This is a genomic window from Nonomuraea cavernae, from assembly GCF_014646355.1.
Lineage (GTDB): Bacteria > Actinomycetota > Actinomycetes > Streptosporangiales > Streptosporangiaceae > Nonomuraea > Nonomuraea cavernae.
Window position 1 is genome coordinate 201,100 of sequence record NZ_BMNH01000004.1, and the last position, 54,600, is coordinate 255,699.

Here is a 54,600-nt window from a genome sequence, read left to right on the forward strand (position 1 = left end):
CACGGCGATGATGGACAGGTCCAGGCCGGAGGCGCCGAACCAGTCGTGGAACAGCCGGGAGGCGGTGCCGTCCTGGTACATCGCGGTGATCGCCCGGTTGACCGCCTCGCAGCCCTCGACGTCGCCCTTGCGCATGCCGACGCCCGACCGCTGCTCGTTGAACTGCGCGTTGACCAGCCGCAGCCCGGTCCCATCCTGGGTGGCCAGGCCGGCCAGGATGACGTCGTTGGTGGTGATGGCGTCGACCCGGTCCGCCTTGAGCGCGGCCAGGCAGGCGGCGTAGTCGGGCACCGGCACCACCTGGGCCGCCACCTTGCGCTCCTCGACCACCCGCTGGGCGGCGTTGGCTCCCTGGACCTCGCAGATGCGCCGCCCCTTGAGGTCGCGCACGTTGCGGATGCCGGTCTCGTCCTTGCGCACCAGGATGTCCTGATAGGAGATGTGGTACGGCCCGGCGAACAGCACCTTCTGCTTGCGGTCCATGCTGATCGTGTAGGTGGCCACGACCAGGTCGGCCCTGCCGGAGGTGAGCACCCGCTCGCGGTCGGCCGCCAGCACCGGCACGAACTCCGCCTTCTTGCCGAGCTTGCGGGCGATGTAGCGGGCCACGTCCACGTCGAAGCCCTCGAACGTCCCGTCGGCCTTGCGCAGGCCGACCGAGGGCAGGTCCGGGCGCACCCCGATGACGACGGTGTCCTTGTCCAGGGCCGACTCCTGCCCGCCGGTGCCACAGGACCCGGCGAGCAGCGCGGCCACAGCCAGCACCACCAACGGCAGCCGCTTCATCGGTACTCCTTCAGCCGGGGCCAGACTCCCGCGAGGACCAGCAGGCCGATGCCGCCGATCGCGAACGGGAGCAGCCGCCACAGGTTGTCCAGCGCGCTCTGGCCGGCGCCGACGGCCCGCTCGAACACCTTCTGGTGCCGCTCGGCGATGGCCAGCAGCGTCTTGTCGTAGGCGTCGAACGCCTCGCGCACCGGACCCAGCCGGGCGGCGACCGCCTCGCTGTTCCGGCCGCTCATCGCGAGCGCGCGGAATCTCGTGTCGGCGGCCTGGAAGGCGGTGAACGCCTCCAGCGCCCGCCGGCCGTCCGGTCCGCCGAGCTGGGCGCCCATCAGGCCGAGGTAGCCCCCGCTCCCGCCCCGGACCGCGGCGTGGTAGGCGTCGAGGTTGCCGGCCGGCAGGTAGAACACGGTCTGCGCCTTGTCCAGATAGGTGTGCTCGTAGGTGTCGGCCCGCACCTTGTCCAGCAGGAAGCGGCTCTGGTCGCCCTGCATGCTGTTGCTGATGGCCCGCGCCCTGGCCACCGTGAGGATCGAGTCGAACCCCTCGGACTTGGCCGCTCGGAGGTCGCCGGTGTTCTGCCCGAGCACGTTCATCCCGGAGACGAGCGCGACGGCGGTCACCACGGTGGCGGCCAGCAGCGCGGGCCCGAACACCCGGCGGAACCGCCGGGTCAGGAAGACCTGCAGCCAGATCAGGCAGCCGAGCGCCAGCAGCCCCGCCACGACCACCGCGGCCCGCACGGCGGGCACCGTCAGGTTCTTGTCGTCGTAGGTCTCGCGGACGATCGTGCCGTTCTCGAGCGTCAGGTTGTACGCCTGGGGCAGCAGGACCCGCCGCATCAGGTCGGTGGCCTGCCGGTAGATCTCGACGACCTCGTCCGGCGGCGGCCCGGCGGCGTGACCGGCGCGGGTGTCGAGCAGCAGCGCCTGCCCGGCCAGCCGCTCGTAGCGGCCGAGCCCGTCGAGCACCGACTGCACGGTCCGCCGCTCGGCCGGGTCGTCGCCGGACAGCTCGAACGCCTTCATGAGCGCCTGGTTGGCCTCGGAGCGCCGCTGCTCGTACCTGGCCAGGGCGGCCCGGCGCTGCTGGCCGTACTCTCTGCCCATCAGCAGGGCGTCGGCGACCTGGGCGTCCATGTCGCTGAGCCCGAGATACAGGCCCGCGGTGGCGACGACCTGAGGGCCCGCGTCGCGTCCGATGACCCGCAGCCCGTCACCGGCGCTCGCACTGCCGACGGCCAGCGCGGCGAAGAGCAGGGCGAGCGAGGCGACCGTCACGCCGGTGATGACCCGGATCCGGCCGGGCACGCTGCGGCGGCGGGCCGGCGCGGCCGGGGGCCGGGTCTGGACCACGGTCACGGCGTGCCCTCCCGGATGGTGATGACGGTCCACGCGCCGACGTGGATCCGGTCGCCGGCGGCCACGGGGACGGGCACGTTGACCGCGACCGGCTTGCCGTTGACCCGGGTGCCGTTGGAGGAGCCGGGGTCCACCAGCGTCCACGAGCCGTCGTGCTGGGCGAGCAGCACCGCGTGCAGGTGGGAGACGCCCGGGTCCTCCGGCGGGCCGGTCAGGTCGATCTCCGGCCGGGCGTCGCGAGCCCGGCTGCGCCGCCCGATGCGCACCTGCTCGCCGGCCAGGGCGAAGGAGCGCTCGGGACAGTACGGCGGGAACGCCACGGCGCTCGCGTCAGGCCCGCCCTGGGCGATGATCTCGTCGTAGTAGGCCCGGTCGGCCGAGGTGACCGCCTCCCAGCGAGCGCCGGTGGACGGCACCTGGACGGGCGTGCCGCCGCTGTAGTCGTGGCCGCACACCTCGCAGAACTGCCCGGCGCGCGGCGTCCGGCAGATCGGGCAGCTCTCGGCGCCCGCCTCCGCCGGAGCCGAGGCGGGCGAGGCGGGCGAGGCGGGCGAGGCTGGCGAGGCGGCGGGGGCCGGGGCGCCGGCCATCTGGCTGCCGCAGGTGTCGCAGTAGTCGTCGGCGCCGGACGCGTGGCCCTGGGGGCAGATCGCCATCAGCTGCCCTCCCCGTCCTTGCGCAGCCGGCTGGTACGGACGGAGCCGGTGTCGAGCTCGATCTCGTCGGCCTTGTCCACGCCGCGCCGCAGCCGGGCGGTGCCGCTGTGCGGGTCGACCTCGACGACCTTGTCCAGCAGCCGCGCGGTGTCCGAGCGGCCCGACTCCGTGGCCAGCTGCCTGGCCTTGGCCAGGCGGGCGGTCGCGACCTCGACCTGGCCGGCGGCGCGCGCGCTCAGGCCGTCCTGGATCAGCTCGTGCAGCTCGGCCTGGCCGGTGTAGTGGGCGACCTTCCGGTTGATCTGGGTCGAGGCGGCCAGGTCGTCGGTCCACTGCGCGAGGACGTTGCCGCTGGCGAGGACCTCCTGCGTGTCGGGCCGCAGCAGCTTCACCCAACCGGCCCGGATCTCGCTGCCGACCTGGCCGGGCGGCACCTCGACGCACAGGTGGTACTCGCGTTCCTCCGCGCCCCAGGAGCCGGTGGGGTAGTCGCCGGTCAGCGGGTTCACGTCGGTGCGCTTGCCGGTCAGGTCGAGCAGCGTGGGGGAGACCTGCTTGACGAACTTGAGCGTCGCGGTCTGCGGCACCCACACCCGCATCACCAGCTCGGCCAGCGTCTTGCTCATCGACGTCTGGGTGATCTTGCGGAAGAAGTCGGCCAGGTCGCCCTGGTTCCTGACGAAGTCGAAGGTGCCGAGCAGCGCCTCGGCGACCTTTCGCAGCTCGCCGGGCGCCCAGTCGGCGCCCACGCCGAGGCTGTCGCAGACGAACGCGCCCTCACAGCGGGCCAGCGCGGCGGCGAACACGTCGGCGCGCTCGTTGTTCTGCCCGTCGGTCATCAGGATGGCGTGCCTGATCGCGTTGGGATGGGCGGCCAGCAGGTCGGCGGCCAGCAGCAGCCACTGCCCGATGGACGTGCCGCCGTTGGCGCTCAGCCGGCCGATGGCGTTCTGCGCCTCGGTACGGGTGGCGCGCGAGGCGCGGACCAGCTGCCGGCCATGCGGGTAGATCACCCTGGCCGTGTCGGTCCCGGACACCACGGCGAAGAACACGCCGTCACGCAGACTCTGCACGGCCGTCGCCGCGGCCTGCCGCGCCTCGCGGATCTTTCCGCCGCTCATCGAGCCCGACGTGTCCACGATGATCACTTCGGCGGCCTCGGCGGGGGTGGCGGACGTCGTGGTGACCGCTCCGGTGGAGCCGATGGTGAGGATGGCGTGGACCTCGCGCCCGTCGGTGGACAGGAACTTGTTCTGGTCGATGTGCAGGCTGAAGGTGGGCTGGTCACCCATGCGGTCCTCCTAGGGGGATCAGGACGATGGTCACGTTGTCTTGGCCGCCGGAGTCGAGCGCGTGGCGCAGCATCGCGCGGGCCATCTCGAGCGGCGTGCCGGACCGGGGGAAGGCGTATCCGGCGAGGTAGCGCCAGAGGCCGTCGCTGCAGACCAGCAGCAGCCCCGGTCCCGCCGGGGCCAGGGTCCGCACGCGCGGCTCGACGTCGCCCGCGTCGGCGCCGAGCCAGGCGGTGATCTCGCCGGTCGGCGCGGCGTCGTCCTCGGTCAGCTGCTCGCCGGTCGGCTCCGCGCCGGTCGCGGCCGGTGGCGCGCCCACCGGGCGGGTGTCGTCGGTGGTCAGGGGCTCGACGACCCGGCGGGTGTCGTCGGTGGTCAGGGGTTCGCCCGCGGGCAGCCAGTAGGCGCGGGTGTCGCCGGCCCAGCTGATCGTGATCTCGCCGCCGGTGACCACCGCCGAGACGTACGTGCAGGCGGGGGCGTGCTCCACGGAGCTCGCCAGCTTGGTCACCGCGTGTCCGGCCAGCTCGAACGCCTCCACGGCCGAGGCGCCGCGGGCCAGGGCGGCGGCCGCCGTCTCCACCGCCACGGCCGAGGCCTCGTCGGCGCGCGGCGAGCTGCCCACGCCGTCGCAGACCACCGCGACGGTCGCCGTGCCGGTGGACAGCAGCGCCATCGCGTCCTCGTTGCGGGCCCGGCGCAGGCCCTTGTCGGTCACCCCGGCCGCGCCGCCGGCGAGCTCGATCTCGGCGTGGTCGCGGCCGGTGGGCTGGCGCAGGCCGCACCGCTCGCAGTAGCCGTCGGCGTCCACGGCGGGCGCGCCGCAGCCGGCGCAGGCCGGGGCGTCGAGCCGCTGGCCGCACGCCTCGCAGAAGGAGTCTCCGGCCAGCACCGGAGCCTCGCAGACCGGGCAGTTCACAGCCACGTCCTGGGGCGTACGGCGTTGGCCTGGTCGATCAGGGCGTGCCGCTCGTGGCGGGAGTCGGCGGCGACGGCCAGCTTGCGGAAGATGCCCTCCAGCCGTCTGCGCACGCCGGGTTCGGTGAAGGCGGCGCCGGCCACCTTCAGCCCGGCGGGCGGGGAGCCCGCGGTGTCCAGCCAGGCCAGCGCGGTCTGGAGCAGCTCGGCGGTCATCGACTCGCGGCGGCGCGGGGCCAGGTCGGGCAGGCGCTCCAGCCGGTCGGCCGCGGCGGTCAGCTGCTCGGGCCGGACCGTGTCCGGCCGGGGCTGCCTGGCGACGGACGCCACGAGGGCGAGCTGGGCGGCGATCCGGTGGCTCGAAGTCGCGGGCACCTCGTCGAGCACCGCCACCCGCCCGGCCCGGGCCAGCCCGAAGGCGGCGCTGACGTGGCCGTGGTCGGTCCGCCACACCGTCTCGTACCAGCGGACCGGGTTCTGGCCGGAGCACTCCAGGGCGAAGGCCAGTGCCAGCTTGGCCGCGAGCTCGCCGGGCAGCAGGGAGACGCACGCGTCGAACAGCGGGACCGCCCGCGCGGCCTGGCCCTGGGCCAGGGCCAGCACGCCGCGATACCAGGTGACGCGCCAGTCGCCGGGCAGCGTCCGCTCGGCCTCGTCCAGGGCCTGGACGGCCTGGTCGGAGCCCTGTTCGGCGAGCAGCCTGGCCCTGGTCAGCAGGGTCTCCGGCGTCCTGGCCATCGCCGCCACCTGGGCGACGAGCTCCTCCGGCTCGTGGCCGACCAGACCGGCCAGCGCACCGGCCGCCGGATCCGCCGGGTCCGCGAGCGGCACCGGCAGCGCCTCGGCCGCCTCGCGCGGGTCGAGCGGGTCGAAGATCGTCCGTTGGTCGGCGGACAGCGCCGCCCCCGCCGCGACCCGCTCGGGCCCGAACAGCGGGGAGTGCGCGGGGTAGGGCACGCCGTCGGCGATCGCGCTGACCTCGCGCAGCACGCCGACGAGCTGGGCCTCCATCTCCTCCGCGCTCTGGAACCTGGCGTTCGGGTCGGCCGCGGTCGCCCGCCGGAGCAGCCGCGCGAAGGACTCGTTGCCGCAGTCGTCCGGCAGCGGGGCGGGCACGCCGCCCTTGGCCGGGCTGAACGACGGGATGGCCAGCACCGCGAGCGTCCTGGCCACGGTGTAGAGGTCGGAGGGCACCGACGAGGGGTGGGTGTCCAGCTCGGGCGCGTGGTAGCCGACCGTGGCCCACGACGTGCCGGGCGGCGAGCCGAGCCGCTGCACCGCGCCCAGGTCGATGAGCTTGAGCCGCTTGCCCACCCGGATCACGTTGGCGGGCTTGAGGTCGCAGTAGACCAGGCCCTGCTCGTGCAGGTAGCCGAACGCGCGCAGGACCTCGCGCCCGTACATGAGGGCCTCGCGCAGCGGCAGCGGGCCCTTGCGGCGCAGCTCGTGCAGTGACTGGCCGCCGACGTACTCCATGACGATGTAGCCGAGCCCGGCCGAGCGCTGGAAGTTGAAGATCTTGACGATGTTCGGGTGGTCGACGGTGGTGAGGAACCTGCGCTCGGCCTCGGCGGCAGCCAGGGCCTCGGCGTCGGCGGTGTTGAGCAGGCCCTTGAGCACCACCCAGCGGCCGTCCAGGTTCTCGTCGGCGGCCAGGTAGATCCAGCCGAGGCCGCCGTGGGCCAGGCAGCCCAGCACCCGGTACTGGCCGGCGACCAACTCGTCCTTGCCCAGCTTGGGAGTGAAGGAGAACTGCGTGCGGCAGTGGGGGCAGAACCCGTCGGGTAACCCGGGCCGCCCCTGCCGGGACCGTCCGACCGGCTTTCCGCAGGCCGGGTTGGCGCAGAACCGCTTCTCCTCGGCCACCTGCGGATCGGCCATGATGGCGCTCGCCGGGTCGCGGTAGGGCACCGAGGGCAGGTCGGCGAGCTCGGCGAGCACCCCCGCCCGGGACCGTCCGCTGCTGACGGGGCTCGTCATGGGCCGGCTCACCGGCCGGGTGTGCGGAGAGTCGCCTGCCGGGGACGACGAGGAGGCCGCCACGGGCGGCGGCGCGGCGCTCTCCGCGTGACCGCACAGGTCGCAGTAGCCGTCCTCGATGGTGCCGGTGCAGCCGGGCTGCCGGCAACTGGTCATCGTCCGCCTCCGTTGATCGAACTCTGGTAGAGGGCGACGGCCTCGGCCGCCTTCGTCAGGTCGCAGGGGGCGGTCCACAGGAGTGACCGCGCCCGCTCGTACAGCCGGGCGGCCTCCTGGTCCTCGGCCCGGCCCTTGCGCACCGCCATCGCCTGGCAGGCGCCGAGCCGCCCGCGTAGTTCGTCTCGCCGGGCCACCAGCCCGTACAACGCCTTCGCCGTGGTGCGCGCCTGGTCGGCCGCCTCTCGCGCGGCCCGCTCCAGGGCGGTCAGCCGGGCGGCCCGCCGCAGCCAGCCCTCGGTCGAGACGTCCAGGGCGTCGAGCTCGCCGGTCAGCTCGGACATCGCGCTCCTGGGGGCGGCCTGCGGAGGCAGGGCGATCTTGACGACCACCGCGCCGTGGGCCAGCCGGGCATCGCTCTCCGCGGCCCGTACCCGGTCGAGCGCGGCCGCCAGGTCCTCACGCCGCCTGCCGTACTCCTCCCTGGCCCGCAGGGCCTGTTCCAGGTCGGCGCGGCAGCGGGCGAGCAGGGTGGTGATCCGGTTCAGCTCGTGCTCCGCCGGGGGCGAGCCGAGCGGGTCCTCCAGGGCGGCGGCGCGCATCCGGCTCAGCTCGTCCGCCGTCAGGTCCAGGTCGAGCGGCTCGCCGAGCCGATCTCTCAGGCCGGTCACCGTCCGCAGGTCGGTGGCCGCGGCGTCGAGGCCCGGGAGGGCGGCCGACCAGGCGGCGTCGATCTCCGCCAGCGCGTCCGTGGCCTCCTGGAAGGCCGCGTCCATCCGGAGCACAGTCTGGTCGAGGGTGAGCCGCTCGTCCGTCGCGGGTAACAGGGAGCGCTGCTCGACGGGCTTGGCGGCGGCCTTCAGCACCACGGACGGCCCGGCGAGCAGCGCCGTCAGCTCGGCCAGTTGCTCGGCGCCCATCCGGCTGCGCGTGGCCCTGATCCGCTCGGCGTCCCGGAGCACGCCCCGGTAGGCGTCGTGGAGCACCCAGAGTGCGGCCAGCGCGGCCTGCGCCGAGGCCCACCGCCGCTGGGTCGCCCCGCGCAGGGACGAGCCCTTGAGCAGTTGGTACGTGGTGTGCGACTCCAGGTCGAGCAGGTCTCCCGAGATGCGGTCACGCTCGTCGGCCCGGGCGCGCAACGCGTGTTCGGCGCCCTCCCTGCTCATGGGTGGTCCCAGACTCATCACGCTCCCCGTGAACCGGGCCCCCGATACCCGCTCAACCCGGACAACGGCCGCCGTATCGGGTTGGTTCCTGCGTAGTACTCGGCGAACCCTGACTTGTCCCTGATTCAACCCTGTGTCGCCTGCAAATGACTTAAATGATCTCTTATTGTCACGGACATGGGACGCATCATCATGGTCGCCGCGGTCATCGTCGCCGCGCTCTTCCTCCTCGGCCCTCTCGTGGGCTTCGTCTTCACCCTGCTCAAGTGGGTGCTCATCCTCGGCGCCGCCGCGCTCGGCGTCGTGCTCCTCACGAAGTGGTTCGCCAGAACGTAGCTTCCGCTCGCATACCGGCGCATAGTGGGTTGATGGAGGCGCGGCCCGCGGTCGACGACGCCGCGCTCGGGCGCGAGGCCCTGTCCGTGCTCGAGGCGAACTGGACGGGCGCCGCCACGGTGCCCGCGCCAGGGCTCTACCCGCACCAGTGGAGCTGGGACTCCGCCTTCATCGCCATGGGGCTGGCCCGGTACCGCCCCGACCGCTCCCGTGCCGAGCTGCTCAGCCTGCTGCGGGGGCAGTGGGCCACCGGGATGGTCCCGCACATCGTCTTCCACACCCCCGAGGCGTACTTCCCGGGGCCGTCCGTCTGGCGCTCGCATGACCACGACGCCGCGCCGCGGCTGCTGACCTCGGGACTCACCGCCCCGCCGCTGCACGGGCTGGCCCTGTGGTGGATCTACCGGCACACCGGCGACGCCGACTTCGTCCGGCGGGCCTACCCGGCGCTGGCCGCGCAGGACGGCTATCTCGCCGCCGCCCGCGACCTGGGCGGCGCCGGGCTGGCCGCGATCGTGCATCCCTGGGAGTCGGGCATGGACGACAGCCCTGTCTGGGACTCCGCGCTCGCCGCCCTGCCCGAGATCAGGTACGGCTACCGCAACGTCGATCTGGACGAGCGGCACCCCGACAGCGACCACGACCGCTACGTCTGGCTGGCCCTGCGCTACCGCAACGCCGGCTACCGGGCCGAGTACCTGCGGGACGAGCACCCGTTCGCCATCGAGGACCCGATGTTCAACGGGATCTGGCTCGCCTCCTGCCAGGCCATGGCCGAGCTGGCGCCGCTCGCCCAGGCCGACCCCGCGCCGCACGCCGAGCGGGCCGAGCGCATCAGGCGGGCCCTCCTCGACCGCCTCTGGGACGGCTGCTTCTACGCCCGCGACCTGCGGGCCGACCGGCTCATCCGGGTCCGCACCGTCGGCGGGTTCGGCCCCCTGCTCGACCCGGGGCTGCCGGGCGAACACGTCAGCGCGATCGTCGAGATCCTCGAGTCGGCGCGGTTCATGGGCGCGACCGGCTACCCGGTGCCCAGCTGCGAGATCCGCGCCACCCAGTTCGACCGCACCCGCTACTGGCGCGGCCCCTCCTGGGTGAACACCAACTGGCTGCTGCGCCGGGCGGCCGCCGTGCACGACCTCGCGCCGCTGCGTGAGCAGCTCACCAACGGCACCCTGCGGCTCGTCCGGCAGGCGGGCTTCCGCGAGTGCTTCGACCCGTTCGACGGCAGCGGCCGGGGGTGCCGTGACTTCTCCTGGAGCGCGGCGCTCACCCTGGACCTGCTCGCGGATACCGTTGGGGCATGAGCTTCCTGCGCCGCCTGCCGTCCGACGTCCGCAAGAGCCTGGCCATCGAGCCGGGGGAGCGGGTGCTGACCTTCGCCGGCGCCGACGGCGGCTATGTGGTGGCGACCGATCGGGCGCTGTTCCTGTCCGACGGGACCCGCGTGCCGTACGAGACGATCGACCGGGCGAGCTGGGACGACGAGGGGCTGCGCGTGGTGACCGCGGACGGTCGGTCGCACCGTGAGCGGGTCGGCGAGCCGCGGCTGCTGCCCGAGACCCTCCGCGAGCGGGTCAACTCCACGATCGTGGTGAACAAGCGGGTCCTGCTGCCCCGGGGCGGGGTGCGGCTGGTCGCCCGGCGCAGGCCCGGCGGCGAGGTGCTCGGCTGGACTCTCGTCTTCGACGACGGTCTCGACCCCGACGACCCCGGACTTCGCGCTCAGGCGGAGCAGGCCCTGGAAGGAGTGCGGCGCAGCATGGGCGTGTGATGGCACACGCCCATGCCGCGCCCGGCCGTCAGTAGGGGATGCCGGTCTTGCCGGCCTGCTGTTCGGCCTTGTGCGGCTCGGGTCGGTCCTTGGGCCAGCCCGTGCCGTCGTCCTGCTGCTCCTTGTCGCCCAGGAACGGGATCCGATGCTGCAGTGTGTCACCCACCCTGTGTCTGGCCACGTCGGCCGCCTTCGACACCTGCGCGCCGACCACTCCCGCGGCCCCCTGGACCCTCGGGTTGTCCGCGACACGCTGGGCCGCTTGTTTGATCTGTTCATAGCGCTCGCGGCCGGCCTTGCTGCCCAGCACGTAACCGACAGCCAGCCCGACAACGAATGTCATTCGATAGCGCATTTTGCACCTCCGCTGTCTCCGGCTCTACCCCGATCAGGATGCGACACGCACTCCCCGAGTGCGCTAATGTAGTCGTGCGCCGACCGGAGGGGCCCTAACCCCCTGCAGGCAGCGCAGATGTTCGATCCCGCGTAGCTCAACGGCAGAGCAGCCGGCTGTTAACCGGCAGGTTATAGGTTCGAGTCCTATCGCGGGAGCTGTGATCAACTAAGAGGTTGGTAGCTCAGGCCCTCTCACCGGCAACAGGTGGGAGGGCCTGAGTCGTTCCGGGAGCCAGCATCACGGCCCTGACGCCAGGCGCGCGGCCGGGCAGCCTCGCGGCTGGCCCGCTACCCGGTGGGTGGGACGACGGCGGACGGGCAGGCCGGATGTGTGGATGGGCCGGCGCATGCTCACCATCCTCGGTCGTGCTTGAACTTCTCTGGATCTGAAAAGTACTGAGCAACGTCACTCGTGGCCTTGACGACAACGGGGTCCTCAAAGGGCGCGGGCCATATCTGAAGGTAGTGGTCGTCGACGCCGTCCTCCCTCGCGCCTTCCCAGTCCATGTCCTTGACGTGATACCGCATGCGGTAGGTCCCAGGCCCAGCATGGAGAGGAGGAAGGGGACACATCACAACGTCGTCATGGGCGAACCCGCTCATCTCCACTTCGCCCGACCTGGACACGTAGCTGATTTCCACGATGTCCTCATAGGTGGCGAGATCTGCCCCGGGGTCCCGGTCGGCGATCGTCACAGTGAAGTCGGCAGGCCCCCGCTGATGGGTGATGCGGAGGGTGACCCAACCCTTCTCGACCTCGATGAACCCAACGGACTGGGCTGGTGTGTCGGCATACCCGTCGAGTTCCCTGTCCTGCAGACCGGCGATGCCGCAGTCGGCGACTTCGACTGTCAGACGTACGGTGCGAGTCTCGTCGCTGCTCATGAACGGGGAGCGTAAACGCCACCACTGACAAGATCGTTTGAAGTCCTCGCGAGTTAGCCCTGTGCCAAGGCCTGATCGGCTGAGGGATCGAAGGGGGCCAAGTCGGGAGCCACGCCAGGTGAACGGGCTGGATCCAGGACGGGGGCAGTCGTTCCGGGAGCCGGTGAGATCGCCGCCGCGGGCGTCAGGAGGTCAGGGCGCCTCGGCCGGTGGGGGTGTGGGCTCCCACCCGGGCCTCGCCGCCGCAGTGGCGGCAGACCAGCAGCGGATCAAGGGGCTGACCACAGGAGTGGTGCCACCGGACGGGAGGATCGTCGGGGTGCAGGTGACGATCGCCCCACTTCATCAGCGCGATCAGGACGTCGCACAGCTCCACGCCGGCAGGCGTGAGGTGATACTCGTGCCGGACGGGATGATCGTTGTAGCGTTCGCGCTGGATGATCCCACCGTCCTCCAGCTTGCGGAGCCGGGTGGTGAGGATGTCGCGGGGCGCGCCGGTGTTGCGGACGATCTGGTCGAAACGCCGGACGCCGTAGCTGAGCTCGCGAATGGCGAGCAGGCTCCACCGCTCGCCGACCAGGTCCAGGGCGTCGGCGATGGAGCACTCGCGCGGTCGTGCGTCCTTCGGCATGCTGCGCAGCTTAGCCGGGGTGGATATCGGGCCTGACCGGGTCGTGATCAGAGCCTCTCGATGACAGTGGCGTTGGCCATGCCGCCGGCCTCGCACATGGTCTGCAGGCCGTATCTGCCGTCGCGGTCCTCCAGGGCGTGGAGCAGGGTGGTCATGATGCGGGCGCCGCTGGCGCCCAGCGGGTGACCGATGGCGATCGCTCCGCCGCGCACGTTGACCCGGGACGGGTCGGCGCCGGTCTCCCGGGCCCAGGCCAGCACCACCGAGGCGAACGCCTCGTTCACCTCGAACAGGTCGATGTCCGAAAGCGTCAGGCCGGCGCGGGCCAGGACCTTCTCGGTGGCCGGGATGATCGCGGTCAGCATGAGGAGCGGGTCGTCGCCCACGACGGCGAAGGAGTGGAAACGGGCGCGCGGCCGCAGCCCGAGCCGTTCGGCGGTGTCGGCGCCCATGACCAGCACCGCGGCGGCGCCGTCGTTGATCGGGGAGGCGTTGCCCGCGGTGATCTTCCAGCCGATCTCCGGGAAACGGCCGGCGATCGCCGGGTCGTGGTAGGCGGGCTTGAGACCGGCGAGGATCTCCGGCGAACTGCCCGGGCGGATGGTCTCGTCGACGCCGGCCCAGGTGACCTCCCGGTCGAACTCGCCGTTCTTCCACGCCTCGGCGGCGCGCCGATGCGACTCGCACGCGTAGGCGTCCAGTTCGGCCCGGGACAGGCCCCATCGGGCGGCGATCAGTTCGGCGCTGACGCCCTGCCCGACCAGGCCGTCCGGGTAGCGCCGGGCCGTCATCGGGCCGAACGGGTCGCTGCCCGGCAGGATGGCCGAGCCCATCGGGACCCGCGACATCGACTCGACACCGCAGGCGATCGCGATGTCGTACGCCCCGCTCCGCACGCCCTGCGCGGCGATGTGCAACGCCTGCTGGGACGAGCCGCACTGCCGGTCGACGGTCATGCCCGGCACGCTCTCGGGGAACCCGGCGGCCAGGACGGCCGTACGGGTGATGTTGACGGCCTGCTCGCCGGCCTGCGTCACGACGCCGCCGATGACGTCGTCCACCAGCGCCGGGTCGATGTCCGCCCGTTCGACCAGCGTCTGGAGTGTGCGGGCGAGGAGGTCGACGGGATGATCGTCGTGCAGCACCCCTCCCGGCTTGCCCCTGCCCACCGGAGTGCGAACCGCTTCTACGATCACCGCGTCGCGCATGATCCCGCCTTCCTTTCGTCGTCGAACTCGCTGTGCCGGGCTGGAGAGAACAAGGCTCACTCCTTCACATGGGCCGTACCAGGCGCAGTTGCCTGGCGCTGCCGAGATGGTCGCCGTCCGGTCCCCAGGCGTCGATGCCCTCGTCGACCCAGCCGTCGGCGCTCGCCCGATGCGTACGGGCCCGCAGCAGGACCCACGGTGAGGCGGTCCGCAGGAGTCCGATGGCGGGCCCGACGGCGAACTCCACGGTGGGGAGGAGGGCGAGCTCCGACAGGACGGCCGCGTAGGAGGGCGCCAGGCCGTCCATCAGGAGTGCCAGCCGGTGGACGTCCGGCGGCTCGTCGTCCTCCAGCAGCCTGATCCACGCGGTCAGCTCGGGCTCGGCGCCGCCCGCGTACGGCCGGTTCGTTCCTCGGGGACCTCGATCCTGAACTCGCCGCCGAGCGGCCGAAGACAGCGGGCCGTGACGTTCTGGAGCAGCGCGCCGGGTGCCCGTTCCGCCATCGCGGTGGTCAGCAGGGCGAGGGTCAGCCCACCGTGGACGCCGCCGGAACCCCGCAGATGCGCGCCGGTCTCGATCAGATCTTCCAAGGGGGCCGCTCGCAGCAGCGCGCCGGGAGGAGTCACGAGCCGCTCCGGACCGGATGCGCGTGCCTGGGGCCGGTCCGGCCGGCGGGGAGGGGCAGGGCCGCGAGCGCAACGGCGCAGGTGTTCAGGACCCAGAGGGCGGCCGGAGTGCCTGGGGGACGCAAGAGCAGCCTCCGAGTTTGATTTTCCAACTAACTGGCACGTGGACGATATCGCAGTCAGTTGGAAAAAACAACTGACTGCGCGGGTCGTCACCGCCAGTCCGGCGCGCCCTGAAGTCGAGCGGTGATGTCACGCTTTGTATCTCTAAGGTCACGCGATTTTCCATTTGCCGGGACAAACCTGGGATCACGAGGAAGGATGGGGAAGTCGTGCCCGGGAAGGGCGCGGCAGCCGCGGGCATCCATGTGGGCGGTGTGGAAAGGGCGCCGCCGGCAGGAGGGCGTCGCCGACCCGGAATCGGCGGGGTGCTCCGTCTACCAGAAAAGTGCTGGTTACTGCGTGCGTACCTGGATCAGGTCCCTGCGTTCCCTCGATGCCATCGCCGTGCCCACCGTCGACCGGGCGATCGACCTCCGTGAGGCGGAGCGTTTCGTCAGGCTCTTCCACGAGGAGAATCCCGCCGCGGGCGACCCGCGGCCACGGGTGCGGGAGGTCGCGGGCGAGATCGCCCGCCACGGCACCTACACGCACACCTACGAGGAGTTGCAGTTCGGTGCGCGGGTGGCCTGGCGCAACAGCAACCGCTGCATCGGGCGGCTCTACTGGCGGTCGCTGAAGGTGCGTGACCGCAGGCAGGTCCGCAGCGCCGAAGGTGTGGCGATCGAGTGCGTGGCCCACCTGCGCGAGGCGACGGGTGAGGGGAGGATCCGGCCCACGATCACCGTGTTCCCTCCCGACGCGCCCGGGGCGCCGGGGCCGCGGGTGCTGAACGAGCAGCTCATCCGCTACGCCGGATACCGCGACGCCGACGGCGCGATCACCGGCGACCCGCGCTACGTGGACTTCACCAAGCGGGTGCGGGCGCACGGCTGGCGCGGCGCGGGTGGCCGGTTCGACGTGCTGCCGCTGGTCGTCCAGACCGCCGAGGGCGGGCGACTGCTCTGCAACCTGCCCGGCGACGCCGTGCTGGAGGTGCCCATCGTCCATCCGGAGTACCGGTGGTTCGAGGAGCTAGGGCTGCGCTGGCACGCCGTGCCCGCGATCTCCAACCTGTGCCTGGAGATCGGCGGCCTCTGTTACCCGTGCGCGCCGTTCAACGGCTGGTACATGGGCGCGGAGATCGGCGCCCGCAACCTGGCGGACGTCACCCGCTACGACCAGCTTCCGGCGGTGGCCGAGCGGCTCGGCCTCGACACCTCGACCGAGCGGTCGCTGTGGCGCGACCACGCGCTGGTGGAGTTGAACGTGGCGGTGCTGCACTCGTTCGAGCGGGCCGGGGTGACGATGACCGACCACCACACGGAGTCGGCCCGCTTCCTCACGCATCTGGCCAGGGAGGAGAAGGCGGGGCGCGTGTGCCCGGCCGACTGGTCGTGGATCGTCCCGCCCATCTCGGGCGGGGTCACGCCGGTCTTCCACCGCTACTACGACAACCGCGCGCTCACGCCCGCCTACGTCCACCACCGCTGAGGAGCCCGCCTTGCGTCCGAGGGATAGAACATGGTTCTGTTACTCCATGGCTGAACTCGTTCTCTCCTCGGTCGATCGCGGCGTGCTCACCCTGACCTTCAACCGCCCCGACCGGCTCAACGCCTGGACGGACGCGATGGGGCGGCGCTACTTCGATCTGCTGGAAGAGGCCGAGAAGGACCCCGAGGTGCGGGCCGTCGTGGTGACCGGCGCCGGCAAGGGCTTCTGCTCGGGGGCGGACTTCCAGATGCTCAACGACATCCAGACCGGCGCGTACGACGAGGAACCCGACCCCCGTCCCAACACGTACCCGACCACGATCCGCAAACCGATCGTCGCCGCGGTCAACGGCGCCTGCGCCGGGCTCGGCATGGTGCACGCCCTCGTCTGCGATTTGGTGTTCACCGCCGCCGAGGCCAAGTGGACGACCGCCTTCTCGCGCCGTGGCCTGGTCGCCGAGTACGGCCTGTCCTGGATCCTGCCGCGGATCATGGGGCAGCAGCGGGCGATGGACATCCTGCTGTCCGGCCGCACGTTCACCGGCGCCGAGGCGTTCGAGCTCGGGCTGGTCAACCGTGCGGTGCCGGGAGAGTCGCTGCTGACCGAGGCCCAGGACTACGCGCGGGAGCTCGCGGTGCACAGCTCGCCCGCGTCCATGGCGATCATCAAGCGCCAGGTCTGGAACGACTGGAACGTCACCCTCGACGCGTCGGCCAAGACCGCCGTGGAGGAGATGGTCACCTCCTTCGGCCGGCCCGACTTCGCCGAGGGCGTGGGCAGCTTCCTCGAACGCCGTCTGCCCGACTTCCCGCCCCTCTAGACGGACACTCCTCCGGCGCGGCGCCGCGGGGAGGAGCGGTCCGGTCGGCGGCGGGTCAGAAGGCGACGGGTGAGGCGCCGGCCGAGGGCACGGCGGTGAGGAACCGAGGGGCCTGCCAGCCGCGCTCGGTGTAGGCGTCCTCGACGGACCGCCGGACGGAGTCGAGGCGGTCCTCGGCGACGAGCGCGACGGCGGACCCGCCGAAGCCACCGCCCGTCATGCGGGCGCCGCGCGCCCCGCCGCGCAGTGACGCCTCGACCGCGAGGTCCAGTTCGGGCGACGACACCTCGTACTGGTCGCGCAGGGACAGGTGCGAGGCGTTGAGCAGGGCGCCGATCTCGGTCACGGCGCCGGCGCGCAGCAGGCCGACGAGTGCCTCGACCCGGTGGTTCTCCGTGACGACGTGCATGACGCGCCTGCGCTCGGCGCCCTGCAGCCGGTCGAGGGCCCCGGCCAGGTCGGTGACGTCGCGCAGCGCGGCCACGCCGAGCTTGCGGGCCGCCGACTCGCACTCGGCCCGGCGCTTGGCGTACTCGCCGCCCGCGTGTTCGTGGTGCACCCGGGTGTCGATGACGAGCAGGCGCAGGCCGTGGGCGGCCAGGTCGAGCGGGACCCTGCGGTGGCCGAGCGAGCGGCAGTCGAGGAACAGCGCGTGGCCCTGCTCGCACAGCGCCGAGGCGGCCTGGTCCATGATGCCGCACGGCATGCCGACGAAGTCGTTCTCGGCGCGCTGTCCGAGCAGGGCGAGCTCCATGGGCGTCAGGCCGAGGTCGTGCAGGTCGTTGAGGGCGGCGGCGACGGACACCTCCAGCGCGGCGCTGGAGCTGAGCCCGGCGCCCTGCGGGACGTCGCCGTCGATCGCGATGTCGGCGCCCGGCACCTGGTCGCCCAGCATCGCGAGCACGCCCACGACGTAGCGGGTCCAGCCCTGGGCGTCGCCGTGCTCGGCGATCGTGATCGGGCCGGGGGAGGACTGGAGCGACAGCAGGCGGATCGTCCGGTCGGCGCGCGGGCTGATGGCGGCCGTGACGCCCCAGGGCACCGCGAACGGCAGGACGAAGCCGTCGTTGTAGTCGGTGTGCTCGCCGATCAGGTTGACCCGGCCCGGCGCGTGCCAGACCGTCGCCGGATCCGCGCCGAAGGCCGTACGGAAAGCTTCAACAACGCGCATAACCGAACACTCCTCAACAATCGACCTTCCGTAGACTAGCGCGAGTGGAGGAACTGCTGGATCCCGCGACCACCTCCGTCCGGGTGCTGCTCAAGCACGACGACAACAAGACGCGCAAGCTCAGGTACAACCTGGGCCACGCGCGCGTGCTCACCTTCGGCGGCGCCTACTCCAACCACATCCGCGCGGTGGCCGCGGCCGGTCGGCGGCACGGCTTCGAGACGATCGGGGTGATCCGCGGCGAGGAGCGGCTGCCGCTCAACCCGTCGCTCGCCTACGCCGCCGCCTGCGGGATGACGCTCACCTATCTCGACCGGGCCGCCTACCGGCTGAAGGACACGCCTGAGGTGCTGGCGCGGCTGCGGGAGCGGTGGGGGGAGGTGTTCGTCCTGCCGGAGGGCGGCAGCAACGCGGCGGCCGTGCGCGGCTGCGCCGAGCTGCCGGGAGAGATCGCGGACGACTACGACGTGGTCTGCTGTCCCGTGGGCACCGGGGGCACGCTGGCCGGCATCGCGGCGGGGCTGCCGCCCGGCAAGCGGGCGATCGGGTTCGCGGTGCTGAAGGGGGCGGGCTTCCTCGTGGACGAGGTGGCCCGGCTGCAGCGTGAGGCGTATGGGCGGGTCTGGGACAACTGGTCGGTGGACCTCGATTACCACTTCGGCGGGTACGCCCGGTCAACACCCGCCTTGGACGGATTTATCGCGAAATATCAGGTGGAGGGGGTGTACGTCGCGAAGATGCTCTACGGCCTGGTCGATCGCGTACGGCAGGGCGCCTTTGCCGACGGCACCCGCGTCGTCGCCGTCGTCACCGGTCAGCCCTCGGTCCCCGTCTCGCTGTGCGGCGCCCCGACCGGCTTCGACTCGGGTGACCCGCGCTGGCGCAGGTAGATGGAGAGCGCCACCATCGACAGCACGGCCAGCAGCTCCGACTGCCAGTTCTGCAGGGACCGGTTCCAGAACTCCGGCGAGGTGATGTACGCGCCCCAGGAGATCGGGTCGCGCAGGTCGGTCAGCCGTTCGGCGTTGCCGGCCGCCAGTCCCGACACCGACTGCGCCAGCCACGACAGCACGAAGACGGTCCCCATGGTGAGCCCCAGCGAGTTGCCGAACAGGTGGAGCCTCAGCCCGGTCGACTTGGCCCACGCCGGGGAGCGGGGCTTCGCGTACGGGCCGACCAACTGCTCCTCGTCCGAACCGGGGCCCTCCTCGCCGGGCTGCTTCGACTCCGGCGACCCCTTCTGGACCAGCCAGACCGTGAGCATGATGAACAGCAGGAACTGGAGGTATTCGGACTGCCAGTTCTCCGACACGTCCACGGCGAACGGCGACGACGTCACGTACGCGAGCAGCGAGACCGGCTGCAGGCCGTTGACCAGCTGCTGGTCGTTGAACTCCAGCATGCCCGCGACCGCCTGCCCCGCCAGGGCGAGCACGAACAGCGTCATGAACGTCAGCGAGAGCGCGTTCTCCCGGATCCATCTCACAGATGAGCCACCCCCAACGCGAAGAACCACACCAGGCCCGCCACGATGATGACCAGGGTCAGCACGAACACGACGCGCATCAGTCCTCCAGGGCGCAGTCGTAGGGCAGGTCGCGCTCCGGCTCGCACCCGGCCGCGCGCACCCGCCAGCCGTCGGTGAACCGGTGCAGGAACACCGTGTCCCCGGCCAGCCTCACCACGGCGTCGTCGCCCCACACCTCGACCGAGGTGACCCGGCCACCGGGCCCCAGCCGCAGGTCCCCGAGGGCCGTGGCGCACGTCTCGCCGGGGTCGGGCAGCTTCCTCGCGGCCTGCCGGGTCAGCATCGCGCACGCGGCCTCGTCCTGGTGCGCGGCCACCGCGGTGTGGAACCGCGCCGCCGCGCGGGCGGGAGCGGCCGTGTCCACGGCACAGCCCGCGGCGAGCAGCAGGGCGAGTGCCGCGAGGGCGGTTCTCATGCGCCGCATCTACCCATCCAGAAACGCGGCACTCTGGAGCGGACGGCAAGAGTCGGCTGGCGTGCCGTTGGGGAACTGGCATCCTGTACGGATGCGGCAAGTGACTGTCCTCGGCAGTTGTGGTGCGTTTCCCGAGCCGGGCCGTGCCTGCAGCGGGTTCGCGGTCGACTGGGACGGTTACCGGCTGCTGCTCGACCTGGGCTACGCCACGTTGCCGCGGCTGCTCGCGCACTGGCCGGATGGCGCGGTGGACGCTGTCGTCGTCACCCACGAGCACCCCGACCACTGCATCGACCTGCACGGGTTGTTCCGGATGCGTTTCTACGGCGACCCCGGTGGCCCACGGCTGCCGTTGTACTGCCCGCCGGGCGTGCTCGACCGGCTCAGCGGGTTGGAGCCCGACGTCGACCTCCACGCGGTCTTCGACGCGCATCCGCTGCCGGGCGGTCACCAGGTGGGGCCGTTCGCCCTCACCGGATTGTCGCTGCCGCACTACGTGCTCAACGCCGGCATCCGCCTGGAGGCCGACGGGGTCGTCCTGGCCTATACCGGCGACACCGGCCCGACTCCCGCGCTCGCCGAACTCGGGCGCGACGCCGACCTGTTCATCGTCGAGGCCACCGACCGCGACGGCGAGGCCGACCGCCCCACCCGCAATCTGCTCACCTCCACGGAGGCCGGTCACTGGGCCCGCCGCTCCTGCGCACGCCGGTTGATGCTCACCCACTTCTGGCCGGGCAACGACCGGGCCGCCTCCGTGGCCGCCGCCCGGAAGGAGTTCGGCGGTGAGGTGCTGGCGGCCGAGGAAGGACTCATTGTCCCGCTCGGTTGATCAGCCCCGGTGAACGTTCGTGGTCATCCCACTAGTCGAGTTGGTCGAGGATCGGCGTGACGAGCGCGTTGAGCTCGCGTACCAGCACCACCAGGGCTCGCTCGGCCGACTCCTCGACCTTGTCGTGCGGCCCCTCCGGCTCCGGCGGCAGGTCGTCGAGCGGCACCGGCACCTCGACCAGCAGGGTGGCCCGCAGGAACGGGATCCTGGCCAGGTCCTGCTGCGTCGGCTCGACGTACTGGCCGAACGTCTCCTGCCAGCCCAGCCAGCCGCGGTCGCGCCACCAGGCGCGCGAGCGGGTGAGCTCCTCGGGAAGCGGCGAGACCAGCCTGACCCGCGCGTTCAGGGTGCCGTCCCAGGTGTTGCGGTGGCACGTCGCCTCAAGGACGCGCCGGTCCCAGCGCACGTAGCCGGGGTTGAGCGACGGCGGGGTGGCCAGCCGCCAGGCCGCGCAGGCGAACCTGACCGGCGCGATGTCGCCCCACTCGAACTCTTCGAGGTTCTTGCGTACGTGCACGGCATAGCGCCCGCCACGATCTCTGTCGAACTCCTGATCGATCCAGAACGCTCTACCCATGGGCACTACGCTACGGCCCTCCACCGGCTCCCGGCGCGCGCACACCAAAAGAGCGCGTTCGCCGCAAGCCACGGCTTGACCGGCATCCGGCCTTGTCTTGCATTAAATGACCAGATAGTCTGATTTAGTCAAATATTTGAGGTGGGGTGGAATGGTCAAGGCGGGACGGCCGCCGCAGGATCCGGCGCGCCAGCTGGAACGCGCGCACCGGATCCTCGACGCGGCGGCCGAGCTGATCGAGCGCTGGGGCTACGACAAGACGACGATCGACGACGTGGCCAGGCAGGCAGGGGTCGCCAAGGGCACCATCTACCTGCACTGGCGGACTCGTGACGCGCTCTTCGCCGCGCTGCTGCGCCGCGAGCGGCTGCGCATGCTCGAAGGGGTGCGCGAGCAGGCGCCCGCCACGCTGCGCGACCTGGTCCGGGAGCTCAGCGTGGAGCTGGTGCGCAGGCCGCTGATGAAGGCGATCCTGCTGGGCGACTCGGAGGTGCTCGGCAAGCTGAACCGGCAGAAGCGGCACAGTGAGACCACGCCGGAGCTGGCCGCGGCCTTCGAGGAGTATCTCGGCGAGCTGCGCGAGCAGGACGCCGCCCGCGCCGACCGCACGCCGCGCGAGCAGCTCACGGTGCTCGCCGCCGTCCTCTACGGGTTCCTGTTCACCCGCAACAACCTGCCGGAGAGCATGCGGATGCCGGACGACCGGCTCATGGAGCTGATCGCCGAAACCGCCGACCTCGCCGTCGGCACGGGCGTGACGCCGTCCGGCGCCGCCTCGCACGCCATCGCGCGGGCCACCGCCCGCTATCTCGACACCGTGGTGGAGATCGCGCGAAACAAGCTCGCGACCTCCCTGGGCTCGTAAGGAGCGTGTCACGTGGAGGCCTTAGTCCTTCCTCTGGACGACCCCGCCGCCGATCTCGCCACGGCGGGCGGCAAGGGCGCCTCCCTGGCCAGGCTGGCCGGGGCCGGACTGCCCGTCCCCGGCGGGTTCCTGATCACCACCGCCGCCTACCGCGCGTACGTGGCGGACTTTCACCACCGGATCGTCGAGGCGGCGGCCCGGGGCGACGCCGGCCGGATCGCGGAGCTGTTCGCCGCGCACGACGTGCCCGCCGCGCTCGCCGCCCGGATCCGCGAGGCTCACGCCGGGCTGGGCGACGACGTCCCCGTGGCCGTGCGCTCGTCGGCCACGGCCGAGGACCTGCCCGGCATGTCGTTCGCCGGGCAGCAGGACAGCTTTCTCAACATCAGGGGCGAGGCGCTGCCCGACGCGGTCCGGCGCTGCTGGGCCTCGCTGTGGAACGCCCGCGCCATCGCCTACCGCGAGCAGAACGGCGTGGCCCACGACGACGTCGCGCTGGCCGTGGTGGTGCAGGAGCTCGTCGACGCCGACGCGGCCGGCGTCATGTTCACCGCCGACCCGGTCACCGGCGCCCGCGACCGGACCGTGATCAACGCCTCGTGGGGGCTGGGCGAGGCCGTCGTCGGCGGCCACGTCACCCCTGACACGATCGTGGTGACCGCCGGCGCCGTCACCGAGGCTCGCGCCGGCGACAAGACCGTCATGACGGTACGCACGCCTGACGGCACCACCGAGCGGCCGGTGCCCGCAGATCTTCGAGAGGCGCCCGTCCTGGACGAGGCGGAGGCCGTCCGGCTCGCCGTGATCGGCTCGCGCGTCCAGGAGCTGTACGGCACGCCGATGGACGTGGAGTGGGCCAGGCGCGCCGGCGAGTTCCACATCCTCCAGGCCCGGCCCGTCACCGGCCTCACCGAACAGGTCGAGGAGTGGAACGACAGCCTCAAGGGCGACTACCTGTGGACCGGCGGCAATCTCGGCGAGGCCATCCCCGACGTGATGACGCCCGTCACCTGGTCGTTCGTCCGGCTGTTCATCCAGGAGGCGATGTCCGCCTCGGCGCTGCCCGGCTTCGACCTGGTCGGCAACATCGGCGGCCGCTTCTACATGAACCTCAGCGTGATCCACTCGGTCGCCGCGGCGCTGGGCATGCGCCGCAGGCTCGGCGCGGTCGAGCAGGTCTTCGGCAGGCTGCCGCCCGGACTGGACGTGCCGCTGCTGAAGGTCTCGCGCTGGGAGATCATCAAGCGGGTGCTGCCCATGGCCGTCCGGATCCGCGGGCGGGTCCGCGCCAACCTGAGGGAGATGCCCGCCTTCCTGGCCACCGCCGAGCGGCGCGGCCAGGCCGTCCGCGACCGCATCGCGGCCACCACGGATCCGGCCGAGCTGGCCGGCCTGTGGGGGAGCGACGTCGAGCCGTACCTCGTCACCGCCTCCCGGATGCTGGAGGCGGCCGGCCGGCAGGGCGGCACGACGCTCGTCTTCACCCGCGACCGGCTGCGCGCGATGATGGGCGACGTCGACGCCGAGGCGATGCTCACCGGCGTCAACACCGGCGGCGAGCTCGCCAGCCTCGGCCCCGTCATGGGCCTGAGCCGGCTGGCCAGAGGCGAGATCGACCGCGACACGTTCGCCCGCGTCTACGGGCACCGGGGGCCGCACGAGTTCGAGGTGTCGATCCCGCGCCCGGGGGAGGACCCCGCCTGGATCGATCGCGCGCTCGCCGGCCTGCGCGACCTGCGCGACGACACCGCCGCGCTGCTCGCCCGCCAGCAGGAGGCCCGCGACGCCGCCTGGGCGCGGTTCGCGCGCCGTTACCCGCGCCAGGAGGCCAGGATGCGCGCCCGGGTGGCGCGCTGGAACGCGGTCGTCCGCGACCGCGAGACGACCCGCTCGGAGGTCATCCGCGCGTTCTGGGCGCTCCGGGCGTTCACGGTGCGCGCCGGGGAGCTGACCGGCCACGGCGACGACCTGTTCCACCTCTATCTGGACGAGATCCTCGCCGTCCTGCGCGGCTCCGCCGAGCCGCTCGCCCGGATCCCGGTGCGGCGCGCGACCTACCTCAGGTACGCCTCGCTGCCGCCGTACCCGGCGCTGATCGTCGGCCACTTCGACCCGGTCCGCTGGGCCGCCGACCCCGGCAGGCGCGCGGACCTCTACGACGCGCGGGGCGGCGACGTGCCCGTCAGCGACACCGTGACCGGCTTCCCCGGCGCCCCCGGCGTCGTCGAGGGCGTGGCCCGGGTGCTGTCCGGCCCGGAGGACGGCGACCGGCTGCGGCCCGGCGAGATCCTGGTGACGACGCTGACGAACATCGGCTGGACGCCGATGTTCCCCCGGGCGGCGGCCGTGGTGACCGACCTGGGCGCGCCCCTGTCGCACGCCTCGATCGTGGCCAGGGAGCTGGGCATCCCCGCCGTGGTCGGCACCGGCAACGCCACCATGCGCCTGCGCGACGGCGACCGGGTCCGGGTGGACGGCGAACGGGGCACGGTGGAGTTGCTCGGCTGAAAAGTCTCCGCCAAGTCGGCCGTCACCGTCCGCGGCCGTGGCGCACCATGGCCGCCATGATCGAACCGTGCGACCTGCGCGAGCTCGAGGCCCGGTGCGCCGTCTTCAGACGTGCCAAGCACGCCCTCGACCGCGGCGCCACCGACGACGAACTCCGCGCGCTCCAGGAGCGGCCCCCGCCGTGGCCGGACCTCCTCGACGTGCAGGCACCCGCCGAGGGGCGAGCGCCGGGCGGGTAGTCGTACGTGGCTTCGCCGGCTACCAGAAGGGGAACCCGTTCAGCCGACAGGGCTCGGGCCAGGTCGGCGGCGGGAAGGCGCTGACACCGCGCACGCACCCGGAGAACGGCAGCCCCATCACCTTCCGTCCCAGGGCGCCGGCCGCCGGACCCGGCCGGGTGCCGCGCCGGGTGGAGCAGGTTCTCGCTCCCGGTGGGCTCGGCGGCATCCAGGAGCGCGCTCTGGCCGCGACCGCCGGCGGCATCCACGTCGTGCGGAGCGAGTCGTTCAAGGGCATCCGCGTTCCCTTCTCCCGTAGGTCTTTCGCGGACCTTCGGTAGGCCGACGCCCGCGCCGTTCGCCTGGGCGGGACCTGGGCGGGAACGGCGCGGGCGGGGCTGTCACGGGACGGGCTCTCAGGCGGGCATGGCCGCCATGGCCTTGCACGCCTCGGCGCAGGCCTTGCACTTCTCGGCGCAGCGCTTCATGGTCGCGTCGCTGCTCATGGTCATGCACGCCTCGGCGCACCTGGTGGCCACCTGGGCGCACATCCGAGCCATCTCCATCGCCATCGGCGACTGGCGCATCATCATGTCCGCACAGATGCGCGTGATGTCCGAACAGTCCATGAGCGCGCCCATCATCGCCATGTCGACGTGCTTGCCACCCTGCTGCAGGCAGTAGCTCATGGTCTGCTCGCAGGCCCGGTGGCTTTCCATGCAGGCGTCGATGCATCGCTGCATCTCGGGACTCATCTGCCCCTCATTTCGCATAATTTCCTCCTGTGTCGACGTCCGGCCGCGCCCGGATAGGGGAGCGACCGAAGGGTTTCCACGTCGTGGAATACCCCAAATCAGACAGAAGGGGTTGGAAGGGTCGGAAGCTTTGATCCACGATGACAGGACCTTGGACCAGTCGGACCAGTGCATGATCGTGACCGGTGTCGCCCTTGGGGCGGCTTCCTCGGCGGACCCTGCGGCACGTCAGGATCCACGCCACCTACGCGGTCAACCTGTGACCTGGGGATCCTCCTTGCCTTCACTTCGACATCCGAGAACATCATCAGCCCCGATCGGGGCTGATGGCCGGACCAACCCTGATGCCGCCGCTACCATGGATCGCGTAGAAAGGCTCTTATGCTCACGAGACTGGAAGCTGACGGATTCAAGAACCTTCTTGATTTTGAGGTGGATCTCGGCCCCTTCACATGCATCGCAGGTGTCAACGGCACTGGAAAGTCGAATATTTTCGATGTCATTCAATTTCTAGGTCTTCTGGCAGATAGGTCGCTGATCGAGGCTGCCCAGGAGGTCCGTGGCGTGCACGGTGAGCGCTTTGGCGATCCCCGCGACCTATTCTGGAACGGATACTCTCGAGCTGATCACACAATGCGGTTCGCGGCAGAAATGATCGTTCCCGGCGAGGTCGAGGACGATTTCGGCCGTCCGGCGAAACCTGCGATCACTTTTCTCCGTTACGAATTGGAGCTCGGGTACGTCCCTCCGGCGGGTATCGAAAAGATCGGACGCCTTAGCCTCCTTGCAGAGAGCCTTCGGCATATCAAGCTCGGCGACGCAGCTGATAGGCTGCGCTTCAAACATAACGCTGGCCATTTCCGTAAAGCCGTCCTGCATGGTCGTCGAGCGGGCACCGCGTTCATCTCGACGACAAAAGATGCCGACGGTCAGCCGATCATCAGCATCCATCAGGATGGCGGAAGCCGGGGGCAGCCAAAACCCGCCGCTGCTTCCCGGGCTCCCGCGACGGTCGTGAGCACTGTCACGAGTAGTGATGATCCTACGGTTCTGGCTGCACGGAGGGAGATGCAGTCCTGGCGTCGCCTGGCACTGGAGCCCTCTGCGCTGCGAACCGCAGATCGTTATGTCGATCCGCGCCAGATGGATCCAACTGGCCGCCACCTCGCGGCGACTCTTTTCCGTATAGCCTACGCGGCGGGCGATCCCGAGCGGATCTACGCGAGAGTCGCCGGTCGGCTGGCTGATCTATCGGGTATTGACGTGAGGGAGCTCGAAGTCGAACAAGATGATGTTCGCGAGCTCTTCACCGTGAAACTTGTCGAGTCTGGGGGACTTGCCCTGCCCGCCAGAAGTCTGTCCGAAGGGACACTTCGGTTTCTTGCGTTGTGTGTTCTTCTTGAAGATCCTTCAGTTGAAGGTCTGCTGTGCATGGAAGAGCCCGAGAACGGTATACATCCAGCCAATCTGAACGCAATGGTACAGTTGGTGCAGGATCTGGCGGTTGATGCCCATGAGGCCCCCGGGGAAGATAATCCATTCCGGCAGGTGATCGTAAACACGCACTCACCTGCGGTGGTGCAACTCGTGGATCCTCAGGACCTTCTCTTTGCGGAGGCGGATATTCGACGGGCGCCAGATGGCACAATGGCGCGTGCACTCCAGTTGCGGCCGCTCGCCGGGACCTGGCGCGATGACAGAGACGCGAGGCGCAGGGCGGTCACCAAGGCCGATATCCTTCCCTATTTGACGGCCCCACCCGGAGCCCAGCTCACCTTGGAGATTTCGTGAGCTTGCGCATCCTGTTCCTTGGCGAAGGGACCAGTGACAGTGGGATCACGACTCACGTCCGGCGCATAGCCATCGAGAACGGGTTGGACGTGGTCATCACGGATCCGATGATGGAAAGGCTTCCTCCGTCCCGGCGAAGGACCACCAAGTCCAAACTGGAGATGATTAAGGAGATAGGCGGGGCGTACGAACTCGTGATAGTTCATCGTGATGCGGACCGCGATGGCCGAGAGTGTCGCCTGCGTGAGATCGAAACGGCCGTTGCGGAGGTAATGCCAGGCATTCCTTTTGCTGGAGTGATTCCGATACGCATGACTGAGGCGTGGCTGATGCTGGACGAGCGCAACCTGCGGCAGGTCGCCGGGAATCCAAACGGTCGGATGAGCCTCGGCTTGCCCAAGCCTAGATCTGTGGAGTCGATTCCGGACCCCAAAGCCGTGCTTGCCGAGAAGCTCGCTCTCGCCTCTGGACTGTCCGGGAGGAAGCTGGAAAAATTCAAGAAGCGGTTTCCAGAGCATCGTCGTCAATTGCTGGACCGCATCGATCCTTCAGGGGTCATCTGCGAAGTCCCATCCTGGGCTGATTTCAACGCGGATCTTCTCTCGGGCCTGCGGCAGGCTTCCGACTAACGTACTTTCAGGACTGTGGCGTGAGGTCCGGTTCGAGCCCACCGCAGCCCTAAACGCCCTGGCGGCTCAGTCGTTCACGAGAGTGACGCGCTGGTCGGCTGAGCCGGTGTAAGGGCCGTAGAGGATGAACGCCGTCGGCGGGCGTTTACCGGCGAACTCTTTGCCGATGGACAGAGCCTTGCCGGAGGGGACGCTCACCAGCCGGCGCACACCGTCGCTGAAGGCCGGACGGTGCCAGCGCCGGGCCGGGGCGGTGGAGCAGCCTGGCTCAACCGCTGATGTTGACCGCCGTGCGGATCAGGTCAGGAGTCTGGACGGCCTGGAGGAGCAGGGCGGCGGCGTCCGCGCGGGAAAGGGCGCGCGGACGGGCGAACAGCTCGCGGGTGACCTGGGGTTCGCCGGTGGCAGGACCGTCGGTGAGGCGGTTGAGCCGGAGGATCGTCCAGTCCAGATCGCTGGACGACACGATCCGCTCCATCGCGGCCACGTCGGCGTAGGGCGTGGCCAGCAGCAGGCGCAGCAACCCCACCGCCGGCCGGGGACGGTCGGCGACGATGGGATACGCGCTGGTGACCACCACGCGCCGGACACCGAGGTCGGACATGGCGGTGACGATCGTCCGGGTCGCGTCGGCGACGAAGCGCGGCGCCCGGCGGTCGCCGCCGGGCAACGTGGAGATCACCGCATCGGCTCCGGCCACGGCCTCCCGCACGGCTCGCGGGTCGTGCGGATCACCGATCACCACCCGTGACGCGCCGTCGGGCGGCGGTGTGCCGCGGGTGAAGGCGACGACCTGGTGTTCCAGGCGAGCCGCTCGGCTCACCACGAGGCGGCCGGTCCGGCCCGTGCTCCCGAAGACGACGATCCTCATCGGAAGATCCGCTTCTTGACCGGGGGGAGGACGTTCAGCAGCCGCATCGCCGCCTTGGTCGCGGCGAAGGCGAACGGGTTGGTCATCGCCGACTGGCGGAGGGCCCGGTTGGAGGCACTGACGGCGGCGAAGCCGTACCCGCGCATCTCCCGCTCGTACTCGCCGATGGCCCGCACCAGCGCAAGGCGCCCATCGTGTACGGCCGCCAGCTTCTGGGTGAGGACCTCGGCATCGCGAAGCGCGATGTTGGCGCCCATTCCCAGGGAGGGCGGCATGCTGTGGATGGCGTCTCCGAGCACGGTCACGTTGCTGGGTGACCAGGCTTCGATCGGAACGGCCGTGCGCAGGAGGGTGGCGTTGACGGTGGCCGGGTCCGACTGCTCCACGAGCGAGCGCAGCCGCCGGTCCCATCCGTGCAGGTGGTCCAGCACCAGCCGGCGCAGGTCCTGGTGCGAGCGGTGGGCGATGGGCAAGCGGTCGCGCGGACCGGTGAACCCCCAGACGATCTGATCACCCGCGTCGGCCGGCGCGAGGTGGCGGTGCCGGTCGGACACGACGGCCTGATGGGTGGCGATGAACAGGCTGAGGCCGTGCGGGGCGAGGATGGAGGCGGGACCGCGCGCGAGGTGCGGCGGGAGCAGGGAGGCCGTCTCGCCGGTGAGCGGCAGGCGACCGCCGATGGAGACCATGCCTGTCTCCTGACGTCCGGCGTGCGGCAGGAGCTGTGCGCGCACGGCCGAGTGCCCGCCTTCGGCGCCGATCACCACGGTCCCGTCAGCGGTGGTGCCGTCGGCGAACCGAAGGGTGACCTTGTCGTCGTCGTGCCGTTCGTAGCCCGTGCACTCCTTGCCGAAGTGCATGGCGTCGTCGAGGCCGGAGAGCAGGATCTGCCTGAGCGTGTAGCGGTTGACCGAGCGGTGCGCGGCTATCGGGTCGGGCTCGGCCTGGTCGGGGAGTACCTCGACGGAGAGCAACTCGGCCAGACGCTCGGTCAGGAAGCTCATGGCCCTGGGCGGACGGCCCGAGGTCGCCTGGACGGTCGCGAAGAGGTCGGCGCTCAGGCAGGTGTGCAGGGCGCGGCTGCCTTCCGGGCTGATGTGCAGGCGGTAGCCCTCCCGGAAGGCGGCCGGGGAAGGCGCGCGTTCGAAGACGACGACGTCGATGCCCGCCTGACGCAGGCCCTGCGCCAGGCAGAGCCCGCCGATGCCGCCACCGGCGACGAGGACACGTAAGGACATGCTGAGCCTCCTGATAACTAACTCTTTTAGCTAAAAAGAATTAGCTATATCGTGGAGTAAAGTCAACCCCGTGACGGAGAGGGCGCAGGTGAGCACCGAGCAGGCACTGGCGCGCCTCGGGCGCGAGCTGGGCGGCCGGCTGGGCACCGGCGTGGTCCTGTTCCACACGGCCGTCGCCGAGCAGCTGGGCATCAACGTGACCGACTGGCGATGCCTGGAGCTGCTGCTGCGCACCGGCCCGGCCAACCCCACCCGGCTCGCCCAGCAGACCGGCATGTCCTCGGCCGCCATGGCGCAGCTTCTCGGCCGGCTCGAACGAGCAGGCCTGGTCGCCCGCAGGCCCGACCCCTCGGATGGGCGCCGCACCCTGGTTCACCCGATCGCGGACCCCGGGCGCGATCGCGAACTGGCGGAGAGCTTCACCGGCCTCACGCACCGCGTGGCCGATCTGACCTCCTCCTTCAGCGAGGATCAGCTTTCGGCCATCGTGACCTTCGTGACCGGCCTGGCCGACATCATGGAGTCCGAGGCCGCCGAGCTGCGCCGCCGCCAGTCGGGCGGTCACGACCAGCCCGGCCGGCCTCGCCGATGATCGAGGGGTGGGGCGCGTCGGTGGTCAGGGGGCGCGCAGGAGCATGACGGCGGTGGCCTCCAGGATCTGGTCGCCGTGGCCGTCGACCGCCGACCACCGGTAGTGCCGGAGGATCTTCCCGCTGCGGGTCTGGCCGGACTCGCCGGGCGTGAGGTCGACGCGCAGCGTGGTGCCCGCTCTGAGCATTTTCAGGAAGCGCACCTCGCGCAGCTCGACCAGCGCGATCGCGTCGTCCAGCAGGCCCGACTGCTCGACCAGCCCGCCCGCCAGCAGCAGCACCCCCTGGCCGGGCATCGGGGCGCGGATGCCCTGCGACAGCTCGCCGGCGGCCGGGTTGAACAGCGGATGGGTGTAGCCGCCGAGGCCGACGAGCCCGTCGATGAGGGGCTGGGTCACTTCCACGGACGGCGTGCTGAACGTCTCGCTCATCGGGGGTCGCCCCAGACCGGCTCGCGCTTCTCCACGTAGGCCCGGTAGCCCTCGTCGGCGTCGGCGACCTCCTCGTGGAAGCGGGTGAACAGCTCGCGCTCCAGGCGCAGGCCCTCGGTCAGCGGCAGGTCGGGGGCCGCGTTCAGGAGGTGCTTGATGGTCGCGGTGACCGTACGGGATCGGCCGGCCAGCGAGTCCGTGAGGCGGGCGACCGCGTCGTCCAGGCCGGCCGACGGGGCGCTGGCCAGGGCGAGCCCCCAGTCGACCATCTCCGGGCCGGTCAGCCAGCGGCCGGTGAGCAGCAGCGCGCGGGCCCGCTGGTCGCCCAGCTTGCGCGGGGCGCGCTGGGAGGCGCCGGCCCCGGGGATGATGCCGAAGTCGCTGTGCGTGTCGCCGACCCGCGCCTCGTCGGCGGCCACCACGAAGTCGCAGGCCAGCAGCAGCTCGAAGCCGCCCGCGCGGGCCAGGCCGTTGACGGCCGCGACCGAGGGCAGGGGGAACGCCTCCAGCCGGTCGAGGAACCCGTGAAACCTGCGGATGAACGGCACGAACACGCCGGGCGGATCCCCGAAGCACTCGCCGAGGAAGCCGATGTCCATGCCGACGCAGAAGGCCTTGCCGACGCCGGTGATCACGATCGACCTGAGAGACGTGTCCCGCTCGGCGGCGTCGAGGGCGGCGTGCAGGCCGTCGATGACCTCGGGGGAGAGGCTGTTCAGCCGGTCCGGGCCGTTGAGGGTGACCTTCATGACCGTGCCGGTCACGTGCGTCTCGACGGTGGTCATGAAAGCGGCTCCCTTTCCTCGGGCGTGATCTCGCGGGCGAACGCCAGGATCTCGGCGGCGTACCTGTCGGGGACGCGCAGATGGGGCTGGCCGGGCAGGCCGGCCAGGGTGAGGAGGCGGGCGTCGCGGGCCAGCTCCAGCGCGCGCGGGTCCTTGTCGGCGAGCAGGTCGAACTCCGCGTCGAGCAGCAGCACCGGCGCCGGCTCGGCCGCGAGCGAGGCGGCCGGGTCGTGCCGGAAGGCCGCCTGGTAGGCCCAGTCGTAGCGGTCGTGGGTGCGCATCAGCTCGACCACGGCCAGGTGCAGCAGCTCCGGAGGCACGTCCGCGCCCCAGATGCGGCGGTAGCGCTCGACGCCCCAGCCGAACTGGGCGCCGTGGTCGTCGAAGGGCACCTCGGGGGTCCACCGGGACAGGTAGGCGGCGCGTTCCGCGTCGTCGAGCAGCGCGACGCCGCTCAGCACCAGGCCGCAGACGCCGCCGGGCAGCGCGGCCGCCGTCTCGATCGCCAGGGACGCGCCCGTGTGCACACCGCCGAGCACGGGGCGTTCCATCCCGATGCGCGCGGCGGCCTGGGCCAGCACGCGGGCGTAGTCGGGGATCTCAGTGTGACGGCTGGGCGGCGGATCGGACGCGCCGTAGCCGGGCGTGTCGAAGGCGACGGCGCGCGCGTGCCGTCCGAGCAGCGGCAGCACGGCCTCGTAGACGCGGGACGAGAGCGGGGACTCGTGGAACAGGCCGATCCACGGGCCGGACTCGCCGTTGCGCCGGTAGTGGACCTGGCCCCACTCGGTGTCGGCGTAGCCGCCGATCGTCCTCATCGCGGTGATCCCACCTTGACGAGGAGAGTGGCGCCGCCGGCGCTGTCGATCGAGGGGCCGGGCGCGCCGGGCGGGATGTGCACGAGGGAGCACGGCTCCAGCGTCGCGTCACCGGCGGTGAGGGAGCCCTCCGTGAGGATGAGGAACCGTTCACGGCCGGTGGCGGCGACCGTGCCGGTCCACGCGGGCGGCACCTGGACGAGCACGGAGGCGCTGCCGGAGAAGGCGTTGTGGCTCAGCGTCTTGGACTTCAGGGCCGGGCCGTCCGCGGTGGTGAGCCGGGTCACCGAGTCGTCGTGGTCGCGCCACACCATGAAGCGGCTCTCCATCCGGCGTACGTAGCCGCGCGGCCCGATCGGGTCGCCGTCGTCGGCGAGGGGGTTGTGACCCGCCTCCTCGTCGGGGCGGATCACCCGGGAGACCCGGCCGCTGGCTTCGGCGGGCGCCTCGCCCTCCATCATCAGGACGCACTCGAAGCCCTGGTCGGACACGGCGGCGTGCACCCAGCCCGGCGGACGCCAGAAGTAGTCGCCGGCCTGGAAGTCGCCCTCGGCGCTGAGCGTGGCGTCGCCGCCGAGGAACAGGGCCTCCTCCACGCTGTCGTGGTACGCCTCGCACAGGTCGCGGTAGCCCGGCTCGGTCCGGACGTGGTCGATGCGGCGGGAGGTCGCCGGATCGAGCCAGAGCGACCGCATCCAGTAGCGGGAGAACAGGTCCAGGACCCGGTCCGGGTCTCCGAGGTTGTCCCGGAAGGCCGGCTCCATCGAGTCGTAGACCGCGCGGCCGTTCACCCAGGGAAGGGTCGAGCCGTCGACGATCGTCACCTCGCCCGCCATCTGCGCGCCCCTCTCTGCACCCGTATATGTCAGACGTAACGATATCGTCGGCTGACGCGGGCCTGTCAATGGGTGGAAGGCTCCAGCTGAAACCATCTCATCAGTGGTCTAGCCAGGAGACGGTAGCCCTTGACATTCTGTAGCACATACATCAGATTTTTGCTGAAAAGGAGGGGACGTGCTCAACACGAGGCCATTCCAGGAGTCGCCCGAACGGGCGGACCTGCGCGAGCTGGTGGAATCCCTCCTCGGCAGGCACCTGCCCGCCGACCGGGCGCTCGCGGTGGATCGTGAGGGGGCGTTCGCCTCGGCGGCCTGGGCGGCGCTGGGCGAGGCGGGGCTGCTCGGCCTCGGCGGTGACGAGACCTCGGGCGGCTCGGGCGGCACCGTCGGCGACGCCGTGGCCGTCGTGGAGGAGATCGCCCGCGTGCTGCCCAGCCTGGCCGTCGACTACGTGGTCTGCGGCATGGCGATGCGGATGCTGGGCGACGGGGCCGGCTCGCCGGTGGCCGGCTGGATGCCCGAGATCGCCTCCGGCGCGAAGGTCTGCGCGTTCGGGCTGAGCGAGCCCGACGTCGGCACCGACCTGCTGGGCCTGCGCACCTCGGCCCGGGTGGACGGCGACCGGTGGGTCGTCAAGGGACAGAAGCTGTGGATCTCGCTCGCCCACGAGGCCGAGGTCGCCTTCGTGCTGTGCCGTACGGACCCGGCCGAGGAAGGCCGGAGGTCCCGGGGCCTCAGCCTGATCGCGGTCCCCCTCGACCAGGAAGGTGTCACCGTCCGCCGGGTCCACCTGGCCGGCATGCGCGCCGCCGGGACCTGCGAGATCTTCCTGGACGACGCGGTGGCCCCGCTGGACAACCTCGTCGGCGCACGCGGGCGGGCGATGTCGATCCTCGGCAAGACGCTGGACGTGGAGCGGGTGCTCGCCGCCGGGCTGAGCCTGGGCATCGGACGGGCGGCGCTCGACCTGCACGTGTCGCACCTCAAGGAGCGGGAGGCGTTCGGGCGGCCGATCGGCGCCTTCCAGGCGCTGCAGCACGCCGCCGCCGACTCCATCGCCGACCTCACGGCCTCGCGGGCGCTGGTCGACGCGGCGGTCCGGTCCATCGAGGCCGGCGAGCCGTCGCTGGAGATGTCGGCCATGGCCAAGCTCGTCGCCGCCGAGTCCACCGCGCGGATCGTCGACCGCGGCATGCGGGCGATGGCGGCGTCCGGCCTGGCCGAGGAGTCGGCGATGCAGATGTACTTCCGGGACGCGCGGCTGCAGCTGTTCAGCCCGGTGAGCAACGACATGATCCGCAACATCCTCGGTGAGTCCATGGGCCTGCCGAGAAGTTACTGACCCTGACAGGAGACCCGGTGGACATCACCCGCGAGAACACGGCACTGCTGGTCGTCGACATGCAGAACGGCTTCATCGAGGCCAAGGGCTCGATGGCCGCGATCGGCATGCCGTACCAGGAACTCCGCCCGGCGGTGGCGGGCTGCAAGACGCTGATCGAGGCCGCCCACGAGGCAGGCGTGCCGGTCATCTACACCCGCTACGTCTACCACCCCGACTACACCGACGCCGGACTGCTCCCCACGGTCCTCGTGCCCGCGATGAAGGAGGTCAACTCGCTGGCCGCCGGCTCCTGGGACGCGGAGATCATCGACGAGCTGGCACCCGCCCCCGGCGACATCGTCATCGACAAGGCGCGGCCGAGCTCGTTCTACGGCACCCGCCTGGAGCCGATCCTCACCTCGCTCGGCATCCGGTCGCTGGTCATCGCCGGCGTGACCACGAACATCTGCGTCGAGACCACGGCCAGGGACGCCGGCCAGCGCGACTACCTCGCGCACGTGATCCGCGACGCGACCGCCGAGTTCGACCCGGCCCGGCACGAGCACGCCCTCACCACCATCGGCTTCACCTTCGGCTGGGTGAACTCGGTGGACGAGGTGCTGCGCGCCTGGGCCGCTCCGGAGCCCGCCGAGGGCTGAGTGGCTCGACGAACGGGCCCCACCTCAGGAGGGCCGGTTCCGCCTGCGCGGGCTGCCGTCGGACCTGAACGGGCCGCCCCCTCCAGGACGGCCCGTTCCGGGTGCGCGGGCTACCGGCGGGCGGCGGCCAGGCGGGCGATCAGCTCACGCGTCGCCGCCTGCTCGTCCTCGTCGCCGAAGATGTTCGCGGCGAACGTGGTCACCCCGAGCCCGGCCAGGCTCTCGATCTCGGCGGCCACGCTGTCGGCGTCGCCGATGACGGCCATCTGGCCCGGCGTCTCGTGGCCTTCCCGGTCGAGCATGGCCCGGTAGGACGGCAGCCCGCCGTACCAGCGGAGGTTCTGCTCCGCGAGCGCGCGGGCGGCGGCCGGGTCGCGGGTGACGCAGACCGGCAGCGGCACCACGATCTCGGGATCGGGACGGCCGGCGGCCGCGGCGGCCGCCCTGATCGTCGGGATGGTCAGCTCCTTGAGGGTGCGCGGGCCGACCATCCAGGTCACGGTGCCGTCGGCCAGCGTGCCGGTGATCTCCAGCATCTTGGGGCCGAGCGCGGCCACCAGCACCCGGGGGATCGGGGCGCCAGGGATGTCCAGGTCGCCGCGGGCCGTCAGCACCTCGCCCCTGAACCGCACCTTCTGGGTCAGCGCGCCGGTCAGCGCCTGCAGGTACTCGCGCATGTAGCGGGCTGGACGCTCGTACGACAGGCCCCAGCACGACTCCACCACGTTGGGGTGCGACGGGCCGATGCCCAGGGTCAGCCGCCCGCCGACCAGCAGGTTGGTGGTCAGCGCCTGCTGGGCGAGCGCCATCGGGTGGCGAGGGTGGACCGGCACCACCGCCGTGCCGACGCGCAGGCCGGGCAGGTCGCGGGCGACCGCGCCGATCACGTTGAGCGTGTCGGTGCCGAACGCCTGGGTGAGCCAGTAGCTCGCGATGCCGTCGGCGGCGGCCGAGCGCAGGTCGGCGGTGATCTGGTCGATGCTCTCGACGTGGCCGAAGATTCCGATGTCCAAGGCGTGCCTCTCTCAGGACGGGGACGACAAGCCGGGACCTGGCTCGCGGAAGGCGACCAGCGACCCACGCCGCGCGGCGTCGGTGGAGGCGCGGGCGAGCAGGGCCAGGCCGAGCGCCTCGGCCCGGGCCCGCTGGTCGTCGACCGCCGTCCAGATGGTCTCCAGGCTGCTCGCCAGCAGGCCGGAGGGGTGGCGGGCCACGGTCTGGGCGATCTCCATGGCGCGGGCGGTCAGCTCCGCCCGTGGCAGCACCTCGGTGACCAGGCCCAGCTCGCGGGCCCGCTCGGCGCCCAGCCGGTAGGAGCGTCCGCTCACCACCATGCGCAGCACCTCGGTCAGCGGCAGCCGGCTGAGCAGCCCGACCGCCTCCACCGGGTTGGCCAGCCCGACGTCGACGTGCGTGTCGAAGAAGGTGGCGTTGTCGGAGCAGAGCACGATGTCGGCGTCGTTGACGAAGTGCCAGCCACCGGCGCAGCAGAAGCCGTTGACGGCGACGACGACGGGCTTGTTCACCCTGAGGTCGCGGTGGGTGATCGCGACCCGGCCGTCCTCGTCGAGCGAGGGGCTGGCCACGCCGGTCGCGAGGGTGTCGTCGACGTCGAGGCCGGTGGAGAAGCCGCGGTCGCCGGCGCCCGTCAGCACGGCGACCCGCAGGCGGTCGTCGTCGCGGAAGGCTCGCCAGACCGCGCGCAGCTCGGCCACCATCCGCCCGTCGTAGGCGTTGAGCACCTCGGGCCGGTCCATCACCACGAGCAGGACCCGGTCCTCGCGGCTGACCCGGAGCGTGGTGAAGGGCGACTCCTCGACGGGCACGCTCACGCGGGCTCCTCCGCCGGCTTCTCGACCGGCTCCTCGACGGGCTCCTCGATGGGCTTGAGCAGGTAGCCGCGGCGCATCCGGAGCACCGCGGTGCCGTCCTGGTTGCGCAGCACGTCCTGGACCTCGCCGAACAGGGCTGAGCCGCCGGTCGTCGGCTCGAACCGGGTCACCTCGATCTCCACGGTGATCGTGTCGCCCACGTGGACGGGAGCCAGGTAGCGGACCTCGTCGATGCCGAGCGCCGCGTGGCAGTCGACTCCGGCGGCGGCCCAGCTCGCGTACATCGTGTTCGAGGTGAGCCCGGCGGTGATCGCGACCAGGCAGGGGCCGCCGAGGATCCGGCGGCCGAACGAGGTGGCGGTCATGTACTGGTCGTCGGTGTGGAGCGGGCCGTTCTCCCAGGTCGCGTTGATGATCGCGGAGAAGTCGCCGTCGGTCAGGGTCCGTCCCGGAGTGCGCAACCGGGCGCCCTTCGCGAAAGCGACGGGGAGCACCGGTCGCAGTGAGCCGGTCAGGTCGGCGGTCATGGGTTCCTCCCGGCTTGGGGGTGGGTGTCAGCTCTTGTACGTGTCGCGCAGAACCCGCTTGAGAATCTTGCCGTTGGCGTTCCTGGGCAGCTCGTCGACGGTCCGCCACTCCTTCGGCGCCTTGTAGGCGGCCAGGTGCTCGCGCACGGTCGCGTCGAGGGCGTCGAAGTCGACGTCGTGGCCCTCCCGGGGCACGACGAACGCCGCCACGCGCTCGCCCCAGGTCTCGTCGGGCAGCCCCACCACGGCCGCCTCGGCGACCTCCTCGCAGGTCTGGAGCACGTTCTCGACCTCGCGGGGGTAGATGTTGGCCGCCCCGGAGATGATCATGTCCTTCTTGCGGTCGACCAGGCGGATGAACCCCTCCTCGTCGCGCACGGCCACGTCACCCGAGGTGAGGAAGCCGTCGGGCCGGATCGCCTCGGCGGTGGCCTCGGGGTCGTCGAGGTAGCCGATCATGTTGTACGGCGAGCGGCCGAACAGCTCGCCCGGCTCGCCGGCCGGCACCTCCCGGCCGTCCTCGTCGAGCAGCTTGACCTCGGTCATGAACCAGGGGTGACCCACTGTGCCGGCCTTGCGCAGCGCGTCGGCGGGCCGCAGGTTGGACACGATGCCGGCCTCGGTCGAACCGTAGAGCTCGTGCACCCCGACATGCGGGAACGTCTCGACGACCCACTCCTTCAGCGGCACCGGCAGGGCGGCGGCGTTGAAGTAGAGGGTCTCCAGGCTGGACAGGTCGTACTTCCGGGACGACCCCTCCATCACCTGGCGCAGCGTCATCGCGTGGGTCGGCACCAGGAAGATGGTCTGCAGCCGGTCGCGCTCGATCATGGACAGGAGCTGCTCGGGGTCCCAGCGGCGCAGCATGGACGTCTGGCCGCCCATGAAAGGGCCCGCGTAGGCGAAGGCGAACCCGGCGCCGAGCGCCATCGGGGCGACCGCCGCGGTGCGCTTGCCCGGCCCGAGGCCGAAGTCGACGGCGCAGCCCAGCATGGTGAGGACCCGGGAGCGGTGGGTGAGCAGCGCGCCCTTGGGCAGGCCGGTCGTGCCGGAGGTGTACTGCACGCAGAACGGGGAGGTCTCGCTGACCCGGACCTTCGGGTCGACCGCGCGGGCGCCCGCCAGGGCCTGCTCGTACGGTCGCCCCCAGTCCTGCTTGCCGAGGGACAGGGCGAGCGGCAGGATCTCCGCCATCTCGGGCACGTTGGCCTCGAACGCGTCGTCGGCGATCAGGCCCCGCGCGCCGGACCGGGAGATCAGGGAGGCGTGCTCCTGCGCGGTGCCGCGCGGGTTGAGCGGCACCATGGCGACACCCGCCTTACCGGCGGCCGCGGCGATCTCGACGTACTCCATCCGGTTGCCGCACAGCACGGCGACGCGGTCGCCCGGCTCGAGCCCGGCGTCCACCAGCAGGGTGGCGACCCGGTTGCTGCGATCGTCGAGCTCGGCGAAGGTCAGCCGCCTGTCACCGTCGACCACCGCTGTGGCACCCGGTGTGCTGATCGCGAACTCGCGGATCCCGCTGGCAATGTTCATGTCCGCCATTGCTGCCTGCCACTCCTGTTCCTCTTGGGCCACGAGCCCTGACCCGCCGCCGCCAGGTTATCGTCTGATCTTTCGGCTTAGCTAGCCTCAAATGGCTAGTGCTTGGCGGTGAAAGACTATGGTCCGGATATGTCAGATCTATTTCGTCGAGATGGACTCGCCGGACGCGGTGCCGAGCGTCCGGCGGGCCAGCCGGATCACCGCGGCGTCCAGCATGCGGCCCTGGGAGTCGAGGACCACGCCCGAGCCGGCGGCCGAGGCCCGGTCGAAGGCGGCCAGCACCTCCCGCGCCTCGGCGATCTCCGCGGCGGACGGCGTGAAGACCTGGTGCACGATCGGCAGCTGCGCGGGATGGATGCACGCCCGCCCGACGAAGCCCTGCCTGCGCACCCGCTCGGTGGACAGCGTCAGAGCCTCCGGATCGCTGGTGAGCCGCGAGACCGGCCCGACCGGCGGGTCGATCCCGGCCGCCGCGCTGGCCAGCACGACCATGCTCCGCGGCCAGGCCAGCTCCGCCTCGTCCGGTCCGGGCAGCAGCCCGGCGTCGGCCGTGAGGTCCACCTCGCCGATCTGCAGCCGGTGCACCCGGGGAGCGCGGGCGATCTCCCGGGCGTCCAGGATCGACCCCGCGGTCTCCAGCAGCGGCATCACCAGGGTGTCGTCGTCGCCCGAGGCGGCGAGCAGCTCGGCGACGGTCGTCACGTCGGCCGCGTCCTCCGCCTTGGCCAGCACCAGCCCGGTCAGCGCGGGGATGCCGGCCAGCTCGCGTACGTCCGGCACCCGCAGGTGGCCGCTGTTGACCCGGACCCAGAGCTGGGCGCCGCCCGTGTCCAGGCCCGAGCGCAGCCAGGCGACGACGGCGCGCCGGGCCGCCTCCTTGCCCTCCGGTGGTACGGCGTCCTCCAGGTCGACGATCAGCGCGTCGGCGCCGCGCCCCAGGGCCTTGGCGAGCTTGTCCGGGGCGTCGCCGGGGACGAACAGGTAGCTGCGCGGCAGCGCTCCGGCGAGGCTCACCGCACCACCGTCTCGCCGCTGAGCACCGACTTCGCCACCACGGTGCGCAGGATGTCGTTGGTGCCCTCGCCGATGCTCATCAGGATCGCGTCGCGGTAGAGCCGCTCGACCTCGTACTCGGTGGAGTAGCCGTAGCCGCCGTGGATCTTCATCGCGTCGATCGACGCCTCCAGCGCGACCTCCGAGCAGAAGATCTTCGCCATGCCCGTCGCGCCGTCGGCCCGGCCCGCGCGGACCGCGTCAGCCGCCCAGTACGCCATCAGCCGCGCGGCCTGGATCTGCGTCGACAGGTTGCCCAGCTTGAGCTGGATCGCCTGGAAGTCGGAGATGGGCTGCTTGAACGCCTTGCGCTGCTTGGCGTAGGCGAACGCCTCGTCGTGGGCGCGCTGGGCGATGCCGACCGAGCGGGCGGCGATGTTCACCCGGCCCCACTCCAGCGCCGAGAGCGCGTGCTGCAGGCCCTTGCCCTCGACCCCGCCGAGCAGGTTCTCCTTGGGCACGCGGACGTTGTCGAGCACGATCTCGCACGACTCGGTGCCCTTGTAGCCGAGCTTCGGCAGGTCCTTGGTGACCTCGTAGCCGTCCAGGGACGACTCCACCAGCAGGATGCTCATGCCCTTGTGCGCCGGGGTGGTGGTCGGGTCGGTCTTGACCAGGACCGGCAGCGGGTCGGCGTAGCGGGCGTTGGTGATCCACGTCTTCGTGCCGTTGACCACGTAGTGGTCGCCGTCGAGCCGCGCCGTCGTACGGATGCCCTGCAGGTCGGTGCCCGCGTCGGGCTCGGTCAGGCCGATGCCGGTGCGGCGCACGCCGGCGGCGAGGTCGGGCAGGTACTTACGCTTCTGCTCCTCGGTGCCGCGCATCGCGATCATCCGGCAGGCCAGTGAGTGGCTGCCCAGGATGCCGGCGATGCCCATCCAGCCGCGCGCGATCTCCTCGAAGACCAGCGCGAACGAGACCGGGTCGAGGTCGAGACCGCCGTACTCCTCCGGGATGGTGATCCCGAACAGGCCCATCTCCCGCATGCCGTCGACGATCTCGGTCGGGTAGCGACCGGAGTGCTCCCAGTCGCGGGCCACCGGGATGATCTCGCGGTCGACGAACTCGCGCAGCAGCGCGCGGAACTCACGCTGGTCCTCGTTGAACTGGAAATCCACTTAGCTGCCTCTCTGCTCCGGAGCCGGCTCGGGCTCCGTCGTGGGTGAAGGGCCGGCGGGGACGAACACCGGCAGGGCGCGGCCGTCGTCGAGGTCCACCCAGGTGGCCCGGACCGGGTCGTCGATGGCCCACGCGCCGGGGTCGCGGCCTTCGAGCCGGGTGAGGAGGATGACGCCCTCCGCCAGACGGACGCGGGCGATGACGTACGGGACCTCCAGCTCCGGCCGGGGCGCGCGGTGCACGACCGTGAAGGAGTCGACGACGCCCAGCCCGGACGAGCCGGACCAGCCCAGGGCGTCGTGCCCGCAGTGGACGCACAGCGCCCGCGGCGGATGCTGCGCTCCGGCGCAGCGGACGCAGGTCTGCACCAGCAGCCGGTGCTCCCGGGTGGCCTCCCACCAGGGCGCGGTGATCTCGTCGGGCGCCGGGACCTCGGGCGGGTTCACGCCTCCACCCCCAGCACCACCGTGGCGTGCGTGGACAGGATGCCTCCCGTGCCGTGGGCGAGCGCGAGCCGCGCGCCCGGAACCTGGCGGGCTCCCGCCTCGCCGCGTAGTTGCGCCACCGCCTCGATCAGCAGCAGGATGCCGAGCTGGCCCGGGTGGCAGTAGGACAGGCCGCCGCCCGAGGTGTTGAGCGGGAGGTCGCCGCCGGGACGGATCCGCCCGTCCGCGATCCAGCCGAGCGCCTCGCCCCGGCCGCAGAAGCCCAGCGCCTCCAGCGTCAGCGCCACCGTGATCGTGAACGAGTCGTACACCTGGACCACGTCGATGTCGGCCGGGGTCACCCCCGCCCGGCCGAACGCGTCCGCCCCGGAGCCGACGGCGCCGGTCACGGTCAGGTCGGGCACGGCGGTCATGGAGGTGTTGGTGGTGCGCTCGCCGTAGCCGAGGATCTCGACCGGCTTCTTCCGCAGGTCGCGGGCCCGTTCCAGGGTGGTCAGCACGATCGCGCCGCCGCCGTCGGTGACCAGGCAGCAGTCCAGCGCGGTCAGCGGGCTGGAGATCGGCTTGGCGCCGACCACTTCCGCCGCGGTCAGCGGGCGCGTGCCGTAGCGGAAGGCGGCCGGATTCAGCAGCGCCCACTCGCGCGCCGCGACCGCGATCTCGGCCAGCTCCTCGTGCGTGCCGCCGAAGTCGTGCAGGTAGCGCTGCGCGGCCATCGCGTAGTAGGAGAGCGGGTAGAGCGGGCCGTACGGGGTCTCGAACTGCGCCTCCGGCGTGTGCTCCTCGACCACGCCGCCGAGCGAGCGCGAACGGGCCGAGCGCTGGTTGGAGGCGAAGCTGATGACGACCGTCTCGGCCTGGCCGGCCTGGATCGCCTGGGTGGCGCGGGCCACGAACATCTCGAACGCCGAGCCGCCCGCGAACGTCGAGTCGGTCCAGCGCGGCCGCAGCCCGAAGTAGTCGGCCAGCTGGGTCGCCGAGAACCGGGAGACGCCGGTCGTGGCGAGGCCGTCGACGTCGCGCAGGCTCAAGCCCGCGTCGGCGAGCGCCCGGCCGACCGCCTGCGCCTGCAGCCCGAGGATCGACTTGCCGGTGACGCCGAGGTCGCACTCGGCGGCGCCGACGATGGCGACACCTGTGCTCACTTCGCCCCCGCCTCACCTGAAGCCGAGTGCGTGCCGGAGTGCGTGCCGGACGTCGCGCCCGGCCCGTCCGGCGTGCCGAGCAGCACCCTGGCGTGCGCGGGCCCGGCGGCGACCCGGTCCACGCCGCCGTCGGCGCCGACCACGACCACCCGCTGCTCCAGCACCAGGTAGTCGTCGCCCACCTCGGTCACCGTGCCCTCGCAGCGGACGGTCTCCTCGGCGAAGACCAGCGCCTTGAAGGAGAAGTCCAGCTTGTGCACGAAGCACCGCGGGCCCAGCCAGTCCTGGATCTGCTCGACCAGCAGCGCGCCGAACACCTGCCCGTCGACGACCGGCGCCGGGAGCTTCTGCCTCGCGACGAACTCGGGGTCGTAGTGCAGGCGGTACCAGTCCCAGGTGGCCCCCGCGTAGGCGATCATGTCGGCCAGCCCGATCCGGCGTTCGAGCGGGGGGAGCTCCTGTCCGGCTTCGTACGTCATGCCCCGGCTCCCGATGCCCCTGGTTCCAGCGAAACGAAAATGATGGTCTCCTCGTTCTCCGCGAGCACCTCGCCGTGCTGGTCGGTGTACGTGGCCCGCGAGGTGATGATCAGCATCTCCGAGCCGGACCGGGTGGTCTTCTCGGTCGCGTCCGCGATCTCCCAGGTCGCCGTGATGACGTCCTCGGGACGGATCCGGCGGTGGAAGGTGTAGGAGTTGCCGCCGCGCACCTTGCGGGTGCCGGCGATCTCGATGCCCCAGTTGTGACCCGCGTCGCCGTCGGGCGTCAACGGCAGGTTGGCGTACTGGTTGGTCTCGCAGATCAGGGTCGGCGGCGCGGTCACGCCGGACAGGCCCTGCGCCCGGGCGTACTCCGGGTCGGAGTAGAGCGGGTTATGGTCGCCGATCGCGAGGCCGAAGTAGCGGCCCGACGCGGCGCCGAACTCCTCGGGCGCGGTGTAGACCTTCCTGCGGCCGACGAGCGCCCGGATGTCATCGGTGAGCAGCGTCATGACGCCTCCTCCGGGTAGAGCGCGGTCGGGAACACCTCAAGCAGGAACTCCGGCCGCAGCAGCTCCTTGCAGATGGCCCCGGTCGAGGCCGGCCACGGCGGCGACAGCAGCCGCTCGCGCACCGGAGCGACCACGCGGTAGTCGGGCAGCGCCGACTCGACGCAGAACTCGATCGTCGACAGCAGGTCGGCCGGGCCGAGCCCGGCGTGGGTGAGCAGGTGCAGGATCGCGCCGTAGGTCTCCTCGGCCTGGGCCCGCAGGTCGCCCGGGTGCAGCGCCTGCTGGGTCTCCATGTCGAGCGCCGCGAACCCCGACATGAACAGGGTCCGGCCGGCCCGGACACCGGGCGCGTAGGTGAGGGTGTCGTAGCGGGACCAGCCCGGGTTGACCAGCTCCAGCGGATGCCGCGACGCCGTCACGTCGATCGCGACCAGCGCCTCCGGGTGGTGCAGGCGGCTCATCAGGATGCCGCCGGCGCCCGGGTAGACGCCCGCGCCGCCGAGCCGCTCCTTGCGCACCCGGTGGCTCTTGCGGTAGACCTCGCGCGTCGCCGGGGTCGAGTAGTCGTACGTGGTGACCGCGTTGTCGAGCGACAGCCCGGCCTCGCGCAGCAGCGCGTCGGCCCGGTCCAGGCAGTAGGCGTACTGGCCGGCGAAGTCGCCGGGGCTCACCACGTCGCCCGAGGCGTCGATCGGCACCATGGTCGGCAGGTGCACCGTGCCGTCGTGGCCCTCGCGCACCGGCGACGACACCCACGTGCCGGCCTCGCGCGGCTCACTGGCCGCCAGCAGCTCCGCGCCGCCGCCGGGCATCGCGTGCAGCTCGACCTCCAGCAGGGCGGCCGAGCGCACCAGGCGTTCGACGACCACCGTCGTGACCGTCGGCCGGTGCGCGCCGAAGACCTCCTCGCGCACGGCCGCGGCCGCCGCGTAGTCGGCCAGCCCGGCGACCGTGACGTTCTCCGTCACGTGCACGACGTCGTCCGGGCCGAGCCCGGCGGCCTCGATGATGGTCAGCACCTTGCGGTAGGCGATGCGCGCCTGTTGCTCCATGGTGCCCGAGACGGTCATCTTGCCGACGGCCGCGTCGTGCGCGGCGGCCGTGTGGCCGGAGGACCAGGCCACGCCGTCCTCGGTCAGGCCGAGGCAGAAGGTGAACCCCTCGTACGGGAACCAGGGGAACTCGGCGGGTTTGATCGCTCGCAACGTCATCTGAACTCCTGCCTGCTGTGAATGAAGCCGGCCGCGGCACGCATGACCGCGGCGGCGTCCGGCTGCTGGTCGAGCGACTCGATCGTTTCGACCAGCTCGGTCGCCGGGCCGCCCGCGTTGCCCTCGAACTTGGCGATCAGGGAGGCGCGGCTGAGCGGGTTGTCGCCGCCGCCCTCGCTGCGCCGGACGGCCCCGGTCACCTCGCGACCGTCCTTGAGCGTGACGGTGACGCGGCCCGGGGCGTCGGCGGCGACGACGCCGGGGAAGTCGGTCACGTCCCAGCGGACCCGGGCGGCCAGCTCGCTCACCTCGGGCCGGGCGATGGAGCCGGTCTCGAACGTGCCGAGGCTCAGCCCGCCGTCGGTCACCAGCGCCGCCACGGTCCACGGGAGCGAGAACTTGGCGGCGTACGGGCTGGCCGGGCGGGTCAGGTCACGGGAGGTGTCGCAGACCACCGAGGCCGAGTCGGGGTGGACCTGGGCACGGATCCCGGCGACGTCGCCGGGGCCGAACGGCTCGCGCGCCATCGCCTCCAGCGTCGCGCCCACGGTCGCGTGCGAGAGCTGGCAGGCGGCGTACGGCTTGATCCCGATCCGGGTGGTCTCCCAGCTCTCGCCGAGGCCGGCGACGATCGACGGCAGGTCGGCCGGTGCGGCCGAGAGCGTGTCGAAGACGCCGTGCGGGCCGTCGAAGACCGTCTCGGGCCCGGTCGCGCCGGCCGCGGCCAGGCGGGCCGCGATGATGCCCGCCTGCGAGGCGAACCCCGGATGCAGCTGCTTGGTCGACGCCCCGGTGCCGAGGAAGGCCAGCAGGCCGCCCGCCTGGCTGCCCGCGATGCCCAGCGCGGCGACCGCCCGTTCGGCGTCGAGGCCGAGCAGCCGCGCGGTGACCAGGGCCGAGGAGAAGACGCCGGCGACCATGGTGGCGTGCAGTCCGCGGGCGTGGAAGCCGTGCGGAGCGGCGGCGGCCACCCGGCAGACGGTCTCGTAGCCGACCACGGCCGCGGTCAGCACCTCGCGGCCCGTCGCGCCGACCTGCTGGCCCACGGCGAACGCGGCCGGCAGCACGACGGCGGTGGCGTGCACGAGCCCGCCCGCGTGCGTGTCGTCGAAGTCGAGGGCGTGCACGAGCGTGCCGTTGGCCAGCGCGGCGGCGGGCGCCGAGAGCAGCTCGCCGGTGCCCAGGATCGCCGCCTCGGGCGGTCCGCCGAGTCCGCGCGCCACCTCGATCGCGGGCGTCGCGGCCCCGGTGCGGTAGGCGCCGAGCGCGGTGCCGAACCCGTCGAGCAGGTGCCGGACGGCTGCCCGGCGCACCGGCTCGGGGATCTCGGTGACCCCGAGCCCCCACACCGCCAGCTCCCGTGCGATCATCGCGCGGACGCCTCCGCCTCGACGCCGGGCACCGTGCCGGGGTCGCCGAACGCGCCCTGCGCGGCCAGCTCGCGGACCGTCGCCTCGTCGTAGCCGGCGATGTCGCGCACCACCAGCTCGAAGTCCTCGTTGCGGAGCGGCGCCCGGCGGTAGGACGGCGGCTGGTCGCCGACCCGCACGGGGGAGGCGATCTGCTCGACCGTGCCGAAGCGCGGGTGCTCGGTCGTCACCCGCAGGCCGCGCGCCTTGGTGTGCTCCTCCTCCATGGCCTGGGCCACGTCGTTGATCGGGCCGCAGGGGATCGCGGCCGCGTAGAGCACCTCCAGCCACTCGGCCACGGTGCGCCGCGTGAAGATCTCCTCCAGCAGCGGGAGCAGCTCGGCGCTGTTGCGCTGCCGGTCGGCGAACGAGCCGAACCGGGAGCCGGGCTCGGCCCACTCGGGGTGGCCCACGACCTTGGCGAGCCGGGCCCAGAACTTCTCCTTCGCGCAGCCGACCACCAGCCAGCCGTCGCTCGCCTCGAACGCCTGGAACGGCACCAGCGAGGGGTGCGCCGAGTGCCGGGTGCGGACCGGGGTGAACCCGGCGTTCAGGTGCCAGGTCGCCGGGTAGGTCAGCAGCCCGATGGCCGTGTCGTACAGGCTGACGTCGCAGTCCATGCCGACGCCGTCGCGGCGGGCCGCGTGCAGCCCGGCCAGCAGCGCGATGGCGGCGACGAACCCGCCCGAGTAGTCGACCAGCGACAGCCCCGACTTGGCGGGCGGCCCGTCGGGCTCGCCGGTCAGGTCCATCCAGCCGGCCAGGCCCTGCAGGATGTAGTCGTAGCCCGGCTCCTTGCTCCTCGGGCCGGTCATCCCGAACCCGGTGAGCGAGCAGCAGACGATGGCCGGGTTGAGGTGCTTGAGATCGTCGTAGGTGATGCCGATCTTCTTGGGCACGTCGCCGCGCAGGTTGGAGTAGACCACGTCGGAGACCTTCACCAGGTCCTCGAAGACCTTGCGGCCGGCCGGCGTCGACAGGTCGAGCGACAGGCTGCGCTTGTTGCGGTTGAAGGTCTCGAAGAAGAGGGAGTCCTCCTCCTCACCGTACGGCGGGACGTAGCGGCCGACGTCGCCGCCCACCCGCGGGTCCTCGATCTTGATGACCTCGGCGCCCAGGTCCGCGAGGTGGACGCTGCCGAACGGTCCGGCGCCGTACTGCTCGACGGCGATGATCCGGACGTCTTCCAGTGGTTTCATGAACCGCTCCCTGTGAGGTCTGCCATGAGGGACAGGAGCTCGTCCTGTGCCGCGCGCGTCTCGGCGGTGGTGAGCCCGTGGGTGGGCGGGCTCAGCTTGACCGAGTCGGCCTTGCCCTCGTACGCCGCGATGCGCTCGGCCACCTGGTCGCGGTCGCCCGCCATGGTGAGCGCGTCGACCATCTCGACGGACACGGAGTCGGCGAGGTATTCGGCGCCCTTGCCCTGGCGGAACGCGTCGATGACGGCCTGCTGCTGGTCGGCCAGGCCGTGGAAGGCGAAGAAGTCGGCGTAGGTGCGGACGCTCGCGTAGAACCCGACCAGGCCCGTCACGCGGCGCACGGCCGTGCTCCGGTCCTTGGAGACGGAGCAGCAGGCGGAGACGACGACGTCGACGTCCTCCCGCTTCTTGCCCGGCACGCCGGCGATCCCGGTCTCCAGCTCGGGCAGGATCCGCTCGCTCAGGTAGCGCGGCGAGCAGAGCTCGTGGCTGATCCAGCCGTCGCCGATGGCCCCGGACAGCCGGGTCATCGCCGGCCCCATCGCGGCCAGGTAGATCGGGATGTCCGTGCGCTGGACGCCGAAGGGCCGCTCGTAGCCGCGGATGCGCATCGGCTCGTACTCGCCGGGCAGGTCGATCTGCTCGCCTGTTGCGCATTTCTCCCAGAAGTGGCGGATGTTGCGCACCGCCTCGCGCATGTGGCCGACCGGCTTGCCGAAGCGGACGTTGTGCCAGTCCTCGTTCAGCCGCTGCACGCCGGTGCCGAGGCCGAGGACGAAGCGCCCGCCGGACAGCTCGTCGACGTCCAGCGCCTCCAGCGCGGTGATCATGGGACTGCGGGTGAACGCGAGCGCGATGGCGGTGCCGATCCGGGCCCGGCTGGTGACCGTGGCCAGCGCGGCCGCCGCCACGGTCGCGCTGCGGTGCAGCTCGGGGACCCAGATGACCTCGGCGCCGGCGGCCTCGGCTCGGCGGGCCACGTCCATGAGCTCCACCAGGGTCTCACCCCACGGGGCGAAGGTGATCCTCACGCGTCGTCCTCGGCCGTGAAGGGCTTCTTCGCCGTGGGGAAGATGTTCTCCAGCTGCTCGGCGCCCCGCTTGTAGACGTAGAAGGTGCGCTTGAAGGAGCACACCTCGTCGCCGTCCTGGTTGAGGGTCCGGGTGCGGATGGAGACGATGCCGGCGTGCGGGCGGCTCTTGGACTCGCGCTTCTCCAGGACCAGCGACTCGCTGTAGAGGGTGTCGCCGGCGAAGACCGGGTGCGTCATCTTGATGTCGTCCCAGCCCAGGTTGGCGAACGCGTTCTGGGTGGTGTCGGTGACGCTCTGGCCCACCGCGATGGCCACGGTCAGCGTGGAGACGACCAGCGGCTTGCCGAACTCGGAGCGCGCGGCGTACTCGCTGTTGAAGTGCATCTGGTTCGTGTTCATCGTGAGCAGCGTGAACCAGGTGTTGTCGGTCTCCGTGACGGTGCGGCCGAGAGGATGCCGGTAGACGTCACCCACCTCGAAGTCCTCGAAGAATCGCCCTTTCCACCCATCCTTGGCCGTCATCGGCTTCCCTTCGCTTCGCACCCTGAAAGGTTAAAGTCAGACATATAAAGTGTAGAGCATGCCAGGCAACCCTGTCCAAGGATCGGCGGGGGTTGACCCGTGCTGGAATCGGGCACTTCACCTCGTCCAGCCTGGAAGCGCTTGACGCCTACGTAGCTTATACATCAGAGGAATCTAGGTCGAGAGCTGCCAGGGCGGCGTTGACGATACTGCCGGGCAGCAGGTCGTGCAGCTCGTACAGGTCCCGCACCGTTCCGGACTGGCCGAACTCGTCGACGCCGAGCGGGACGCCCGGCACCCCGAGAGCCGTGCCCAGCCAGGACATCGCGTGTGAGGCCGCGTCGTGCACCGTCACCACGGGAGCCCGCGCCGGGAAGGCCGCGCGCAGCGCGCCGGGAGCGCGCCGCGTCGTGGCGGTCCGCACGCCCTCGCGCAGCGAGCGCTGCCACGACCGGTAGAGCCGGCCGGCCGAGGTGACGTCGACCACATGCGCGGCGATCCCCTCGTCGGCGAGCTCCGCCGCCGCCTCCAGCACCTCGGGCAGCACCGCGCCCGAGGCCGCCAGATGCACGACGGGCGCGCCGCCGTCGCGCAGCTCGGGATGGTCGTGGTGGGCGTCCCTCAGCTGGTACGCCCCCGCCAGCGCCTGCCGCCGGAGCGTCTCGTCGCCCAGCCGCGACCGGGCGGCCTCGAAGGGGGCCTGGTCCACGGGCCGGGTGCTCAGCCGGAAGTAGTAGGCGCCCTCCCGGTCTCCGTCGCCGGTGCCGCTCCCGCCGGGGTCGGCGGCGATCCGGCCCAGCGCGTCGCAGAGCAGCCAGTCGAGGGCGGTGGCGTAGGCCGGCTCGACGAACGTCACGCCGGGCAGCTCCATCCCGACCGAGGCGGTGATCGTCGACTGGTGCGCGCCGCCCTCGGGGGCCAGGGTCACGCCCGACGGGGTGCCCGCCACGACGAACCGCGCCCCCGAGTAGACGCCGTGGACGAACGCGTCGAGACCGCGCAGCACGAACGGGTCGTACACGGTGCCCACCGGCAGCAGCGGCTGGTCGGACAGGTCCCACGACAGCCCGAGCTGGCCGAGCAGCAGGAACAGGTTCATCTCCGAGATGCCCAGCTCGATGTGCTGGCCGGCCGGGTTCTCCGACCAGCGCACCAGCCGGTCCTCGGTCCACGACCGGCGGCTGGCCGGGGAGAACACGCCGGTCTTGTTGATGAAGCCGGCCAGGTTGGTCGACGTGGCGACGTCCGGAGCCGTCGTGACCAGGCGCGGCAGCACCGCCTCGTCGCGGGCGAGGTCCGTCAGCACCCGGCCGAACACCTCCTGCGTGGAGACCGGCTTGGTCACCCGTACGCCGGTCGCCGCGGGCACCTTGACCGGCTCGGCCGGCCGGCGTGGCGCCCGGGCCAGCTCCGCGCCGCGCCGGGCGGCCCAGGCTCCGGCGGGGGAGTCCGGGTCGAGCCGGTCCCACTCGGTGGCGACGTCCAGGCCGGTCCGCGTCCGCAGGTCGTCGATCTGCTCGCCGGACAGCAGGGCCGAGTGGTTGCGGGCGCCGCCGGCCATCGGCAGGCCCCATCCCTTGACCGTGTAGGCGAAGACCACGCTCGGCCGGTCGCGCACGGCGTCGCACTCGGCGAACGCCTCCAGCATGGCCGCGAGGTCGTGCCCGCCCAGGTCGGTGACCAGCGGAGCCAGCTCCTCGTCGGTGAAGCCGGCGGCGAACGCGGCGACCTCGGCGGGCGCCCCGTCCAGGAACCGCTCGCGCAGGCCGGGGCCGTGCAGGCCGAACAGCGACTGGTACTGCTCGTTCGGCATCGCGTCGATCCAGGCCCGCAGGTGGCCGCCGCCGGGGCGGGCGCAGACCTCGCGCAGCCGGTGGCCGTACTTGACCTCCACGACGTGCCAGCCGGCCGCCTCGAACTGGCCGCGCCACTGGTCGATGCGGATGCCGGGCACCACGCGGTCCAGGGACTGGCGGTTGAAGTCGACCAGCCACATGACGTTGCCCAGCCCGGCCGTGGACGGGTCGGCCACGGCCTCCCAGATGTTGCCCTCGTCCAGCTCGGCGTCGCCGATCAGGGCCACGAACCGGGACGCGGGCCGCTGGCCGAAGTGGGCGTCGACGTACCTGCGGGTGACCGCGGCGAACAACGGCGCGGCGGCGCCGAGACCGACCGAGCCGGTGGAGAAGTCGACCCCGTCGGGGTCCTTGGTCCGGCTGGGGTAGGACTGCAGGCCGCCGCGGGCCCGCAGCCGGGTCAGGTACGAGCGGTCCAGGTTGCCCAGCAGGTACTGGACGGCGTGGAAGACGGGGGAGGCGTGCGGCTTGACGGCGACCCGGTCCTCGGCGCCGAGGTGGGCGAACCAGAGCGCGGTCATCGCGGTGACGAGCGACGCGCTCGACGCCTGGTGGCCGCCGACCTTGACGCCGTCGCCGGTGTCGCGCTCGCGGTTGGCGGCGTCCACGATGCGCGTGGCCAGCCACAGCACCCGCCGCTGGATCTCGTCGAGCACGGCCGGGTCCGGCGGCCGCGGGGGGACGCTGAGCTCGTTCAAGACACCACCTCGCCGATCATGGTCCGGACTGAACTCGGATATGTCAGATTTTTATCTGAACCGAGGCTGATTGTCACGCTTTATCAGTGTTGGGTTGGTGATGTTGCGTCGTGTTCCGTCCAGCGGCGATACTCGGGCGAGGATACGTCAGAGATATTCAGCACAGGTACCGGAAGGGGTGCGGGCGTGGGAGCGTACGAGACCATGACGCTGGAGGTGACCGGCCGGGTCGGGCGCATCACGTTCACCCGGCCCGAGGCGCTCAACAGCCTGACCGAGCAGGTGCTCGACGATCTCGACGCGGCGCTCGACGCCGTCGAGGCCGACCCCGAGGTGCGCGCCCTCATCATCGGCGGCACCGGCAAGGCGTTCACCGTCGGGCTCGACCGGGCGCTGCTCGACCGGGCCTTCGACGACGGAGCCGTGTGGGAACGGGTCATCAGACGGGTCGCCGCGCTCACCCTGCGCCTGGAACGGCTGCCGGTGCCGGTGATCGCCGCCGTCAACGGCCTGGCCAGGGCGGGCGGCTTCGAGCTGATCCTGGCCTGCGACCTCGTGCTGGTCGCCGCCTCCGCGCGGATCGCCGACGCCCACACCACGTTCGGCGTGATCCCGGCCGGCGGCTCGACCTCCAGGCTGCCCCGGATCGTCGGCAGGCAGCGGGCCAGGGAGATCTTCCTCACCGGGCGGTGGATCCCCGCCGCCGAGGCGGTGGAGCTCGGCATCGCGCTCCAGGTGGTGCCGGACGAGCGGCTCGCCACGGCGGCGGACGAGCTCGCGGCCCAGTTCGCCGGCAAGTCCCGCGCCTGCCTGGCCGCGCTCAAGCGGCAGCTCGCCACGGCCGAGGGGCTGAGCGCCGAGGAGGCGCTGGGGCCCGAGATCGAGGAGTTCCTGGCCTACGTCACCCCGGCGGACTCCGACGCCCAGGAGGGCTACCGGGCCTGGCGGGAGAACCGCGCGCCGGCCTGGAGCTGACCCGTGTCGTGGTAGACGCCGCGCAGCGCGGCGAGGTGCCGGCGCATGGCGTCGGCCGCCAGGTCGGCCTCGCCCCGCTCGATGTGGCCCAGGATCCCGGCGTGCTCGCCGTCGATCTCGGGCCAGAACCTCGCGGGGATGTCGGGGCGTACGAACCTGGTCTCGAGCACCTTGAACACGGGCTCGGTCATCACGGTGAGGAGGGCGTTGCCCGCCGCGGCCACGATGAGCTTGTGGAAGCTGCGGTGCTCCCTGAACTTGGCCTCGCGCCCATGGGTGTGCGCCTCACGCTCCAGCGTGGCGCGCAGGAGGGCGAGATGGAGCTCGTCGTGGCGGGCCGCCGCCAGCCGGGCGGCGGGGACCTCCAGGATCTCGCGGGCCTCCATCATGTCGGCCATCGAGATGCCCTCGGAGCCCGACACGAGCCCGAGGCTCGTCTCCAGGTAGTCGCTCACCTGCGACGACTCCATCCGGCTGACGAAACTGCCGCCGGGCCCCACGGTGATCAGGCCGCGCGTGGCGAGCAGCCCGAGGGCCTGCCGCACCGTGCTCCGGCTGGCCCCGAACATGCCGGCCAGCTCGCCCTCGGCGGGCAGCCGGTCACCGGGGGCGAGCCCGCCGCTGATCACCAGGTCACGCAGCTGGTCGGCCACCTGCTGGTAGGCGGGACGGATGCGGTCGACCGGCAGGAGGGCCGCGCGTGAGCCGTCGCCCTCGGACCGGGCCCGCGATGTGGTCTTCACCTCTCGTACGCTCCCCAACTCGTCGGGGCCGGCGCTCCGGCCTCAGCCCTCTTGATAGGCGTCGCGGATGCGGCTGAGGTGGGCCTGCATGGCGGCGCTGGCGCCCTCGGCGTCGCCGGCCTCGATGCGGTCGATGATCGCCTCGTGCTCCTGGTCGACTCTCGCCCAGAACTCGGGCGGGGCGTCGGTGTTGAGGAAACGCGTTTGGAGCACCCGGAACACCGGCTCGGTCATCATCGCGAGCAGGCCGTTGCCGCTCGCCTCGATGATGATGCCGTGGAAGTGCCGGTGCTCGCGGAACTTCACGCTGCGGCCACGGCTGTGCTTCTCGCGCTCGACGGCGTCGCGCAGCGCGTCGAGGTGCCGCTGCTCACGCCGGCGCGCGGCCAGCGCGGTGGCGGGCACCTCCAGCAGCTCGCGGCCTTCCAGGATGTCGGCCAGCCGCAGCGCGGCCGAGCCGGACATCAGGCCGATGCTGGTCTCCAGGTAGTCGCTGATCTGGGCGGGCTCGATCCGTGAGACGAAGGTGCCGCCGGTGGTGCCCCGGACCGTCTTGACCAGCCCCTGTGAGGCGAGCACGCGCAGCGCCTCGCGGACCGTGCTCCGGCTCACCCCGAAGTTGCTCCCCAGGTCGCCCTCGGGCGGCAGCCGGTCACCCGAGGCCAGCGAGCCGTTGAGGATCAGCTCGCGGAGCTGGTCGGCGACCTGCTGGTAAGCCGGGCGCAACCGGCTCACCGGCAGTGTGTTCGGCGTCGGCGGAGAGGCCGCGCGCTCGGCGCCGCTCTCCTTCGCACTGGACGTGTTGCCCTGCCCCATGGTCTCGCCTTCGTGAATGGTCATTAATGCAGAGAAGCCGTGCATGAACTCTTC

At 71.7% G+C, this 54,600-nt stretch carries 60 protein-coding genes and 1 tRNA gene; 18 read left to right on the forward strand and 43 right to left on the reverse strand.

The features are described 5' to 3' along the window. The 7 genes from IEY82_RS10165 to IEY82_RS10195 form a co-directional block, all read right to left on the reverse strand. Positions 1-786: glutamate ABC transporter substrate-binding protein (locus tag IEY82_RS10165; RefSeq protein WP_189123778.1), on the reverse strand; the 786-nt coding region annotated here is incomplete at its 3' end. Continuing rightward, entirely contained in the window at positions 783-2,144 is a 1,362-nt protein-coding gene (locus tag IEY82_RS10170; RefSeq protein WP_189123779.1) for a GlnX family signal transduction membrane protein, read from the reverse strand. The genes IEY82_RS10170 and IEY82_RS10165, both read right to left, overlap by 4 nt. Continuing rightward, positions 2,141-2,800, reverse strand: coding sequence for an FHA domain-containing protein (locus tag IEY82_RS10175; protein ID WP_189123780.1), 660 nt, complete (start codon positions 2,798-2,800; stop codon positions 2,141-2,143). The genes IEY82_RS10170 and IEY82_RS10175 overlap by 4 nt, the downstream gene beginning before the upstream one ends. Next, complete coding sequence (locus IEY82_RS10180) at positions 2,800-4,092, reverse strand: vWA domain-containing protein (RefSeq protein WP_189123781.1); 1,293 nt, start codon at positions 4,090-4,092, stop codon at positions 2,800-2,802. Before IEY82_RS10180 ends, IEY82_RS10175 begins: the two co-directional genes overlap by 1 nt. After that, complete coding sequence (locus tag IEY82_RS10185; protein WP_189123782.1) at positions 4,085-5,017, reverse strand: PP2C family protein-serine/threonine phosphatase; 933 nt, start codon at positions 5,015-5,017, stop codon at positions 4,085-4,087. The genes IEY82_RS10180 and IEY82_RS10185 overlap by 8 nt, the downstream gene beginning before the upstream one ends. Further along, positions 5,008-7,146: a serine/threonine-protein kinase gene (locus IEY82_RS10190; RefSeq protein WP_189123783.1), complete on the reverse strand. Its 2,139-nt coding sequence runs from the start codon at positions 7,144-7,146 to the stop codon at positions 5,008-5,010. Before IEY82_RS10190 ends, IEY82_RS10185 begins: the two co-directional genes overlap by 10 nt. Further along, positions 7,143-8,312, reverse strand: a complete 1,170-nt coding sequence (locus IEY82_RS10195) for a hypothetical protein (RefSeq protein WP_189123784.1) — start codon at positions 8,310-8,312, stop codon at positions 7,143-7,145. The genes IEY82_RS10190 and IEY82_RS10195 overlap by 4 nt, the downstream gene beginning before the upstream one ends. A 177-nt stretch (positions 8,313-8,489) precedes the next feature. On the opposite strand from IEY82_RS10195, the gene IEY82_RS10200 reads away from it, so the two are divergent. From IEY82_RS10200 to IEY82_RS10210, 3 genes are read left to right on the forward strand one after another with little or no spacing between them, the layout of a single operon-like run. Continuing rightward, positions 8,490-8,648, forward strand: coding sequence for a hypothetical protein (locus IEY82_RS10200; RefSeq protein ID WP_189123785.1), 159 nt, complete (start codon positions 8,490-8,492; stop codon positions 8,646-8,648). A gap of 32 nt (positions 8,649-8,680) precedes the next feature. Continuing rightward, complete coding sequence (locus IEY82_RS10205; protein WP_189123786.1) at positions 8,681-9,955, forward strand: amylo-alpha-1,6-glucosidase; 1,275 nt, start codon at positions 8,681-8,683, stop codon at positions 9,953-9,955. Next, positions 9,952-10,422: a hypothetical protein gene (locus IEY82_RS10210; RefSeq protein ID WP_189123787.1), complete on the forward strand. Its 471-nt coding sequence runs from the start codon at positions 9,952-9,954 to the stop codon at positions 10,420-10,422. The genes IEY82_RS10205 and IEY82_RS10210 overlap by 4 nt, the downstream gene beginning before the upstream one ends. Positions 10,423-10,450: 28 nt before the next feature. Here IEY82_RS10210 and IEY82_RS10215 read toward each other — a convergent pair whose 3' ends face one another. Further along, positions 10,451-10,777, reverse strand: coding sequence for a YtxH domain-containing protein (locus IEY82_RS10215; RefSeq protein ID WP_189123788.1), 327 nt, complete (start codon positions 10,775-10,777; stop codon positions 10,451-10,453). 125 nt (positions 10,778-10,902) lie between these two features. On the opposite strand from IEY82_RS10215, the gene IEY82_RS10220 reads away from it, so the two are divergent. Then, positions 10,903-10,974 (forward strand) — tRNA-Asn (locus IEY82_RS10220). Positions 10,975-11,169: 195 nt separating this feature from the next. On the opposite strand, the gene IEY82_RS10225 is transcribed toward IEY82_RS10220, so the two are convergent. The 5 genes from IEY82_RS10225 to IEY82_RS40285 form a co-directional block, all read right to left on the reverse strand. Next, complete coding sequence (locus IEY82_RS10225; protein WP_189123789.1) at positions 11,170-11,703, reverse strand: hypothetical protein; 534 nt, start codon at positions 11,701-11,703, stop codon at positions 11,170-11,172. Between the two features lie 184 nt (positions 11,704-11,887). Next, complete coding sequence (locus IEY82_RS10230) at positions 11,888-12,334, reverse strand: winged helix-turn-helix transcriptional regulator (RefSeq protein WP_189123790.1); 447 nt, start codon at positions 12,332-12,334, stop codon at positions 11,888-11,890. Between the two features lie 47 nt (positions 12,335-12,381). Continuing rightward, on the reverse strand, positions 12,382-13,542 hold the full coding sequence (locus IEY82_RS10235; RefSeq protein WP_189123791.1) for a thiolase family protein: 1,161 nt from the start codon (positions 13,540-13,542) through the stop codon (positions 12,382-12,384). 64 nt (positions 13,543-13,606) lie between these two features. Further along, complete coding sequence (locus tag IEY82_RS40280) at positions 13,607-13,999, reverse strand: thioesterase family protein (protein ID WP_372459700.1); 393 nt, start codon at positions 13,997-13,999, stop codon at positions 13,607-13,609. Further along, positions 13,912-14,169 (reverse strand): acyl-CoA thioesterase domain-containing protein, encoded by a 258-nt coding sequence (locus IEY82_RS40285; protein ID WP_372459701.1) that lies wholly within the window; start codon positions 14,167-14,169, stop codon positions 13,912-13,914. Before IEY82_RS40285 ends, IEY82_RS40280 begins: the two co-directional genes overlap by 88 nt. A gap of 462 nt (positions 14,170-14,631) precedes the next feature. On the opposite strand from IEY82_RS40285, the gene IEY82_RS10245 reads away from it, so the two are divergent. Next, positions 14,632-15,762 carry a nitric oxide synthase oxygenase gene (locus IEY82_RS10245; protein WP_225262567.1) on the forward strand — a complete coding sequence of 377 codons (1,131 nt, stop codon included), beginning with the start codon at positions 14,632-14,634 and terminating at the stop codon, positions 15,760-15,762. 46 nt (positions 15,763-15,808) lie between these two features. Beyond that, positions 15,809-16,582: an enoyl-CoA hydratase-related protein gene (locus tag IEY82_RS10250; RefSeq protein WP_189123794.1), complete on the forward strand. Its 774-nt coding sequence runs from the start codon at positions 15,809-15,811 to the stop codon at positions 16,580-16,582. A gap of 55 nt (positions 16,583-16,637) precedes the next feature. Here IEY82_RS10250 and galK read toward each other — a convergent pair whose 3' ends face one another. After that, a complete protein-coding gene (gene galK / locus IEY82_RS10255; protein WP_189123795.1) occupies positions 16,638-17,753 on the reverse strand; it encodes a galactokinase in 1,116 nt (371 codons plus the stop codon). 44 nt (positions 17,754-17,797) lie between these two features. On the opposite strand from galK, the gene IEY82_RS10260 reads away from it, so the two are divergent. Next, positions 17,798-18,643 carry a 1-aminocyclopropane-1-carboxylate deaminase/D-cysteine desulfhydrase gene (locus IEY82_RS10260; protein WP_189123796.1) on the forward strand — a complete coding sequence of 282 codons (846 nt, stop codon included), beginning with the start codon at positions 17,798-17,800 and terminating at the stop codon, positions 18,641-18,643. Here the strand turns inward: IEY82_RS10260 and IEY82_RS10265 are convergent. Both IEY82_RS10265 and IEY82_RS10270 read right to left on the reverse strand, forming a co-directional pair. Further along, the gene (locus IEY82_RS10265) at positions 18,568-19,239 is read right to left on the reverse strand and encodes a DUF6766 family protein (RefSeq protein WP_225262569.1); all 672 of its coding nucleotides are present in this window, start codon (positions 19,237-19,239) and stop codon (positions 18,568-18,570) included. The two genes, IEY82_RS10260 and IEY82_RS10265, sit on opposite strands and share 76 nt — an antisense overlap. 79 nt (positions 19,240-19,318) lie before the next feature. Further along, on the reverse strand, positions 19,319-19,696 hold the full coding sequence (locus IEY82_RS10270; RefSeq protein ID WP_189123797.1) for a hypothetical protein: 378 nt from the start codon (positions 19,694-19,696) through the stop codon (positions 19,319-19,321). A gap of 91 nt (positions 19,697-19,787) precedes the next feature. On the opposite strand from IEY82_RS10270, the gene IEY82_RS10275 reads away from it, so the two are divergent. Further along, entirely contained in the window at positions 19,788-20,528 is a 741-nt protein-coding gene (locus IEY82_RS10275) for an MBL fold metallo-hydrolase (protein ID WP_189123798.1), read from the forward strand. A gap of 31 nt (positions 20,529-20,559) precedes the next feature. Here the strand turns inward: IEY82_RS10275 and IEY82_RS10280 are convergent, their stop codons facing one another. After that, complete coding sequence (locus tag IEY82_RS10280) at positions 20,560-21,105, reverse strand: hypothetical protein (RefSeq protein ID WP_189123799.1); 546 nt, start codon at positions 21,103-21,105, stop codon at positions 20,560-20,562. Between the two features lie 151 nt (positions 21,106-21,256). Between IEY82_RS10280 and IEY82_RS10285 the strand changes: the two genes are divergently transcribed. The 4 genes from IEY82_RS10285 to IEY82_RS10300 all read left to right on the forward strand — a co-directional run bounded on the left by IEY82_RS10285 (position 21,257) and on the right by IEY82_RS10300 (position 25,037). Next, positions 21,257-21,970, forward strand: coding sequence for a TetR/AcrR family transcriptional regulator (locus tag IEY82_RS10285; RefSeq protein ID WP_189123800.1), 714 nt, complete (start codon positions 21,257-21,259; stop codon positions 21,968-21,970). A gap of 12 nt (positions 21,971-21,982) precedes the next feature. Continuing rightward, positions 21,983-24,478: a PEP/pyruvate-binding domain-containing protein gene (locus tag IEY82_RS10290; RefSeq protein ID WP_189123801.1), complete on the forward strand. Its 2,496-nt coding sequence runs from the start codon at positions 21,983-21,985 to the stop codon at positions 24,476-24,478. 56 nt (positions 24,479-24,534) lie between these two features. Continuing rightward, entirely contained in the window at positions 24,535-24,717 is a 183-nt protein-coding gene (locus IEY82_RS10295; RefSeq protein ID WP_189123802.1) for a hypothetical protein, read from the forward strand. Between the two features lie 170 nt (positions 24,718-24,887). After that, positions 24,888-25,037 (forward strand): hypothetical protein, encoded by a 150-nt coding sequence (locus IEY82_RS10300; RefSeq protein WP_189123803.1) that lies wholly within the window; start codon positions 24,888-24,890, stop codon positions 25,035-25,037. A gap of 75 nt (positions 25,038-25,112) precedes the next feature. Here IEY82_RS10300 and IEY82_RS10305 read toward each other — a convergent pair whose 3' ends face one another. After that, a complete protein-coding gene (locus tag IEY82_RS10305; protein ID WP_225262571.1) occupies positions 25,113-25,451 on the reverse strand; it encodes a four-helix bundle copper-binding protein in 339 nt (112 codons plus the stop codon). A gap of 381 nt (positions 25,452-25,832) precedes the next feature. On the opposite strand from IEY82_RS10305, the gene IEY82_RS10310 reads away from it, so the two are divergent. Both IEY82_RS10310 and IEY82_RS10315 read left to right on the forward strand, forming a co-directional pair. Continuing rightward, a complete protein-coding gene (locus IEY82_RS10310) occupies positions 25,833-27,242 on the forward strand; it encodes an AAA family ATPase (RefSeq protein WP_189123805.1) in 1,410 nt (469 codons plus the stop codon). Continuing rightward, positions 27,239-27,871, forward strand: a complete 633-nt coding sequence (locus tag IEY82_RS10315; RefSeq protein ID WP_225262572.1) for a DUF4276 family protein — start codon at positions 27,239-27,241, stop codon at positions 27,869-27,871. Before IEY82_RS10310 ends, IEY82_RS10315 begins: the two co-directional genes overlap by 4 nt. 66 nt (positions 27,872-27,937) lie before the next feature. Here the strand turns inward: IEY82_RS10315 and IEY82_RS39840 are convergent, their stop codons facing one another. The 3 genes from IEY82_RS39840 to IEY82_RS10325 form a co-directional block, all read right to left on the reverse strand. Then, positions 27,938-28,069: a hypothetical protein gene (locus IEY82_RS39840; protein WP_263647805.1), complete on the reverse strand. Its 132-nt coding sequence runs from the start codon at positions 28,067-28,069 to the stop codon at positions 27,938-27,940. Positions 28,070-28,139: 70 nt separating this feature from the next. After that, the gene (locus IEY82_RS10320; protein ID WP_189123806.1) at positions 28,140-28,742 is read right to left on the reverse strand and encodes an NAD(P)-dependent oxidoreductase; all 603 of its coding nucleotides are present in this window, start codon (positions 28,740-28,742) and stop codon (positions 28,140-28,142) included. Continuing rightward, the gene (locus tag IEY82_RS10325) at positions 28,739-29,980 is read right to left on the reverse strand and encodes an FAD-dependent oxidoreductase (protein ID WP_189123972.1); all 1,242 of its coding nucleotides are present in this window, start codon (positions 29,978-29,980) and stop codon (positions 28,739-28,741) included. The genes IEY82_RS10320 and IEY82_RS10325 overlap by 4 nt, the downstream gene beginning before the upstream one ends. 70 nt (positions 29,981-30,050) lie before the next feature. On the opposite strand from IEY82_RS10325, the gene IEY82_RS10330 reads away from it, so the two are divergent. After that, on the forward strand, positions 30,051-30,572 hold the full coding sequence (locus IEY82_RS10330; RefSeq protein WP_189123807.1) for a MarR family winged helix-turn-helix transcriptional regulator: 522 nt from the start codon (positions 30,051-30,053) through the stop codon (positions 30,570-30,572). A gap of 24 nt (positions 30,573-30,596) precedes the next feature. On the opposite strand, the gene IEY82_RS10335 is transcribed toward IEY82_RS10330, so the two are convergent. Genes IEY82_RS10335 through IEY82_RS10350 form a run of 4 tightly spaced genes read right to left on the reverse strand, consistent with a single transcriptional unit; the run spans position 30,597 to position 33,440 of the window. After that, entirely contained in the window at positions 30,597-31,001 is a 405-nt protein-coding gene (locus tag IEY82_RS10335) for a hypothetical protein (RefSeq protein ID WP_189123808.1), read from the reverse strand. After that, complete coding sequence (locus IEY82_RS10340; RefSeq protein ID WP_189123809.1) at positions 30,998-31,786, reverse strand: enoyl-CoA hydratase/isomerase family protein; 789 nt, start codon at positions 31,784-31,786, stop codon at positions 30,998-31,000. The genes IEY82_RS10335 and IEY82_RS10340 overlap by 4 nt, the downstream gene beginning before the upstream one ends. After that, the gene (locus IEY82_RS10345) at positions 31,783-32,604 is read right to left on the reverse strand and encodes an alpha/beta fold hydrolase (protein WP_189123810.1); all 822 of its coding nucleotides are present in this window, start codon (positions 32,602-32,604) and stop codon (positions 31,783-31,785) included. The genes IEY82_RS10340 and IEY82_RS10345 overlap by 4 nt, the downstream gene beginning before the upstream one ends. Then, on the reverse strand, positions 32,601-33,440 hold the full coding sequence (locus tag IEY82_RS10350) for a cupin domain-containing protein (protein WP_189123811.1): 840 nt from the start codon (positions 33,438-33,440) through the stop codon (positions 32,601-32,603). The genes IEY82_RS10345 and IEY82_RS10350 overlap by 4 nt, the downstream gene beginning before the upstream one ends. Positions 33,441-33,618: 178 nt before the next feature. Between IEY82_RS10350 and IEY82_RS10355 the strand changes: the two genes are divergently transcribed. Then, complete coding sequence (locus tag IEY82_RS10355; RefSeq protein WP_189123812.1) at positions 33,619-34,785, forward strand: acyl-CoA dehydrogenase family protein; 1,167 nt, start codon at positions 33,619-33,621, stop codon at positions 34,783-34,785. 17 nt (positions 34,786-34,802) lie between these two features. Beyond that, positions 34,803-35,426, forward strand: a complete 624-nt coding sequence (locus tag IEY82_RS10360) for a cysteine hydrolase family protein (protein WP_189123813.1) — start codon at positions 34,803-34,805, stop codon at positions 35,424-35,426. A gap of 110 nt (positions 35,427-35,536) precedes the next feature. On the opposite strand, the gene IEY82_RS10365 is transcribed toward IEY82_RS10360, so the two are convergent. The 16 genes from IEY82_RS10365 to IEY82_RS10440 all read right to left on the reverse strand — a co-directional run bounded on the left by IEY82_RS10365 (position 35,537) and on the right by IEY82_RS10440 (position 52,012). Then, entirely contained in the window at positions 35,537-36,439 is a 903-nt protein-coding gene (locus IEY82_RS10365) for a TIGR03564 family F420-dependent LLM class oxidoreductase (protein ID WP_189123814.1), read from the reverse strand. Positions 36,440-36,451: 12 nt separating this feature from the next. Next, the gene (locus tag IEY82_RS10370) at positions 36,452-37,258 is read right to left on the reverse strand and encodes an enoyl-CoA hydratase/isomerase family protein (protein WP_189123815.1); all 807 of its coding nucleotides are present in this window, start codon (positions 37,256-37,258) and stop codon (positions 36,452-36,454) included. Further along, positions 37,255-37,785 (reverse strand): MaoC/PaaZ C-terminal domain-containing protein, encoded by a 531-nt coding sequence (locus tag IEY82_RS10375; RefSeq protein WP_189123816.1) that lies wholly within the window; start codon positions 37,783-37,785, stop codon positions 37,255-37,257. The genes IEY82_RS10370 and IEY82_RS10375 overlap by 4 nt, the downstream gene beginning before the upstream one ends. A gap of 27 nt (positions 37,786-37,812) precedes the next feature. Continuing rightward, positions 37,813-39,321: a class I adenylate-forming enzyme family protein gene (locus tag IEY82_RS10380; protein ID WP_189123817.1), complete on the reverse strand. Its 1,509-nt coding sequence runs from the start codon at positions 39,319-39,321 to the stop codon at positions 37,813-37,815. Positions 39,322-39,468: 147 nt separating this feature from the next. Then, positions 39,469-40,344: an HpcH/HpaI aldolase/citrate lyase family protein gene (locus tag IEY82_RS10385; protein ID WP_189123818.1), complete on the reverse strand. Its 876-nt coding sequence runs from the start codon at positions 40,342-40,344 to the stop codon at positions 39,469-39,471. Continuing rightward, positions 40,341-41,501: an acyl-CoA dehydrogenase family protein gene (locus IEY82_RS10390; protein WP_189123819.1), complete on the reverse strand. Its 1,161-nt coding sequence runs from the start codon at positions 41,499-41,501 to the stop codon at positions 40,341-40,343. The genes IEY82_RS10385 and IEY82_RS10390 overlap by 4 nt, the downstream gene beginning before the upstream one ends. Next, entirely contained in the window at positions 41,502-41,948 is a 447-nt protein-coding gene (locus IEY82_RS10395; RefSeq protein WP_225262574.1) for a Zn-ribbon domain-containing OB-fold protein, read from the reverse strand. Beyond that, positions 41,945-43,093 carry an acetyl-CoA acetyltransferase gene (locus IEY82_RS10400; protein WP_189123820.1) on the reverse strand — a complete coding sequence of 383 codons (1,149 nt, stop codon included), beginning with the start codon at positions 43,091-43,093 and terminating at the stop codon, positions 41,945-41,947. The genes IEY82_RS10395 and IEY82_RS10400 overlap by 4 nt, the downstream gene beginning before the upstream one ends. Further along, positions 43,090-43,572 carry a MaoC/PaaZ C-terminal domain-containing protein gene (locus tag IEY82_RS10405; RefSeq protein ID WP_189123821.1) on the reverse strand — a complete coding sequence of 161 codons (483 nt, stop codon included), beginning with the start codon at positions 43,570-43,572 and terminating at the stop codon, positions 43,090-43,092. Before IEY82_RS10405 ends, IEY82_RS10400 begins: the two co-directional genes overlap by 4 nt. After that, positions 43,569-44,084: an FAS1-like dehydratase domain-containing protein gene (locus IEY82_RS10410; RefSeq protein WP_189123822.1), complete on the reverse strand. Its 516-nt coding sequence runs from the start codon at positions 44,082-44,084 to the stop codon at positions 43,569-43,571. The genes IEY82_RS10405 and IEY82_RS10410 overlap by 4 nt, the downstream gene beginning before the upstream one ends. Then, entirely contained in the window at positions 44,081-45,295 is a 1,215-nt protein-coding gene (locus IEY82_RS10415) for a Rid family hydrolase (RefSeq protein ID WP_189123823.1), read from the reverse strand. The genes IEY82_RS10410 and IEY82_RS10415 overlap by 4 nt, the downstream gene beginning before the upstream one ends. Further along, positions 45,292-46,665 carry an MmgE/PrpD family protein gene (locus IEY82_RS10420; protein WP_189123824.1) on the reverse strand — a complete coding sequence of 458 codons (1,374 nt, stop codon included), beginning with the start codon at positions 46,663-46,665 and terminating at the stop codon, positions 45,292-45,294. Before IEY82_RS10420 ends, IEY82_RS10415 begins: the two co-directional genes overlap by 4 nt. Continuing rightward, complete coding sequence (locus IEY82_RS10425) at positions 46,662-47,903, reverse strand: CaiB/BaiF CoA transferase family protein (protein ID WP_189123825.1); 1,242 nt, start codon at positions 47,901-47,903, stop codon at positions 46,662-46,664. Before IEY82_RS10425 ends, IEY82_RS10420 begins: the two co-directional genes overlap by 4 nt. Next, positions 47,900-48,934: an LLM class flavin-dependent oxidoreductase gene (locus IEY82_RS10430; protein ID WP_189123826.1), complete on the reverse strand. Its 1,035-nt coding sequence runs from the start codon at positions 48,932-48,934 to the stop codon at positions 47,900-47,902. The genes IEY82_RS10425 and IEY82_RS10430 overlap by 4 nt, the downstream gene beginning before the upstream one ends. Beyond that, positions 48,931-49,479, reverse strand: a complete 549-nt coding sequence (locus IEY82_RS10435; RefSeq protein ID WP_225262576.1) for a MaoC family dehydratase — start codon at positions 49,477-49,479, stop codon at positions 48,931-48,933. The genes IEY82_RS10430 and IEY82_RS10435 overlap by 4 nt, the downstream gene beginning before the upstream one ends. Before the next feature lie 136 nt (positions 49,480-49,615). Beyond that, positions 49,616-52,012 (reverse strand): thiamine pyrophosphate-binding protein, encoded by a 2,397-nt coding sequence (locus tag IEY82_RS10440; RefSeq protein WP_225262578.1) that lies wholly within the window; start codon positions 52,010-52,012, stop codon positions 49,616-49,618. 186 nt (positions 52,013-52,198) lie between these two features. Between IEY82_RS10440 and IEY82_RS10445 the strand changes: the two genes are divergently transcribed. After that, a complete protein-coding gene (locus IEY82_RS10445; RefSeq protein WP_189123827.1) occupies positions 52,199-52,987 on the forward strand; it encodes an enoyl-CoA hydratase/isomerase family protein in 789 nt (262 codons plus the stop codon). Here IEY82_RS10445 and IEY82_RS10450 read toward each other — a convergent pair. Together IEY82_RS10450 and IEY82_RS10455 are read right to left on the reverse strand one after the other, a co-directional pair. Continuing rightward, positions 52,945-53,730: a FadR/GntR family transcriptional regulator gene (locus IEY82_RS10450; RefSeq protein WP_189123828.1), complete on the reverse strand. Its 786-nt coding sequence runs from the start codon at positions 53,728-53,730 to the stop codon at positions 52,945-52,947. The two genes, IEY82_RS10445 and IEY82_RS10450, sit on opposite strands and share 43 nt — an antisense overlap. A gap of 42 nt (positions 53,731-53,772) precedes the next feature. After that, positions 53,773-54,570 (reverse strand): FadR/GntR family transcriptional regulator, encoded by a 798-nt coding sequence (locus IEY82_RS10455; protein ID WP_189123829.1) that lies wholly within the window; start codon positions 54,568-54,570, stop codon positions 53,773-53,775. Positions 54,571-54,600 lie beyond the last annotated feature (30 nt).

Bases quoted from the DNA above. Each gene is read 5' to 3' on its own strand.
- IEY82_RS10175 (WP_189123780.1), bottom strand. From the start codon at position 2,800: ATGGCGATCTGCCCCCAGGGCCACGCGTCCGGCGCCGACGACTACTGC.
- IEY82_RS10180 (WP_189123781.1), bottom strand. From the start codon at position 4,092: ATGGGTGACCAGCCCACCTTCAGCCTGCACATCGACCAGAACAAGTTC.
- IEY82_RS10190 (WP_189123783.1), bottom strand. From the start codon at position 7,146: ATGACCAGTTGCCGGCAGCCCGGCTGCACCGGCACCATCGAGGACGGC.
- IEY82_RS10195 (WP_189123784.1), bottom strand. From the start codon at position 8,312: ATGAGCAGGGAGGGCGCCGAACACGCGTTGCGCGCCCGGGCCGACGAG.
- IEY82_RS10200 (WP_189123785.1), top strand. From the start codon at position 8,490: ATGGGACGCATCATCATGGTCGCCGCGGTCATCGTCGCCGCGCTCTTC.
- IEY82_RS10205 (WP_189123786.1), top strand. From the start codon at position 8,681: ATGGAGGCGCGGCCCGCGGTCGACGACGCCGCGCTCGGGCGCGAGGCC.
- IEY82_RS10210 (WP_189123787.1), top strand. From the start codon at position 9,952: ATGAGCTTCCTGCGCCGCCTGCCGTCCGACGTCCGCAAGAGCCTGGCC.
- IEY82_RS10215 (WP_189123788.1), bottom strand. From the start codon at position 10,777: ATGCGCTATCGAATGACATTCGTTGTCGGGCTGGCTGTCGGTTACGTG.
- IEY82_RS10225 (WP_189123789.1), bottom strand. From the start codon at position 11,703: ATGAGCAGCGACGAGACTCGCACCGTACGTCTGACAGTCGAAGTCGCC.
- IEY82_RS10230 (WP_189123790.1), bottom strand. From the start codon at position 12,334: ATGCCGAAGGACGCACGACCGCGCGAGTGCTCCATCGCCGACGCCCTG.
- IEY82_RS10235 (WP_189123791.1), bottom strand. From the start codon at position 13,542: ATGCGCGACGCGGTGATCGTAGAAGCGGTTCGCACTCCGGTGGGCAGG.
- IEY82_RS10250 (WP_189123794.1), top strand. From the start codon at position 15,809: ATGGCTGAACTCGTTCTCTCCTCGGTCGATCGCGGCGTGCTCACCCTG.
- galK (WP_189123795.1), bottom strand. From the start codon at position 17,753: ATGCGCGTTGTTGAAGCTTTCCGTACGGCCTTCGGCGCGGATCCGGCG.
- IEY82_RS10270 (WP_189123797.1), bottom strand. From the start codon at position 19,696: ATGAGAACCGCCCTCGCGGCACTCGCCCTGCTGCTCGCCGCGGGCTGT.
- IEY82_RS10275 (WP_189123798.1), top strand. From the start codon at position 19,788: ATGCGGCAAGTGACTGTCCTCGGCAGTTGTGGTGCGTTTCCCGAGCCG.
- IEY82_RS10280 (WP_189123799.1), bottom strand. From the start codon at position 21,105: ATGGGTAGAGCGTTCTGGATCGATCAGGAGTTCGACAGAGATCGTGGC.
- IEY82_RS10285 (WP_189123800.1), top strand. From the start codon at position 21,257: ATGGTCAAGGCGGGACGGCCGCCGCAGGATCCGGCGCGCCAGCTGGAA.
- IEY82_RS10295 (WP_189123802.1), top strand. From the start codon at position 24,535: ATGATCGAACCGTGCGACCTGCGCGAGCTCGAGGCCCGGTGCGCCGTC.
- IEY82_RS10305 (WP_225262571.1), bottom strand. From the start codon at position 25,451: ATGAGTCCCGAGATGCAGCGATGCATCGACGCCTGCATGGAAAGCCAC.
- IEY82_RS10310 (WP_189123805.1), top strand. From the start codon at position 25,833: ATGCTCACGAGACTGGAAGCTGACGGATTCAAGAACCTTCTTGATTTT.
- IEY82_RS10320 (WP_189123806.1), bottom strand. From the start codon at position 28,742: ATGAGGATCGTCGTCTTCGGGAGCACGGGCCGGACCGGCCGCCTCGTG.
- IEY82_RS10325 (WP_189123972.1), bottom strand. From the start codon at position 29,980: ATGTCCTTACGTGTCCTCGTCGCCGGTGGCGGCATCGGCGGGCTCTGC.
- IEY82_RS10335 (WP_189123808.1), bottom strand. From the start codon at position 31,001: ATGAGCGAGACGTTCAGCACGCCGTCCGTGGAAGTGACCCAGCCCCTC.
- IEY82_RS10340 (WP_189123809.1), bottom strand. From the start codon at position 31,786: ATGACCACCGTCGAGACGCACGTGACCGGCACGGTCATGAAGGTCACC.
- IEY82_RS10345 (WP_189123810.1), bottom strand. From the start codon at position 32,604: ATGAGGACGATCGGCGGCTACGCCGACACCGAGTGGGGCCAGGTCCAC.
- IEY82_RS10350 (WP_189123811.1), bottom strand. From the start codon at position 33,440: ATGGCGGGCGAGGTGACGATCGTCGACGGCTCGACCCTTCCCTGGGTG.
- IEY82_RS10375 (WP_189123816.1), bottom strand. From the start codon at position 37,785: ATGACCGCCGACCTGACCGGCTCACTGCGACCGGTGCTCCCCGTCGCT.
- IEY82_RS10380 (WP_189123817.1), bottom strand. From the start codon at position 39,321: ATGAACATTGCCAGCGGGATCCGCGAGTTCGCGATCAGCACACCGGGT.
- IEY82_RS10405 (WP_189123821.1), bottom strand. From the start codon at position 43,572: ATGACGTACGAAGCCGGACAGGAGCTCCCCCCGCTCGAACGCCGGATC.
- IEY82_RS10410 (WP_189123822.1), bottom strand. From the start codon at position 44,084: ATGACGCTGCTCACCGATGACATCCGGGCGCTCGTCGGCCGCAGGAAG.
- IEY82_RS10415 (WP_189123823.1), bottom strand. From the start codon at position 45,295: ATGACGTTGCGAGCGATCAAACCCGCCGAGTTCCCCTGGTTCCCGTAC.
- IEY82_RS10420 (WP_189123824.1), bottom strand. From the start codon at position 46,665: ATGATCGCACGGGAGCTGGCGGTGTGGGGGCTCGGGGTCACCGAGATC.
- IEY82_RS10425 (WP_189123825.1), bottom strand. From the start codon at position 47,903: ATGAAACCACTGGAAGACGTCCGGATCATCGCCGTCGAGCAGTACGGC.
- IEY82_RS10455 (WP_189123829.1), bottom strand. From the start codon at position 54,570: ATGACCATTCACGAAGGCGAGACCATGGGGCAGGGCAACACGTCCAGT.